Below are 56,545 nucleotides of genomic sequence, written 5' to 3' on the forward strand. Positions count from 1 at the left end.
CAACAATTATCCCCTCCTTTTTTTCCCCCCCGGGCGGGGGGGCCCCGTTGTCCTAAACCCCACCTTCCAACCCCCGCGCTCTAGCTACGGGGGGGGCGGCCCCCCCCCCCCCCGCGCCTCGTCGTCCCGCCCCGTGTGGGGCTACAGCTCCTTGCGGAACTCCTCCGACACCTTCAGGAAGATGTCGTTCGCCTCGCTCTCCCCGACCGTCACGCGCACGCCCTCGCCCGCGAAGGGGCGGACGACCACGCCGGCCTGCTCGCAGGCGTTCGCGAAGGCGAGCGTGCGCTCCCCCAGCCGCAGCCAGACGAAGTTGGCCTGGGTCTCCGGCACCGTCCAGCCCTGCGCGCGCAGCGCGTCGGCCACGCGGGTGCGCTCGCACACCAGCGAGCCGACCCGGCCGATCAGCTCGTCCTCCGCGCGCAGCGAGGCGATCGCCGCCTCCTGCGCGATCTGGCTGACCCCGAAGGGCACCGCGGTCTTGCGCAGCGCCGCCGCCACCGGCTCGTGGGCGATCGCGAACCCGACCCGCAGTCCCGCCAGGCCGTAGGCCTTGGAGAAGGTGCGCAGGACGCAGACGTTGGGCCGCTCACGGTAGAACTCGACGCCGTCCGGGACCTCGGCGTCCCGGATGAACTCGCGGTAGGCCTCGTCCAGGACGACCAGCACGTCGCTCGGCACCCGGTCCAGGAACCGCTCCAGCTCGGCCCGCCGTACCACCGTGCCCGTCGGGTTGTTGGGGTTGCAGACGAAGATCAGCCGGGTGCGGTCGGTGATCGCGTCCGCCATCGCGTCCAGGTCGTGCACCTCGCCCGGCGTCAGCGGTACCTGCACGGACCTCGCGCCGCTGATCTGCGTGATGATCGGATACGCCTCGAACGAACGCCAGGCGTAGATCACCTCGTCGCCGGGGCCCGAGGTCGCCTGGATCAGCTGCTGGGCCACACCCACCGAGCCGGTGCCGGTGGCCAGGTGGGCCAGGGGCACCCCGAAGCGGTCGGACAGCTCGGCCATCAGCGACGTACAGGCCATGTCCGGGTAGCGGTTGAAGGAGGCGGCGGCGGCCGTCACCGTCTCCATCACTCCCGGCAATGGCGGGTAGGGATTCTCGTTGGAGGACAGCTTGTAGGCCACCGGACCGTCGGCCGCGGCGGGCTTGCCCGGCTTGTAGGTGGGAATCCCCTCCAGCTCGGCGCGCAGCTTGGGGCTCGTCTCGCTCACCGCAGTCCTCCTCGTGACCACCACCGGCATCGAATACTTCTCACCTTATGAGGATTCACCGCCGCTGCGTACAGGCGGGAGGGACGGACGGGGTGGGGCAGACCTCGTCCGTCACACCGGCATCAGGGGCATCAGTGCACGAAGGCGCACGATTCGGGGGGCGCGCCGCACATATATCTACGCGCCGGTGGCTCACGCCGTGGCGCGCATCCCTCGTGCAGGTGAGTTGAGACCTCTTCGCAACATCCGCCACCCCGCAGGCACTCACTGGTCAACGCGCCAGGTAATGGGGTGAGTGGGCCCAACTAGCTTACTTTCCAAGGCTGTTAAGCTTTGATGATCTTGCAGAAACGTGACTGTCAACGCGTGCATATGCGTCCGCACTACCCCACCCCATGAGCCCTACTATCGGCTCGCCATGACAGCAGCAGGGAAGCACCAGGTGAGCCGCGCGGAAACCTCACGTCGAGGCAGCCGGCCGGGCCGGGCGGGTATCAGGGACGTGGCCGCCGCCGCCGGAGTATCCATCACTACCGTCTCCGACGCCCTCAACGGCAAGGGCCGACTCCCGGATGCCACCCGGCGCCATGTGCGCGAGGTCGCCGACCGACTGGGCTACCGGCCCTCGGCCGCCGCCCGCACGCTGCGCACCGGAAAGTCCGGACTCATCGGCCTGACCGTGACGACGTACGGGGATGAACCTTTCACCTTCACCGAATTCGCGTACTTCGCCGAGATGGCGCGCGCCGCCACGTCCGCCGCGCTCGCCCGCGGCTACGCCCTCGTCATCCTCCCGGCGACCTCCCGACACGACGTGTGGTCCAACGTCGCGCTCGACGGCACGGTCGTCATCGATCCCTCCGACCACGACCCGGTCGTCAGCGAACTGGTCCGCCAGGGCCTGCCCGTCGTCTCCGACGGCCGCCCGGCCGGCTCACTGCCGGTCACCGCCTGGGTCGACAACGACCACGAGGCGGCCGTGCTCGGCATCCTCGACCACCTCGCCGACGCCGGCGCACGCAGGATCGGCCTGCTCACCGGCACCACGACCGACACGTACACCCACCTGTCGACCACCGCCTACCTGCGCTGGTGCGAGCGCGTCGGCCAGGACCCGGTCTACGAGGCCTACCCCGCGCACGACCCGTGCGCCGGCGCGGTCGCCGCCGACCGGCTGCTCGCCCGCCCCGACCGGCCCGACGCCGTCTACGGACTGTTCGATCCGAACGGCACCGACCTGCTCGCCGCCGCCCGCCGCTACGGTCTGCGCGTCCCCGAGGACCTGCTGCTGGTCTGCTGCAGCGAGTCCACCGTGTACGCCAGCACCGAGCCTCCCATCACCACCCTGTCGTTGAAGCCCCGCCGCATCGGCACCGCCGTGATCCAGGTCCTCATCGACGCGATCGAGGGGCTGCACTCCGACCAGCCGGTCGAGCAGGTGATACCGACCGAACTGATCGTGCGTACCTCGTCACAGCGGCGCCCGCCGCGTACGACGGTCAGCCCGCCGCGGTCGCCGGAGGGCGAGTAGGGCGCGTCCGGCGTCCCCCGGGGCGCCGGACGCGGGACCGGGTCGCGGCCGTACGCGCGACCCGGCCGGTGCGGGGTGCGTGGAGGAACAGCGGAGAACGGCGGGCCACGACAACGCGGAACGACGGCGAAACAGGGCGGCGAGGGCCACACCCGGCACGCCCGGAACACGGCAGGACCACGTCCGGAACACGGCCGGGCCAAGGCTGCGGACGGGCGAAGCCGTGCCCAATCGGGGCGAAAGCCGCAGCGAACCGGAGTCCTGGCCCGATTCACCACCCCTGGGTCATCACACAGCGCGATCCGCATTCCTATGATGGGCCCACACACCGCGGGCCGCTGCGACCAGGCAGTCCGAAGCGGTGCAGACGCGGCGCGATGGTGGAGGGGTCGATGACTCAGGGGGCCGGTCAGGGACCCGAGGTGGAGCGGACGGCGACGGTGCGCGACTTCCGGGTACCCGCGTACGTCCACGAGACCGCTCCGTACGCTGCCCCCGGCATGCCCGCGGGCGAGTCCGCGCCGCCCTCCGAGGAGGGGCTCGAGGAGGCCCTGCCCGAGGGCTACACGCCCACGCAGCGCGATCTGCCCGTCATCCGCCGGGGTGACACGGTCCAGGTCGCGGTCGACCCCGTACCGGCGGCGGTGCAGCAGTCCGCGACCGGGCAGGGGCCCCTGTTCGTCGTCGGCGACGTGCACGGCTACCTCGACGAGCTGCTGGCCGCCCTGCGGGAGAAGGGCCTCGTCGACGACGCCGGCCAGTGGTGCGCGGGCACCTCCCGGCTGTGGTTCCTCGGCGACTTCACCGACCGCGGCCCGGACGGCATCGGCGTCATCGACCTGGTGATGCGGCTGTCCGCCGAGGCCGCCGCGGCCGGCGGCTACTGCAAGGCGCTGATGGGCAACCACGAGCTGCTGCTGCTCGGCGCCAAGCGGTTCGGCGACACGCCCGTCAACTCCGGCGCGGGCACCGCCACCTTCCAGGCCGCCTGGCTGCTGAACGGCGGCCAGAAGACCGACATGGACCGCCTGCAGGACCACCACCTGCAGTGGATGGCCCGCCTCGACGCCATGGAGGAGGTCGACGACCACCTCCTGGTCCACTCGGACGCCACCACCTACCTCGACTACGGCCGCTCCATCGAAGAGGTCAACGACACCGTCCGCGAGACGCTCACGCGCAACGACGCGGAGGAGGTGTGGGACCTGTTCCGCAAGTTCACCAAGCGCTTCTCCTTCCGCGACGAGGGCGGCGCCGACGCCGTGCGCTCACTGCTTGATACGTACGGCGGCACCCGGATCGTTCACGGCCACAGCCCCATCCCCTATCTGCTGGGCGAAGTCGGCTCCGAGGACGGCGAGGACGACACCCGCACCGTGGTCGAGGGACCGCACGTCTACGCGGACGGCCTGGCCATCGCGATGGACGGCGGCGTGACCATGGCCGGAAAGCTGCTGGTCCAGCAACTTCCGCTGGGCGCCTGACCCTTCACCGGACGGGTTTTCCGGCAGTACCGTCCGTACAGACCGGCACCCAATTTCTGGAAACCCCCTGTCACCCTCCACCGTCACCGCTCTACCATCGGCTTATCCGTAGCAGGCTCCCCTCCGTTTCTGCCCGACGGCTCGTTGGCATGCGAGCCCCAAGCCCTACGGAGCATCGGGGGATGCACATGAACAGCGTTCCGCAGCACCTGCCGAGCGAGGACCGCCAGGAGTACGAGCGGATCCTCGACGAGGCGCTGCGCTCCGCACCACACCGCCCGGAGCTGGCCGCTGTCGGTCAGCGGCTCAACTCCGAACAACTGCGCACCATGGCACTCAACGCCACCGCCCTCATCACGGCGGCGGCCACGACCGAGTACCAGCACTACGTGAAGGTCCGCGAGGAACTGCGCCACCCGGCGTCCTCGGGCCCGTCGCCCGCCACGCGCGAGTCCGGCTCCCAGGAGCAGGGCCCGAGTGCGGGGGGACTCGCCGCCACCATGGGCGAGATGGCCGAGGCGACCGGCGCGGGGGCCGTCGCCGTGGTCGCCGTCCTGGCGCCGGTCCTGGCCGGCACCGCCGCGGCGATATTCCTGCTGGTCGGCTATCTCCTGAAGATGCTCGACCCGGGGCAGACCTTCGCGCAGACCATGCTCACCACGGGATGGGTGTTCGGCGCCGTGACCGCGGTGGCGATCCTCGTCGCCGCGGCGGGACTGCTGCTCACCGCGCTGCGCAACCGCCCCTCGGCCGAGTCCGGCTTCTACAGCGCACACGACGAGGAGGTGGCCCGGGCCAGGGACGCCTGGCACGAAGCCCTGCTGGAACGCGGCATACTGCCCTTCCTCCGGGAGGCGCTCAGCGACCCGGGCGCGGCGGCACTGCGCCGCACGGAACCGGCGGCCCCGGGCAGCAGCCGTATGCCGCACCTGGGCTACGGCCGTCCCGGGTTCACCAGCCCCGACGGCGGCCCCGACGCGGGCCCGCGTCCGAGCTACTCGAGTCCGGACTACAGCAGCCCGGACTTCGGTGGCCCGGAACGCCGGACCGAATAGCCACCGGCACGGGCGGGCAGCGGTTCAGAGGATGCCCGCCCGGCCGGCGGCAGTGATCCAGGACGGGAACTCGGACAGCAGACGGTCGTACAGCTCCGGGTCCGGTACGGTGCCGATGTCGTCGACGGCGAAGAAGCCGACGTTGTCGACGCGACGCCCCGGCAGGGTGTCGAACCGCTCCAGCACCCCGTAGTTGGAGCGCCCGAGCCCGACGAACTGCCAGAAGACCGGTTCCTCCACCGCCTCCCGCAGCTCCCGCTCGATCTCGGCGTTGCGGTAGACACCGCCGTCGGAGAAGAACAGCACCAGGGTCGGGACCGGTGCCGGGTCGGCCCGGACGAAGGCGCGGACCTCCGCGATCACCTTCTGCTCCTCGTTCTGGATGCCGACCGCCCGCATGTCGACCTGCTCGGGGTGCAGGCCCTTCTTCCTGCCCCGCCGGAACAGGCTGATCTCCCCCACCCGCACGTGCAGCCGCAGCCACTCGGGCAGATCGCCCAGGCGCAGGTCGGGCAGGCGCGCCGGGTTGGAGGCGAAGGTCCAGGCCTGCATCTCCCCGTCGTCGTCCAACTGCGCGGCGACGGCGGCCATCCGCTCCACGACGTCCCCGACGACACCCTTGGAGTAGAGGAAGGACATGGATCCGGAGGCGTCCAGTACGAGGACGACGCGCGCGGTGATCCCGGCCGCACCGTGCTTGCTCAGGCTGACCGCGACCTGCTCCTTGCGCAGGGAAAGCCGCTTGCGCATGTCCACGGGGAGGCGCTCCTCGCCCTTGGTGAGCCGGGGGCCGGCGGTGGCCGGGGCCTGGGACGGGGTCGGTGGCGGTGGCGGTGGCGGTGGCGGTACGGCCGTCGTCGGCGGGGCGGGCACCGGAGGAGCCGTCGGCGGGACAGTGGCCGGGGGAGCGGGCGCCGCCGGGGGAGCGTCGTCGTCCACGGTGATGCCGAAGTCGGTCGCCAGTCCCGCCAGCCCGGAGGCGTACCCCTGTCCCACCGCACGGAACTTCCACGTCCCTCCGCGCCGGTACAACTCACCGCCGACCAGCGCGGTCTCCGTGCCCGCCGTGATGTCGAACCGGGCCAGTTCGGCCCCGGTCGCGGCGTCCAGCAACCGGAGCGACAGCCCCGGAACCCGGCCGAAAGCACCGCCGTCCGCCGAGGCGCACAGGACGATACGTTCGACCGCCGCCTCGACGGCACGCAGATCCACCTCGACGGCATCGGTCGTGAGACCCCCGTTCGCGCCGGGGCCGACCCGCTTGCCCAGGTGGCCCACCGCGCCGGACGTGTGGCGGGGTTGGTTGTAGAAGACGAAGTCACCGTCGTCCCGCACCCGCCCGGCCGAGGTGAGCAGCAGGGCGGAGGCGTCGACCTCGGGGACGCCCGGACCGGGGGACCACACGAGTTCGGCACGCACCGCGGGGGAGTCGACGGCGACGTTGGCACCCTTGCTCAGAGAGGTGGCTGTCATACACCCAGTCTGCCGAGCAGGAACCCCCGGCGGGGAGAGGACCGGCCCTGCGGCCTGTCCCCCTCCCGCGCCGGTTCGCTCAGTCCGCGATCGGCAGGTACACCCGGTTGCCCGCCGCCGCGAACTCCTTCGACTTCCGCGCCATGCCCTCCTCGATCTCGCCCTTGCTGCCCCCGTGCTCCCGGCGAATGTCCTGCGAGATCTTCATCGAGCAGAACTTGGGCCCGCACATGGAGCAGAAGTGGGCCGTCTTGGCGGGCTCGGCCGGCAGTGTCTCGTCGTGGAACTCCCGTGCCGTGTCGGGGTCGAGGGCCAGGTTGAACTGGTCCTCCCACCGGAACTCGAACCGGGCGTCGGACAGCGCGTCGTCCCACTCCTGTGCACCTGGGTGACCCTTGGCGAGGTCGGCGGCATGGGCGGCGATCTTGTAGGTGATGACGCCGGTCTTGACGTCGTCACGGTTGGGCAGGCCCAGGTGTTCCTTGGGCGTGACATAGCAGAGCATGGCCGTGCCCCACCAGGCGATCATCGCGGCACCGATGCCGGAGGTGATGTGGTCGTACGCCGGCGCGACGTCCGTCGTCAGCGGGCCGAGCGTATAGAACGGAGCTTCATCGCAGATCTCCTGCTGAAGGTCGATGTTCTCCTTGATCTTGTGCATCGGGACATGTCCCGGGCCCTCGATCATGGTCTGTACGTTGCAACGCTTGGCGATCCGGTTGAGTTCCCCGAGCGTGCGCAGCTCGGCGAACTGCGCCTCGTCGTTGGCGTCCGCGATCGACCCCGGACGCAGGCCGTCGCCGAGGGAGTAGGTGACGTCGTAGGCGGCGAGGATCTCGCAGAGTTCCTCGAAGTTCTCGTACAGGAACGACTCCTTGTGGTGCGCCAGGCACCACGCCGCCATGATCGAGCCGCCGCGCGAGACGATGCCCGTCTTGCGGTTCGCGGTGAGGGGTACGTACGGCAGGCGCACGCCCGCGTGGACCGTCATGTAGTCCACGCCCTGCTCCGCCTGTTCGATGACGGTGTCCTTGTAGATCTCCCAGGTCAGCTCCTCGGCGCGGCCGTCGACCTTCTCCAGGGCCTGGTAGAGCGGCACGGTTCCGATGGGAACGGGGGAGTTGCGCAGGACCCACTCGCGGGTGGTGTGGATGTTGCGGCCGGTGGAGAGGTCCATGACCGTGTCGGCACCCCACCGGGTCGCCCAGGTCATCTTGTCCACCTCCTCCTCGATGGAGGACGTCACCGCCGAGTTGCCGATGTTGGCGTTGACCTTCACCAGGAACCGCTTGCCGATGATCATCGGCTCGATCTCGGGGTGGTTGACGTTGGCGGGCAGCACGGCACGTCCCGCGGCGATCTCCTCGCGGACCACCTCCGGGGAGACGTTCTCCCGGACGGCCACGTACTCCATCTCCGGGGTGATCTCGCCCCGTCGCGCATAGGCGAGCTGCGTGACCGCGTTGCCGTCCCGGCCCCGGCGCGGCTGGCGCGGGCGGCCGGGGAAGACGGCGTCGAGGTTGCGCAGGCCGCCGCGCGGCGAGGTGTGCTTGATTCCGTCGTCCTCGGGCCGGACGGGGCGGCCCGCGTACTCCTCGGTGTCGCCGCGGGCGATGATCCAGTTCTCCCGCAGCGGTGCGAGGCCCCTGCGGACATCGGTGTCGACGAGTGGATCGGTGTACGGGCCCGAGGTGTCGTACAGCGTGACCGACTGCCCGTTGGTGAGGTGCACCTGACGGACCGGCACCCGCAGATCGGGGCGTGAGCCCTCGACGTACGCCTTGTGCCAGCCGATGGACTTCCCGGCCTCCGTGTTCTCCGCGGTGTCCGTGTTCTCCGCGGTGTCCGCCTGGGCGGTGTTCTGCGTGGAGGCAGGCGTGCGTGCGTCCTTGATGGTCATGAGACCTACTCCCTACGCCGGCATTACCCGGTAACAGGTTCGGCGGTCGACGCAGCGGCTTCCGTCCGTCGACGCTTCGTGGGATACGTCACTCGACTTCGGTGACGTTTCCCGTGAAACATCGCTGGGACGGAGGTCAGCGCCCTCTCAGCCCGGTGCTCCGAGCTCCCGCGTGTACAAAGGTGCCCCCACGCTAGCGCCCATTCGGGCGCGGTGAACAGAGGGCCCCCCTCGTTCTTGCGATGATCGGGCGGTGACCACACCGCAGCCCCCCTCCTTTCCACCGCGTCGGCCCCGCCGCGGACCGAACGCCGAAGAGGGCGACGGCCGGGCGGCCGGCCACGTCCCCGGCGTCGCTGCCGAGACGAACGCCGGCAGACATGAGACGGGTTACGGACACGATGCGGACCACGGGCACGGCACGGGCGGAGGACACGACTCGGGCGGCGGACACGGTGCGAGCAGTGGGCACGATGCGGGTGGTGGGCACAGTGCGGGTGGTGGGCACGGTGCGGGTGGTGGGCACGGTGCGGGCAGCGGGCACGGGCACTCGCACGGGCACGGACCGGCGGCTCCCGTCTCCCGGCATCTGCGGAAGGTCATCGCCGCGATCCTGATCCCCTTCACCGCGGCCGTCCTGGTCGGGCTCGCGGTGCTGTGGCCGGGCGGCGCACCGCCGCACGAGCGCACCGGCGTCGGCTTCGACCGGCAGACGCAGCAGGCCACCGTCACCAAGGTGGTCGAACTGAGCTGCCAGTCCGTCAACGCCTCGGGCGGTGTCCCGACCGGCGACACATCCACCGCCGAGGGTTCCTCCGCGGTGCAGCAGGCGACGGGCGACTGCAAGCGGGCGACCATCCGCGTAGACACCGGCGACGACAAGGGCCGCACGTTCGAGGAGATCGTGCAGCCGGACCAGTCACGGCAGTTGCACGAGGGGCAGAAGGTGGTGGTCGCCTACGAGCCCTCCGCGCCGAAGGACCTGCAGTACTCGGTGACCGACATCAACCGCCGGCTCCCCCTGGCCCTGCTCGCCGGCATCTTCGCCCTCGCCGTCGTGGTCGTCGGACGGCTGCGCGGGCTCATGGCGCTGGTCTCGCTGGCCATCAGCTTCCTGCTCCTGAACTTCTTCATCCTGCCCGCCATCCTGCAGGGCTCGAACCCCCTGGTCGTGGCGGTGATCGGGTCCAGCGCCATCATGCTGATCGCGTTGTACCTGTGCCACGGGCTGTCGGCCCGCACATCCGTGGCGGTGCTCGGCACCCTGATCTCGCTGCTGCTGATCGGCGTGCTCGGGTCGCTCTTCATCGGCTGGGCCGCGCTCACCGGCAACACGGACGACAACACCGGCCTCATTCATGGCCTGTACCCGTCCATCGACATGAGCGGTCTGCTGCTCGCCGGGGTCATCATCGGTTCGCTCGGTGTCCTCGACGACGTGACGGTCACCCAGACGTCGGCGGTGTGGGAACTGCACGAGGCCAACCCGACGATGGGCTGGCGCGGCCTGTACCGCGCGGGCATCCGCATCGGCCGCGACCACATCGCGTCGGTGGTGAACACGCTCGTCCTCGCCTACGCGGGCGCTGCGCTGCCCCTGCTGCTGCTGTTCTCGATCGCGCAGAGCGGTGTGGGGACCGTCGCCAACAGCGAGCTGGTCGCGGAGGAGATCGTGCGGACGCTGGTCGGCTCGATCGGTCTGGTGGCCTCCGTGCCGGTCACCACCGCCCTCGCCGCCCTGGTCGTGTCGGCGGACCGGCCGGCCGGACGACCGGCCCAGGTGGCGACGGCGGGTGGCGGGGCCAGTGCCCCGGCCCGTGGCGGGCGGGGCCGTCGCCGCAAGCGCTGAGGCGTCCGGCGAAGCGTTACGCCAACGACCGCACGGCTGCCGGAACGGTTCAGCCCGCGCTCTGTTCCTCCGCCAGGATGCGGTCCAGGGCCTCGTCGAGGTGGCTGTCGAAGTCGGCGAGCGCGCCCTCCTGGCCCAGCGGCACCAGCTTGTCGGTGCGGTCGAGGAAGGCCACCAGGGGCGCGGCGGAGGAACGGAACAGTGCCTGGTCGCTGCCGACCTGAAGTCGGATCAGCACCTCGGCCAGCGGCTCGGGCTCCACCGGTGCGATGCGCACGTCTCCGTCGCCGCACGGCCGGCCCACCCCGTCGACCAGCAGCTCCCGGCCGAAGGCCCAGGTCACCGGCGCGTCTCCGGGCAGGTGAAAGGTCAGGCGTACGGCATAGGGATCCCGGGTCTCGTAGCGCAGCTCCACCGGGATGCGGAAAGAGAGCTCCTCGGACACGAGAAAGCTCATCATGACCTCTGCCTGTACGGACTCGCCCATTCGCCTACCCCGTCATTCGCCGTCGACTGTCCGGGAATCAAACCTCTAACACTGGTGGCATCTTGCTCAACGTACACACCAGATCACAAGGAGTGAGTTTTCAGATACTGATAGAGAGCGCGAGCGACCCCAGACGCCGCCCCACCTCGTGCTGCAACCGCTGAGCGGCGGGGAGCAAACGGTCCGCCTGGTGGAGGGGCAGTGAGATGGCCATCGTGGCGGCCGTGGTGCCTACGGTGATCGGGATCGCCGCGCAGACCGTCCCCAGCGCGTACTCCTGGCGCTCGGTCACCGGCGCCATCCGTCGCATGCGTTCCAGCCGCTTCAGGAGACTGTGGCCGTCACGCACCGTGTACGGCGTGAGGGGCTGCACCGGGTAGCGGTCCAGGTGGTCGCGGCGCGCGTCGTCGTCCAGCTGGGACAGCAGGCACTGCCCGATGGCGTGTGCGTGTCCCGTCTCCCGGAAGTCCGCCCATTCCTCGACCGCCGGAGTGCCCGGGGTGTCGGAGACGCACATGACCTCGATCTCGCCGTCCCGGTACATGGCGTAGTACACGGGGACGCCGATCGCGTCGCGCCAGCGCGCCATGGTGTCGACCACCGTGCTGCGACGTTTCTCCTCGGCCCCGCTGCTGCTCAGCCGCTCGGCGGCCGCACCGAGGAAGAACAGCCCCTTCTCCCGACGCAGATAGCCCTCGTGCACCAGGGTGCGCAGCAGGTGGTACGCCGTGGGCAGCGCCAGCCCCGTCTCGCGGGCCAGCTGTTTGGCGGGGGCTCCGTACTCGTGCTCCGCGACGCGTTCGAGCAGGCGCATCGCCCGCTGCACGGAGCCGATCAGAGTCGCGGACGGCGGGTCGGCCGAGGGCGGCGCGGGGGGTGTCCGAGACGTCGGGCAGGGCTGCACGGGAAGGGCGTGCAGCTGAGCGAATGCGGTGTCAGCCGTGGCCAAGGATCACTCCCGGAACGCGAGGTGGCAGCCCGTGCGGTGAACACGGGTGGGGTGTGCGCCGTTCGCGGAGTCGCCCCCGCGTGGAGTTCCGGACTCTAACCGTCGGTCACCGCTCACCGACGGTCCGTCCGGGAAACTTCCCTCGCCCGAGGGAACCGGTGGTTCCTGTTACCGCCACCGGTGTCCCACGTCTCTCACCAGTCGCTGCGCGACGACGAGCTCGACATGAACTTGCGTACGACGTAGATCAGTCCGCCGACGAGCGCGACGAAGACCAGCAGCTTGAACAGCAGTCCGACCACGAACCCGACCACGCTGGCGATCAGCCCGCCGAACACGACCAGGGCGATGACCGGCACCGCGATCCACTTCACCCACCACGGCAGTCCCGTGAAGATCTCTCGCATCGCCCTTGCCTCACCTTTCGGGGAATCCTGTGAATCCTGTGATGTCCTGCCCTCGATGCTAGAGCGGCGAGCGCCACGGCAGGGGCCCCGCACCCCTTGTCTCCCCCTGACCGATCCCCTAGGGAACCCCGGGGTCGCCTCTCAGCTCTCCGGCGGAGAGAACACCACCAGGACCCGCAGGTCCTCGCTGATGTGATGGAACTTGTGGGCGACGCCGGCCGGCACGTAGACCACGCTGCCGCGGGCGACCTGGGTGGTCTCCATGCCCACGGTGATCGCGGCCCGTCCGCTCACCACGAAGTACACCTCGTCCTGCGCGTGCGGCTTCTGCGGGTCGGTCGTGCCCGCGTCGAGGGCGTACAGACCGACCGACATGTTCCGCTCCCGCAGGAACTGCAGGTAGGCACCGTCGTTGGCGGCGCGTTCCGCCTCCAGTTCGTCCAGCCGGAATGCCTTCATCGACTCGTCCGCCCCTGCCTCGCCGTTCGTGTCCGATCGCGTCTGCCACGATCAGACACATGAAGAATTTCCTAGTCAAGACGATCGCCAACGCCGGCGCCCTCGCCGTCGCCGTGTGGCTGCTCGACAAGATCACCCTGACCGGGGGCAGCACCGGGGAGAAGGCCCTCACGCTGATCGTGGTCGCCCTGGTGTTCGGCCTGGTCAACATGGTCGTGAAGCCGATCGTGCAGGTGCTGACCTTCCCCCTGTTCATCCTGACCCTCGGCCTGTTCACGCTGGTGGTCAACGCGCTGATGCTGCTGCTCACGTCGTGGGTGGCCGACAAGCTCGACCTGAGCTTCCACGTGGACGGGTTCTGGACCGCCGTCCTGGGCGGCCTGATCGTCTCGGTCGTCTCCTGGGCCCTCAACGCGTTCCTGCCCGACGGGGACTGATCCCGATGACCTACCGCGTCTGTTTCGTGTGCACGGGCAACATCTGCCGTTCCCCGATGGCCGAGGCCGTCTTCCACGTGCGCGTGGAAGACGCCGGACTCGGGGGCCTCGTGGAGGCCGACAGCGCAGGTACCGGCGGCTGGCACGAGGGAGAGGGCGCAGACCCGCGCACCGAGGCCGTGCTGGCGGACCACGGTTACGACCTCGACCACGCGGCCCGGCAGTTCCAGCAGTCCTGGTTCTCCCGCCTCGACCTGGTCGTCGCCCTCGACGCCGGTCATCTGAGGGCCCTGCGGCGCCTCGCCCCCACGGAGCGGGACGCGGCCAAGGTGCGCCTGCTGCGGTCGTACGACCCCGCGGTCGCGGGCGGTGACCTGGACGTCCCGGACCCGTACTACGGGGGCCGGGACGGCTTCGAGGAATGCCTTGAGATGGTGGAGGCGGCGAGCACCGGACTGCTCGCCGCGGTACGCGAGCAAGTGGAAGGAAGGGCGGCATGAGCGATTCCGCTACCACCGACAGCGCCGGTACGGGCGTGGAGAGATCCGCTTCCGCTCCCGGTGACGGCACACGCGCGGTGCGGGCCGGGCTGCCCGAACCGGTCAAGCACGAGCCCACCCTGCCGGGCCCGGTGTTCGCCGCCCACTTCCACCTGCCGGGGGACCCGACCGGGCCGTACACCTACGGCCGCGACGAGAACCCGACCTGGACCCGTCTCGAGAGCGCCATCGGCGAGCTGGAGGCGCCCGGAGAAGCCGGCGTGGAGACACTCGTCTTCGCCTCGGGCATGGCCGCGATCTCCTCGGTGCTCTTCTCGCAGCTGCGCGCCGGCGACACGGCCGTCCTGCCCGACGACGGCTACCAGGCGCTGCCGCTGGTCCGCGCGCAGCTGGAGGCGTACGGCATCGAGGTGCGCACCGCGCCGACCGGCCGGGACGCGCAGCTCGACGTCCTGGACGGGGCGAAGCTGCTGTGGATCGAGACGCCGTCGAACCCGGGGCTCGACGTGTGCGACGTACGGCGGCTCGTCGAGGCGGCGCACGCGGGCGGTGCCCTGGTGGCCGTCGACAACACCCTCGCCACCCCGCTCGGGCAGCGCCCGCTGGAGCTCGGCGCGGACTTCTCGGTGGCCAGCGGAACCAAGCAGCTCACCGGTCACGGAGACGTCCTGCTGGGCTACGTGGCCGGCCGCGACGCCGGGGCGATGGCCGCCGTTCGGCGCTGGCGCAAGATCGTCGGTGCGATTCCCGGCCCCATGGAGGCCTGGCTCGCGCACCGCTCGATCGCCACCCTCCAGCTGCGCGTGGACCGGCAGGACTCCACCGCGCTCAAGGTGGCCGAAGCCCTCCGCACCCGGCCCGAGATCACCGGCCTGCGCTACCCCGGGCTGCCCGACGACCCGTCCCACAAGGTCGCCTCACAGCAGATGCTGCGCTACGGCTGTGTGGTCTCCTTCACGCTGCCCTCGCGCGCGCGTGCCGATCGTTTTCTCGACGCGCTGCGCCTCGTCGAGGGCGCGACGAGCTTCGGCGGGGTGCGCTCCACGGCGGAGCGGCGCGGGCGCTGGGGCGGCGACGCGGTGCCGGAGGGCTTCGTCCGGCTCTCCGTCGGCGCGGAGGACCCCGACGACCTGGTGGCGGATCTGCTGCGCGCGCTGGACGAAACGACGGAATGACATCGACGGACGGTCCGAGCCTCCCCCCTCGTGGCTCGGACCGTCCTCCGGTTCCGCGCGCGAAGAACCGCGCGCACAAGGCTAGTTGACTGAGTGTCAGTGTCCAATCACCCTAGCGACAGCGACCTATCGACTTATTTATAGTTGGGCACGAGCGGGGGCTGGAGAAGAACAGAAGAGGGGACGGGTTTTTCCGTGGATCTGGCCTTGCTCCGCACCTTCGTCACCGTGCACCGGGCCGGTTCCTTCACCCGCGCGGCAGCTCTGCTCGGCCTCTCGCAGCCCGCCGTCACCTCGCAGATCCGCACTCTGGAGCGTCAGCTCGGCCGTCCGCTGTTCCTTCGGCAGGCCCGCGGCGTGACCCCGACGACCATCGGCGACGAACTCGCCCACAAGGCCGCACCGCATCTCGACGCCTTGGTGGAAATCGCCGAGACCGGGCTGGAGGACGACTCCTCCCTGCGGACCCTGCACCTGGCCGGACCGCCCGAGTTCACCGCCGAACGGGCGCTGCCCGCGCTCGGCGGGCTCACCGGCGAGGACGACCAGGCCTTCGCCCTGCGCGCCTCGTTCGGAAACGCCGAGGAGACCCTGGAGGGCCTCGCGGCCGGGCATCACGATCTGGCCATCGGCACGGCTCGTCCACGCGGGGCGCTGCTCACCGCGACTCCGCTCTGCGACGAAGTGCACGTCCTGGTCGCCACGCCGCACTGGGCGGAGCGCGCGGGCGTCGAAGACGTCCGCGACACCGATGCTTCCGCCCTGAAACACGTCCCCGTGGTCGAAGTGCACGAGTCACTGCCCTTCGTCGCCCGTTACTGGGCCTCCGTCTTCGACGCCCGTCCGGCCGCCCCGGCCACGGTCGTCGCCCCCGACCTGCGTGCTGTTCTCGCCTGCGCGATCGCGGGCGCCGGGCTCGCCGTCCTGCCGCGCTATCTGTGCGCGGAGGCGCTGGAACGCGGTGACGTCGTCGCCCTGCACGATCCGCCGGTGCCGCCGCTGCGGACGTATTTCCTGGTGGTGCGCACCGGCACGTTGGCGATGCCGCACATCGCCCGCGCCCACGAGTGGTTGCTGCGCGCGGCCGCCGACTGGAACTGAGCCGGCGGACTCACGAACCGGTCGCGTCCCACGATGTTTCACGTGGAACCAGCCGGGCCACATTTCTCCCATGACCGTCCGACCCGTGGTCAAGCGCACCGCTCGCGCCGTCCTGCTGGACGGCGACCACCTGATCCTGATCAAGCGGACCAAGCCCGGCGTCGACCCCTACTGGGTCACTCCCGGCGGCGGGGTCGAGCCGGACGACACCACCGTCGTGGACGCCCTGCACCGTGAGGTGTACGAGGAACTCGGCGCCAAGATCAGCGACGTGGTGCCCTGCTTCGTCGACACCGTCGAGCACATCGGCGAGGACGGTGGCGCGACCGGGGTGAAGGTGCAGCACTTCTTCGTCTGCCACCTGGAATCCATGGACCCGTCCCTGCGGCACGGTCCCGAGGTCGATGAGCCGGCCGGTGAGTACGAGATCGTCCGGGTGCCGTTCACCCGGGTCGGGATCGCCTCCGTCCACCTCGTACCGCTGTCCCTGCGGCACTACCTGGACGGCAACATCGAAGGTGTGCGTGCCCTGCACGCCCCCGACCTCGGCTGAAGCGACTTGGCCGAAAGCTCTCAGGTTCCACCGGAAAGAGGTGGACGCGGGAGGCCGCCGTCGGACAGCCTGACCTGCGTGCCGACACCTTTCCTCGCCTCTGCTCCGATCCGCCGTCTGACGCTCCGCGATCTCACCGCCTGCGCCGACCTGTCCGAGGACCGGGGGTGGCCGCGGGAGGAACACAAGTGGGGGTTCCTCCTCACCGCCGGAAAGGGGTACGGCATCGACGACCCCGGCGGCGGTCTCGTCGCCGCCTGCACCGTCACCGAGTACGGACCGCAGGAACGCCCCTCGCTCGCCGCCATCGGCATGGTGCTGGTCGCCGAGCAGCACGCGCGCCAGGGCGTCGGACGCCGTCTGATGCGTCACATCGTCTCCGGGCTGGGCACCCTTCCGCTGACCCTGCACGCGACGCCGTACGGCCGGCCGCTCTACGAGGAGCTCGGCTTCAAGGTGACGGGCGGGGCGGAGATGGTGCGGGGCCGTTTCGTCCCGGGCGGGCCGGAACCGAAGACCGTCACCCGCGCGGCCACCGCCGAGGACCTCGCCGCGGTTCTCCGGCTCGACGAGGAGGTCTTCGGTGCGGACCGCACTCCCATCGTCACGCGGCTGCCCGCCTTCGCCGACCAGTTGCGTGTCGCCGAGGAGGACGGCCGGATCATCGGGTACGCAGCGGCCTGGCCGAACATGGACACCCACGTGGTGGGCCCGCTGATCGCCCGTGACACCGAGACGGCCAAGGCACTGATCGGCTCGCTCGCCGCCCGTACCGATCGACCGCTGCGCACGGACATCGACGTACGGCACGAGGAGCTGCTGGCGTGGGTGAAGGAGCGCGGCCTCTCCAGCATCGCCCCCAACGCGGTCATGACCTACGGGATCACCGAACTGCCCGGGGACTGGACCCGGCGCTTCGCGCCGCTGACGGTGGCGGCGGGCTGACTTTGGCGGCGCCGTCCGTCGGGCGGCCGCTGCCGTCGCACGAGGGTCAGGCGAGCGCCCGCACGGCGGCCGAGGCGAAGCCGTGGTCCTGGTCGGGTGCGCCGCCGCCCACCCCGATCGCTCCGATCAGTCGGCCCTCACGGTGCACGGGCACGCCGCCCGCGAGGAACAGGAGCGGCCGGTCGAGGGCGGTGGGCAGGGTGTGGAAGAGGCCTCCGGGCTGCACTGCGTCGACGAGGTAGGCGGTGGGAGCGTTCAGCTGGAGTGCCGTGTAGGCCTTGCGCGTGCTGGTCTCACCGGAGATCAGCACGGCCCGGTCGTCACGCCGGAAGGCGAGCAGGTGGCCACCGGCGTCGAGGACGGTGACGCTGACCGTGACACCGGCCGCCTCGGCGGCGTGGTGAGCCGCGGTGACGAGCGCTTCGGCGTCCCGGGTCGTCAGCGGGGTGACAGCGGTGGTGCTCATGGGTCTTTCTCCTTGGTCGTGCCGAGTGGTGCGGTGCCTCGGTGGTCGCCGAGGCGGTGGTGGCCGCGGGGGGCGGGGACGGCCCTGGCCCCGCACGTCCCGGGGCCGGGGTCGGTGGTCGGTGGTCAGTGGTGGACGGCGGCGGCCCGCTGCTCGGTGGAGGAGACGGAACCCGCGACGACCGTGCCCGGAGCGCTCCCGCGCCGTTCCAGGGCGGCCGAGAGGACGGCGAGGACCAGCGCGGCGGCGGCGAGCACGGCGCCGACCCAGTTGGGGGCGGTGTAGCCGAAGCCGGCCGCGATCACGACCCCGCCCAGCCAGGCGGAGAGCGCGTTGCCGAGGTTGAAGGCGCCGATGTTCACCGCGGAGGCCAGCGTCGGGGCGCCGTGCGCGTGGTCCAGGACGCGCTTCTGCAGCGGAGGGACGGTGGCGAAGCCCAGGGCCCCGATCAGGACGATGGTCACGGCGGACGCGAACTTGTCGTGCGCGGTGAGGGTGAAGAGGGCGAGTACGACGGACAGGGCGCTCAGGGAGATGTACAGCATGGGCATCAGGGCGCGGTCGGCGAACCGGCCGCCGACGAGGTTGCCGCCGACCATGCCGAGGCCGAAGAGGACCAGCAGCCAGGTGACCGAACCGTCGGCGAAGCCCGCGACGTGGGTCATCATCGGCGCGATGTAGGTGATCGCCGCGAAGACCCCGCCGAAGCCGAGGACGGTCATGGCCATCGCGAGCAGGACCTGGACGTTCTTGAACGCGGCCATCTCGTGGCGCAGCCGCACGCCCTCGGCCCTGGGCATGTCGGGGACCAGCTTGGCGACGCCGGCCAGGCCGACGACACCGAGCGCGGCGACGACGGCGAAGGTGACGCGCCAGCCGGCGGTCTGCCCGATCAGCGTGCCCAGCGGGACGCCGACGACGTTGGCGACGGTCAGTCCGGTGAACATCATCGCGATGGCGCCGGCCTTCTTGTGCGGTGCGACCAGACCGGCCGCGACGACGGATCCGATCCCGAAGAAGGCGCCGTGGGCGAGCGAGGCGACCACACGGCCGATCAGCATGACCGAGAAGGCGGGGGCGAGGGCGGAGAGCAGGTTGCCGACGATGAACAGGCCCATCAGCAGCATCAGCATCCGCTTGCGCGGAACCCTGGTGCCGAGCACGGTCATCAGCGGGGCGCCGAGCATCACACCGAGCGCGTACCCGGTCACCAGATAGCCGGCGGTGGGGATGTCGACCCCGTAGTCGCTCGCGACCTCGGGCAGCAAACCCATGATCACGAACTCGGTCGTTCCGATCCCGAAGGCCCCGATCGCGAGGGCCAGAAGCGCGAGAGGCATGGAGGGGTACACCTTCCCAGACAATTGCAGGAGCGCTTTGCGTTCGCTCACAATAATTGCACACGCGGGCAATATGCAAGCGCTGACAATCGCGTGACTGGTCTACCCTGGTCTCAGCCGCTCCTGGACGGAGGATCCACATGACAGCGACGGACCCCGCGCTCACCGCCCTCTCCCAGGGCTGGTGCGCCCTCTCCCTGCTGCACGGGAGGATCGAGGCACACATCGAGCGCGCGCTGCAGGCCGGGCACGACCTGAGCGTCCGCGAGTACTCCCTGCTCGACGTGCTCAGCCGCCAGCACGACGGCGACGGGGGGCATCTGCAGATGAAGCAGGTCGCCGACGCCGTCGTCCTCAGTCAGAGCGCGACCACCCGGCTGGTCACCCGGCTCGAGGACCGTGGCCTGCTCGAGCGCTACCTGTGCCCCACCGACCGGCGAGGCATCTACACCAACGTCACCGCGGCGGGCCTGCAGCTGCTCGGCGAGGCGCGTCCCACCAATGACGCCGCCCTGCGCGAGGCCCTCGACGAGGCTGCGGCGAACCCCGATCTGGCCCCGCTCGTCCGGGCCGTGGAAACCCTGAAGGCACCGGTGCCCGCCTAGGGCCTGTCCGGACAACCGGGCGCCGGCCCGGTTCTAGAGTGCAGGCATGGGAGATCTCGAAATACGCCCGACCACCGCCGAGGACATCCCGGCGGTCGTCGCGATGCTCGCCGACGACCCGCTGGGCGCACGGCGCGAATCACCGGACGACCTGGGCCCGTATCTGGCCGCCTTCGAACGCCTCAGGGTTGATCCGAACCAGCATCTGGTGGTGGCCGTCCGCGACGGTCGTGTCGTCGGCACGCTCCAACTGACGATCGTCCCCGGACTGTCCCGGCGCGGCGCCACCCGTTCGATCGTCGAAGGGGTACGCATCCACCGTGACGAACGCGGCAGCGGGCTGGGCACACAGCTGATCGAGTGGGCGATCGACGAGTCCCGGCGGCAGAGCTGCCACCTGGTGCAACTCACCTCCGACAAGACCCGTACCGACGCCCACCGCTTCTACGAGCGACTCGGCTTCGAAGCCTCGCACACGGGCTTCAAACTCCAGCTCTGAGAGCACGGCTCCCGTCACACGCGGCGCGCGGCCCTGTTTCACGTGAAACAGGGCCCGTTCCTGTACGGACGGCTGCTAGCCGATCCCCCGCCATCCCTCCGGGTCCACTCCACCCGGCACGGAGGCGCCCTCGTCGTACGGCTGACGCGTGAAGACGAACGACCCGAGATCCAGATGGCTGACGGTGCCGTCCGGACGCCTCACCGCACGCAGCGACTCCCCCGCGTAGTACCCCTCCAGTCCCGTCCAGCTGCCGTCACCGTTCGCCCGGAAGCGTGAGCGGCGACCCTGGCCGGACAGCGGCCCCAGCGAGACCCCTCCGTCGGGCGTCAGCCGCAGGGCGAAGGCGTGCGTCCCCCAGTACCACTGCCCCGCCAACTCCAGTACGGAGGAGTCGGCCTCCCGCAGTGGACGCCACGGTTCGGGGATCCGGGGCTCCGCCTCGGCGACGATGCGCACGAGGTCGGCCCCGACCCCGGCGAGCAGTGGCCCCGAGGTGCAGTTGGTCAGGACCACCGCGGCCACGTCGTCCTCCACGCCGATGGTGAGGTTGGCCAGGAAGCCCGGCAGGGACCCGGAATGCCCGACGAGCAGCCGCCCGTCCCGGTGCTGGATCTGCAGCCCCAGTCCGTAGGCCGCGCCGTCCACCACATCCGCGGCCTCGGCCGGGGCGGCCGGCGCCCGCATCTCCCGCACGGTATCGGCCCCGAGCACCTGGTCGTCCCCCAGCGTCAGGAAGACGGCGAACCGCGCCAGGTCCCCGGTGGTGGACCAGAGCTGGCCGGCCGGGGCCATCCGCCCGAGGTCCTCGACAGGCTCGGCAAGCATCACATCGGCCCATGGATGCACCGCCCAGCCACCGGCATGCGGGGCGCTGGGCCGGGTGCCCGTACGCCGTAGCCCCAGCGGGTCCAGCACCTCCCGTTGCAGCACCTCTTCCCACGAAGCGCCGCGCAACTTCTCGACCAGCGCGCCGAGCAGTGTGTAGCCGGGGTTGGAGTAGTGGTGCCGGCGGCCCACCGGATGCAGGAGCGGCTGCTTGCCGAGCACATCGGCGAGTTCGGGGCGCAGCGAGCCCGGTGTCCGCTCCCACCAGGGCGCCGGTGACTCGGCGGCCAGCCCGCCCGAGTGCGCGAGCAGTTCGGCGATCGTCGCCTCCCCCGCCCCGGTGCCCGGCAGGTGCTTCTCGAGCGGATCCCCGAGGTCGAGCACGCCCTCGTCGCGCAGCCGCAGGACGAGGACGGCGGTGAACGTCTTGGTGATCGAGCCGATCCGGTACTGCACGTTCTCATCCGGGCCGTGCCCGTCGACCGAGGTCCGCGCACCGTGCCACACGGCCCGCCCGCCCCGGACCACCGCCGCGACGAGCGACGGCGTACGCCCTTCCGCCTGGGCCACGGCGATCCGGTGCGTCAGCGCCCGCCGGGTGGTGGGGAGCAGCTCTCCCTGAGGTGTCGTCATGTGCCCAGTCCACCGGTCGGGACACCGCACGTCGAGCCGATTTCCCCGTGGCACCGTCCACCGCGGTGAGGACGACAGCCCACCCGGCCCGCTGTCAGGTCTGTGCCATGTCCACGAAGCGCGAGTAGTGGCCCTGGAAGGCGACCGTGATCGTCGCCGTCGGACCGTTACGGTGCTTGGCCACGATCAGGTCCGCCTCGCCCGCGCGCGGTGACTCCTTCTCATAGGCGTCCTCGCGGTGCAGCAGGATGACCATGTCGGCGTCCTGCTCGATCGAACCGGACTCACGTAGGTCGGAGACCATGGGCTTCTTGTCGGTGCGCTGCTCCGGACCACGGTTCAGCTGGGAGAGCGCGATGACCGGGATCTCCAGCTCCTTCGCCAGCAGCTTGAGGTTTCGGGACATGTCCGAGACCTCCTGCTGCCGGCTCTCGGCACGCTTCGAACCGCCGGACTGCATCAGCTGGAGGTAGTCGATGATGACCAGCTTGAGGTCGTTGCGCTGTTTGAGGCGACGGCACTTGGCGCGGATCTCCATCATCGACAGGTTGGGGGAGTCGTCGATGTAGAGGGGGGCGGCCGACACGTCGGGCATCCGGCGCGCCAGCCGGGTCCAGTCGTCGTCCGTCATCGTGCCCGACCGCATGTGGTGCAGTGCGACGCGGGCCTCGGCGGACAGCAGTCGCATGGCGATCTCGTTGCGCCCCATTTCGAGCGAGAAGATGACGCTCGGCAGGTTGTTCTTGATCGAGGCGGCCCGCGCGAAGTCCAGCGCCAGGGTCGACTTGCCCATCGCGGGACGTGCGGCGATGACGATCATCTGTCCGGGGTGCAGGCCGTTGGTCAGCGAATCGAAGTCGGTGAAGCCCGTCGGCACACCGGTCATCTCGCCGCTGCGCGACCCGATGGCCTCGATCTCGTCGAGCGCGCCCTCCATGATGTCGCCGAGCGGCAGGTAGTCCTCGCTGGTGCGCTGCTCGGTGACGGCGTAGATCTCGGCCTGGGCGCGGTTGACGATCTCGTCGACGTCGTCGTCGGCCGCGTATCCCATCTGTGTGATCCGGGTGCCGGCCTCGACCAGGCGGCGCAGCACCGCCCGCTCGTGCACGATCTCGGCGTAGTACGCGGCGTTCGCGGCCGTCGGCACCGTCTGGACGAGGGTGTGCAGGTACGAGGCGCCGCCGACCTTGTTGATCTCCCCGCGCTTGGTGAGTTCCGCGGCGATCGTGATGGGGTCGGCCGGCTCGCCCTTGGCGTAGACGTCGAGGATGGCCTGGTAGACCGTCTCGTGGGCCGGCTTGTAGAAGTCGTGGCCCTTGAGGATCTCGACGACGTCGGCGATGGCGTCCTTGGACAGGAGCATCCCGCCGAGGACGGACTGCTCGGCGTCCAGGTCCTGCGGCGGCACCCGCTCGAAGGACGCGCCACCGCCGTCCCACCCGCTGTCCGGGCCGCGCTCGTGCTGTTCGTCCCGGCCACGGCCGCCCTCACTGCGGCGGCGGGAAGCAGGCAGACGATCACTGGGGCCGCTGTCGGCCCACGGGTCGTCCAAGGGCTCGGAAATGCTCACCGAGCCACCTCCTCCCGTCCGCCGAGCGGACCTCGCCGTGCCCCTCATTTCTACGGCACGGCACTGACAAATAAGACGCCCAACTCCGGTTCTGGCGCGTCGGTTTTGTGAGGGTTCACCGGCCGACGGACGGAGCGGGCGCCGGATAACCGTAGGCCTGCGGGCACCGTCAGCCAATCTGGTTATCCACAGGCCATGTGGACGACCGGCCAGATGCTGTGGAGAACTCCGCGAAACCTGTGCACGACCCGGTGGACAGCCCTGTGAACAAGCCCGCACCGCGACCCGAGAACCTTCTTTGAGCTGCGCCTTTACCGTCCACCGCCTGTGCAGAAGAAAAACTTTCCCAGTCGGACCAAGATCACTTCGAACCATACCCAGAAGTACACCGTTCGCGACCGGACGTAAGGGTCGTCAAAGCTTTGCATCTCTTACCTGTGGACGATTAGATTGGTGCCCATGACACAGGCCCCCGCGCGCACCCGGACCGTCCGGCGCCGGCACGACCGAGAGATCGTCGCGCTGGCCGTTCCGGCCTTCGGCGCGCTCGTCGCCGAGCCCCTCTTCGTCATGGCCGACAGCGCCATCGTCGGCCATCTCGGAACCGCTCAGCTCGCCGGACTCGGCATCGCCTCGGCCCTGCTCACCACGGCCGTCAGCGTGTTCGTCTTCCTCGCCTACGCCACCACCGCGGCCGTCTCGCGCCGCGTCGGCGCGGGCGACCTGCAAGCAGCGATCCGTCAGGGCATGGACGGCATCTGGCTGGCACTGCTGCTCGGCGCCGCCGTCATCGCGGTCTTTCTGCCCGCCGCCCCCTCCCTCGTGGAACTCTTCGGCGCATCCGACACCGCAGCCCCCTACGCCACCACCTATCTGCGGATTTCCTCCCTCGGCATCCCCGCCATGCTCGTCGTGCTGGCTTCGACCGGTGTCCTGAGGGGGCTGCAGAACACCCGGACCCCTCTCTATGTGGCCGTGGCAGGCTTCATCGCCAACGCCGTCCTCAACGTCCTGCTCGTCTACGGCGCCGGACTCGGCATCGCGGGCTCCGCCTGGGGCACCGTCATCGCCCAGTGCGGCATGGCCGCGGTCTACCTGTGGGTGGTCGTCCGGGGGGCCCGACGACACGGTGCCTCCCTGCGCCCGGACCTGGCCGGCATCAGGGCTTCCGCTCAGGCCGGGATGCCGCTGCTGGTGCGCACGCTCTCCCTGCGGGCGATCCTCATGATCGCGACGGCCGTGGCGGCCCGCCTCGGCGACGCCGACGTCGCCGCACATCAGATCGTCCTGTCCCTGTGGAGCCTCCTCGCGTTCGCCCTCGACGCCATCGCCATCGCGGGGCAGGCCATCATCGGCCGCTATCTGGGCGCGGACGACGCCCAGGGTGCGCGAGAAGCGTGTCGCAGGATGGTGGAGTGGGGCGTCGCGGTCGGGGTCGTACTGGGTCTGCTCGTGGTGCTGTCCCGCCCGGTGTTCCTGCCCCTGTTCACCGGCGACTCCATGGTCAAGGACGCCGCGCTGCCCGCGCTGGTGATCGTGGCCGTCGCCCAACCGGTCTGCGGTGTGGTCTACGTCCTGGACGGGGTCCTCATGGGTGCGGGCGACGGCCCCTACCTTGCCTGGGCCATGCTGCTCACTCTGGCGGTCTTCACTCCCGCGGCGCTTCTCGTCCCGAACCTCGGCGGTGGGCTCACCGCCCTGTGGGCGGCCATGACGCTGATGATGGCGATGCGTCTGGTGACGCTGTGGCTGCGTACCCGATCGGGGCGCTGGATCGTCACCGGGGCGACGCGCTGACCGTTTCACGTGAAACACGGCTTCGAGCACGGTCACGAAGAGGGGCCGCATCCCCCGACGGGAGATGCGGCCCCTCTCATCGCTTCAGCGAGAGCAGTGCTCAGGCAGCGACGACCTCGATGCTGACCTTGGCGTCAACCTCGGGGTGCAGACGCACGGACGTCTGGTGGGCGCCCAGGGTCTTGATCGGCGAGCCCAGCTCGATGCGGCGCTTGTCGACCTCGGGGCCACCGGCGGCCTTGATCGCCGAAGCGACGTCGGCCGGGGTGACGGAACCGAAGAGACGACCGGCGTCGCCGGAGCGGACGGCCAGACGGACCTTCACACCCTCGAGCTGGGCCTTCACCTGGTTGGCCTGCTCGATGGTCTGGATCTCGTGGATCTTGCGAGCACGACGGATCTGCTCGACGTCCTTCTCGCCACCCTTGGTCCAGCGGATAGCGAACTTCCGCGGGATCAGGTAGTTGCGAGCGTAACCGTCCTTGACGTCGACGACGTCGCCCGCGGCACCGAGGCCGGAGACCTCGTGGGTGAGGATGATCTTCATGTTTCGGTCACCCTTCCCTTATCGCGCGGTGGAGGTGTAGGGCAGCAGCGCCATCTCACGGCTGTTCTTCACGGCCGTGGCGACGTCACGCTGGTGCTGGGTGCAGTTGCCGGTCACGCGGCGGGCACGGATCTTGCCGCGGTCGGAAATGAACTTCCGCAGCATGTTCGTGTCCTTGTAGTCCACGTACGTGACCTTGTCCTTGCAGAATGCGCAGACCTTCTTCTTCGGCTTGCGCACAGGCGGCTTAGCCATGATGTTTCTCCTGTGTGATCAAGAAGTGTGGGTAGAGCCCGTCCCTTTAGAAGGGGGGCTCGTCCGAGTAGCCGCCACCGCCGCCGGAGCCACCGCCCCAGCCGCCGCCACCCTGGCCGCCACCACCCTGCTGGCCACCGGCGGGAGCACCACCGGTCGCCCAGGGGTCGTCGGCCGGCGCGCCGCCGCCCTGCTGGCCGCCACCGGGGCCGCCGCCCCAGCCGCCGCCACCCTGGCCGCCACCGCCACCGCCGTAACCGCCCTGGCCGCCGCGGCCCTGGCCCGAGGTCTTGGTGACCTTGGCCGTGGCGCTGCGCAGGCTGGCGCCGACCTCGTCGACGTCCAGCTCGTAGACCGTGCGCTTGACGCCCTCACGGTCCTCGTAGGACCGCTGCTTCAGCCGGCCCTGCACGATGACGCGCATGCCTCGCTGGAGCGACTCGGCGACGTTCTCCGCCGCCTGACGCCAGACCGAGCAGGTCAGGAAGAGGCTCTCGCCGTCCTTCCACTCGTTCGTCTGGCGGTCGAAGGTGCGGGGAGTCGACGCGACGCGGAACTTCGCGACGGCCGCACCGGACGGGGTGAAGCGCAGCTCGGGGTCGTCGACAAGATTGCCGACGACCGTGATGACGGTCTCGCCTGCCATGGGGAACCTCTCGGCGGGTTTGCTGCTCTGGCTGCTTGGTTGCTGCTACTCGAATCCCGGGATCAGCTGAGCGGGAAGGCTCAGTGCATCTCGGGACGGAGGACCTTGGTCCGGAGGACCGACTCGTTCAGGTTCATCTGGCGGTCGAGCTCCTTGACGACCGCAGGCTCGGCCTGCAGGTCGATGACCGAGTAGATGCCCTCGGGCTTCTTCTTGATCTCGTACGAGAGACGACGACGGCCCCAGGTGTCGACCTTCTCGACCTTTCCGCCGCCGTCACGGACGACAGAGAGGAAGTTCTCGATCAGCGGGGAGACAGAGCGCTCCTCGAGATCGGGGTCGAGGATGACCATCACCTCGTAGTGACGCATGTGGAACCCACCTCCTTTGGACTCAGCGGCCACGGTCGTTCCGTGGCAGGAGGGTTGCGATGCGTTCGCACCGGCATCAACGAGTTAACCAGGACCCACTGACAATCGGGCCTCCTCCGAGGAGGTGGCCCGGCCGGGGCCGGCAACAGACACCGGTGCGGAAGGTACAGCGTACCCGGCCGTCGCCCTGCGGTTGAAATCCGGCCCCGGGGGGACACAATCGGTAGTCAGGGATGTGAGGGCTAAAACACACTGCCTTCGGCAGGAGGTTCTCCATGGCACAGATCATGCGACCCGCCAGGCCCCGGACCGGCCTGCTGGCCACCGACGGCAAACGACACCCCCTCCAGGACTCGCTGCTGGCCGTGACCCTGGTCCTCGGGGTGCTCGCCCTGGCCACCGCGAGCTTCCGGGGACTGCACGTCCTGACCTCCTGGGCAGGACTGCTCGGTGTCCTGACCGGCGGGTACGGCCAGTACGTGTCCGAGACGACACGGGAGCGCTTCGGCCTGGTACTCGGACTCGGCGCCTCCGCACTCGGGCTGTTCTTCGGCATTTACCACGGCGGGCTCATCGGCTGATGCCCGTCGGCTGATGCTCCTCGGCGGCCGCCCGCCGCACGAGTCCTTCCGGCCGTACGCCGGACGGGGCGCTCACCGGGCGCAGTAGGCTTCGCGCGAGAGCCGGAGCCCCTGTACCCATGGGGACACACCAGCCCGAGGAGCGCCCCGAATGAGCCTGACCCTGAGGACCATCAGTCGCGAGCAGCATCTGGCCTACATCCAGAGCCTGCCTGCGGCGAGTCACATGCAGGTCCCGGCATGGGCGGACGTCAAGGCGGAATGGCGCTCGGAGAACCTCGGCTGGTTCGACGACCGGACCGGTGAGCTGGTCGGTGTGGGTCTCGTCCTGTACCGGCAGCTGCCCAAGATCAAGCGTTACCTCGCCTACCTCCCCGAGGGCCCGGTCATCAACTGGTACGCGCCGAACCTCCAGGACTGGATGGAGCCGATGCTGGCGCACCTCAAGCAGCAGGGCGCCTTCTCGGTGAAGATGGGCCCGCCGGTGATCATCCGGCGCTGGGACGCGACGTCGATCAAGAAGGGCATCCAGGACCCGGACGTCAAGCGACTGCGGGACATAGAAGCGGACCACATCGAGCCGCGCGCGTTCGAAGTGGCCGACAAGCTGCGCCGCATGGGCTGGCAGCAGGGCGAGGACGGCGGCGCCGGCTTCGGCGACGTGCAGCCCCGTTACGTCTTCCAGGTGCCGTTGGCCAACCGCTCCCTGGAAGAGGTCCACAAGAACTTCAACCAGCTGTGGCGCCGCAACATCAAGAAGGCCGAGAAGGCCGGTGTCGAGGTCGTCCAGGGCGGCTACCACGACCTGGAGGAGTGGCAGCGCCTGTACGAGATCACGGCCGTGCGCGACCACTTCCGGCCGCGCCCGCTGTCGTACTTCCAGCGCATGTGGGCGGCCCTCAACAACGAGGACCCCAACCGCATGCGGCTGTACTTCGCCCGGCACAACGGGGTCAACCTGTCGGCGGCGACCATGCTGGTCGTCGGCGGACACGTCTGGTACTCCTACGGCGCCTCCGACAACATCGGCCGCGAGGTCCGGCCGTCGAACGCCATGCAGTGGGCCATGCTCCGCGACTCCTACGCGCTGGGCGCCACCGTCTACGACCTGCGCGGCATCTCCGACTCGCTGGACGAGAGCGACCACCTCTTCGGCCTGATCCAGTTCAAGGTGGGTACGGGCGGTCAGGCGGCCGAGTACCTCGGCGAGTGGGACTTCCCGCTGAACAAGCTGCTCCACAAGGCGCTCGACATCTACATGTCGCGCCGCTGACCGCACCGCCCATCCCCGATCCGCACCTCTGACAGCCACGAGAAAGGTTCCAGGTCCGGCCATGGCGCTCACGCTCTACGTCGACACCGCGCGCTGGCGGGCGCACCACAAGCACGTGCAGGAGCAGTTCCCCGGACTGGTTCCGGTCTGCAAGGGCAACGGCTACGGCTTCGGTCACGAGCGGCTGGCGGAGGAGGCCACGCGGCTGGGCTCGGACGTGCTGGCCGTCGGCACCACCTACGAGGCCGCCCGGATCAAGGACTTCTTCGGCGGCGACCTGCTGGTCCTCACGCCGTACCGGCGCGGTGAGGAGCCCGTTCCGCTGCCCGACCGGGTCGTGCGCTCGGTGTCGTCCATCGACGGGGTGTACGGCCTGGTGGGCGCCCGCGTGGTCATCGAGGTGATGTCCTCGATGAAGCGGCACGGCATCAGCGAGCAGGACCTGCCGCAGCTGCACGCCGCCATAGAGAACGTCCGGCTGGAAGGCTTCGCCATCCACCTGCCGCTGGACCGTACCGACGGCTCGGACGCCGTCGAGGAGGTCATCGGCTGGATGGACCGGTTGCGCGCGGCCCGGCTGCCGCTGCACACCATGTTCGTCAGCCATCTCAAGGCCGACGAACTGGCCCGGCTCCAGCAGCAGTTCCCGCAGACCCGCTTCCGCGCCCGGATCGGCACCCGGCTGTGGCTGGGGGACCACGAGGCCACCGAGTACCGCGGGGCGGTCCTGGACGTCACGCGCGTCGCCAAGGGCGAGCGTTTCGGCTACCGGCAGCAGAAGGCCGCCTCGGACGGCTTCCTGGTGGTCGTGGCGGGCGGTACGTCGCACGGGGTGGGGCTGGAGGCCCCGAAGGCGCTGCACGGCGTCATGCCGCGTGCCAAGGGCGTCGCCCGGGCCGGCCTCGCCACGGTCAACCGGAATCTCTCGCCGTTCGTCTGGAGCGGCAAGCAGCGTTGGTTCGCGGAGCCGCCGCACATGCAGGTGTCGATCCTGTTCGTTCCCTCGGACGCGTCGGAGCCCCAGGTGGGTGACGAACTGGTGGCCCACCTTCGGCACACCACCACGCAGTTCGACCGCATCCTCGACCGCTAGCGAGCAGGCTCCGCCGGCGGGAGGGCCGTACCCGACGTCTTCGTGATCCTCGTGTACGGCCCTTCACACGTTCGCTCAGACCGGACCGTTCGGCTGCCGGCCCTTGCCCCAGTGCACCTGGGGCCCCTCGAAGTGGGCCGGGGGCCGCTCGGTCCGGGCCGCGGGGCCCAGGACGAAGACGTCCTCCGCACCGTCCAGCACACCGCCCGACGGGTCGTCGTCGCCCGTCCGCCGGACCGGGTCCCGGTCGGGCATCAGGATGTCGCGCACCACCATGGCGCAGAGGAACAGCGTTCCCAGCAGGTGCAGGCCGATGGCCCAGTGGTAGCCGTCCGTGGGCAATCCCTTATGGGCGTCCCCGCTGGTCGTGTACGCGAGGTACATCCAGATACCGAGGAAGTAGGCGACCTCGCACGCCTGCCAGATCAGGAAGTCCCGCCACTTCGGCCGGGCCAGCGCGGCCAGCGGCACCAGCCAGAGCACGTACTGCGGTGAGTAGACCTTGTTGGTGAGGATGAACGCCGCGACGATCAGGAAGGCGAGCTGGGCGAAGCGCGGGCGTCGGGGGGCGGTCAGCGTGAGCGCCGCGACGGCGCCGCAGCACAGCAGCATCAGAAGCGTGGCGAGGGTGTTGACGGTCTCGGTGCTGGGCGGGTTGTCGGAGTTCTGGACGAGGATCAGCCAGAAGGACCCGAAGTCCACGCCCCGTTCCTGGCTGAACGTGTAGAACTTCGACCAGCCGTCGAAGGCGTAGAGCATCACCGGCAGGTTCACCACCAGCCAGGCGACGGCCGCACCCCCCAGCGCCGTTGCGAACGCCCGCCATTTGCCCGCACGCCAGCACAGGACGAGCAGGGGCCCGAGGATGAGGAAGGGGTAGAGCTTGGCGGCCGTGGCCAGGCCCAGCAGCACACCGAAGGCCAGCGGACGCTCCCGGGACCACATGAGGACGGCGGCGGCCGTCAGGGCTACGGCCAGCAGGTCCCAGTTGACGGTGGCGGTCAGCGCGAAGGCGGGGGCCAGGGCGACCAGCAGACCGTCCCAGGGGCGTCGGGTGTGCGTGCGGGTCACGCAGACGGCGATCACGGCCGCACAGACCATGAGCATCCCGGCGTTGACCATCCAGTACCACTGTTCCTGGTGCTGGATGCTTCCGCTGCCCGGCGTGAGCCAGGACGCGACCTCCATGAACAGGCCGGTCAGCACGGGGTACTCCAGGTACTCCATGTCGCCGGGGAGCTTGTCGAAGTACGGCACGAGCCCGTCGACGAAACCGCGGCCCTGGTAGAGGTGCGGGATGTCCGAGTAGCACGCGTGCGTGTACTGGGAGCTGGCTCCGAAGAACCAGGCCCCGTTGTAGCAGGGTGCCTTCTGGACCAGTCCTAGGGCGAACATGCCGATCGCCACGAGTGCGATCACCCGGACGGGGGTCCACCAGGACGTACCGAGCAGGGCGCGTCGTCCCAGCGGGCCGCCGATCAGCTCGCTGCCGGCTGCGGCGACCGGGTCCTCCGTGGTCGGCCGCACCGGGTCCGGCTCGTGCACGCTCGCTGGCGTCGATTCTGCACTGGGCATGGGGCACATCCTGCCGTACGCGACTGAGAACACGACGGGGCCGCCGCACCCTCGTGGATGCGGCGGCCCCTGTTTCACGTGGAACATGCGGGTGTTTCACGTGAAACACCCATTCTCGGTGACTCCGGGACAGCTAGCCGTTCGGTCCCAAGATGCTGTTTCCACGGCTGTTTCCGTTGTTGCCGCCGTCGCCCTCTGTCTCGGAAGCCGATGGGGAAGGCGATTCACTTCCCTCCGAGCCGCCTGGGCCGGTGCCTCCGTCCCCATTGCCGCCATCGTCCCCGTTGTTGCAGTTGATGTCCCAGAAATCGCAGGTCTCAGTCGGCCCGGGAGGTGAGGGACTGGTCCCCGTGTCGCTGGGCGACGGAGTCGGCGACGGGGTGGTCTCCTCGGTCTCGGAAGCAGAGGGGGAGGGAGAGGGTGTCGGGGTCGGCGACGGCGCGTCGTTGACGACTTCGCCGATGGGCTCCGGCTTCGGGAACTTCTCCACCTTCATGCCCTTGACCGCGTCCGACATGTAGTCCTGCCAGATCGTGGACGGGAAGGAGGCACCGTGGATCTGCTTCTCGCCACCCGTTCCGTACATCTCCAGGAACGTACGGTTCTTGATGGACTCGTCGTCCGGGTAGCGGTACATGCTGATCGCGGTCGACAGCTGCGGGGTGTAGCCGACGAACCAGGCGGACTTGTTGCCGTCGGTGGTACCGGTCTTGCCCGCCACCTCGCGGCCGGGCAGCTGGGCGTTGGTGCCCGTGCCCTTCTCGACGACGGTCTTCAGGACGTCCGTGACGTTGTCCGAGACCTTCGCGGTGAAGGCCTGCTTCTCCTCGACCTTGTGCGTGTAGATCGTGCCGTTCTTGTTCGTCACCTTCGTGACGGAGTACGGCTCGCGCTGCTTGCCGCTTTCCGCGAAGGTGGCATACGCGCCTGCCATGCGGATGGCGCTGGGGTCCGAGATACCGAGGGAGAAGGACGGGAAGCTGGAGCCCGTCAGACTGTCCTCCAGGAGCCCCGCGTCTACGGCGGCCTCCTTCACCTTGTCCAGGCCGACGTCCATGCCGAGCTGCACATAGGCGGAGTTCACCGACTGCCGCATCGCCTCCCGGAGGTCGATCTTGTAGTCCGGCGGGTCACCGATGCTGTCCTGGCCGTCGTTCTCCTGGCGCCACTGCTCGCCGTCCTCGTTCTCCCAGATCGACCCGTCATAGTTGTTGATCTTGAGTTTGTTCTTGCCGCTGTAGAGACTCTTCGGAGAGACGATGGTGCGCTCGTCCTGGGCCTGGACCGGGCCGAGGTCCGGGTCGCGCACGCCCCACTTCATCGCCGCCGAGAGCACGAACGGCTTGAACGTCGAACCGACCTGGGCACCGGTCACGTCGGCGTTGTTGGTGAAGTGCTTGGTGGCGTCCTGGCCGCCGTAGATGGCCTTGATGGCCCCGGTCCGGGTGTCGATGGACGCCCCGCCGAACTGGACGTGGGTGTCCGTCTTGGGGCGCTTCTTGGGGTCGATCTTCTCCTTGTAGACCTTCTGGACCGCCTTCTCCATCTCGTCGACCTTCTTCTTGTCGAAGGTCGTGTAGATCGAGTAGCCGCCCTTCTCCAGCTGCTGCTCCGACACCTTGCCGCTCTTGAGCACGGAAGACTTGGCGAGCCTGACGAGATAGCCGATCTGGCCGCCCAGCTTCGCGTTCGACTGCGGGTTCTGCGTCGTGGGGAGCTCGGTGTACTTGGCCCGGTCCGCCTGGCTCAGATGCCCGTACTCCACCATCTTGTTGAGAGTGTCCTGCATCTGGGCGAGGGCGCGCTTCTTGTTGGCTTCCGGCGTGGCCCCCGTCGGGTCGATGGACACCGAGCCCGCCGGGTCGTAGTAGGTGGCGCCCTTGAGCACCGCCGACAGGAACGCGCACTGCCCCGGGTTGAGGTCGACGGCGTCGACGTTGAAGTACGCCCGTGCCGCAGCCTGGATGCCGTAGGCACCGCGGCCGTAGTAGGCGGAGTTCAGGTAGCCCTCGAGGATGTCGTCCTTGGAGACGTCGGTACCGACCTTGATCGAGACGAAGATCTCCTTGACCTTGCGGGAGATCGTCTGCGACTGGTCGTTCAGCATCGCGTTCTTGACGTACTGCTGGGTGATGGTGGAGCCACCCTGGGTGTCTCCGCCCTTGGCCATGTTGAACACGGCGCGGGCGATGCCCTTGGGGTCGATGCCGCTGTCGGAGTAGAACGTCTTGTTCTCCTGGGAGATGACCGCATTGCGCATCGCCTTGGGAATCTGCGAGAGATTGACGCTCTGGCGGTTGCGGTCACCGCCCGTGGCCACCATCTGGGTGTTGTCGGCCCAGTAGTAGACGTTGTTCTGCGCGGTGGCACTCTCGTCGATGACGGGGACGCTCACCATGGCATACGCGAGGCCGGCGGCGCCGACCAGGCAGCCGAAGAACGCGATGCACAGCCCGGAGACGAGCCTCCAGGAGGGCACCCAGCGCTGCCACCCGTCCTTGTTGTGGCGCGGGTAGTCGATCATGCGCTTCTTGCCGGGCGCCGCGGCCCGGCCCCGCCCGGGCCCTGCCGGACCGCCGGGTGCCCCTCGCCGGCCGCCGCGGCCCGGCTCGGCCGCTCTGCGACGGCCGCCCCCGTTCCGCTGTGCCGCGCGCCGGGCTTCGGCGCGGCTCCCGTACGCAGGCTCCTCGTTCTCCGGACCGTACGAGCCGGACGGAGACCCTGTGGCGCCTCGCGGTGCCGCACGGCGGCCGGAGGACGAGCCGGACTGACCGCGTCGGGCCGCGGCACGTCCGCCTCCCTGCGGCTGCGGCGGTTTGCGACGGTGCTCGCTCATCGAACGACTACTCCTCGGGCAGGCGCACCTTTGCGCGCCTGGTAAAGGCGGCTGGTTTCCGGTCCCCCCGAAGTACGGATGCGGCCCCTTCCGCATTCACCCGTACTGCACCAGGGACAGGGACGCCCCCAGACGTCACTCGGTTCCCGGTGGTTTGCATGGCGCACACACTACGCACCGTCAAAACCCCCGCGGCCCGAAGTTCACCTCAAATCAGGCAACTTGCTCGCGATGAAACCCTGATGTGATCCCGTTCACCAGTTCCCCCCTTGTCGCACGCAGAAGCTCGTTCTATCGTGCTGATGTATCGACTCGATACATCAGCGCGGCATAAGGGCGAGAGGAGGCGACGATGAGCCGGAGATCCGGCATCCTCGAGTTCGCCGTACTCGGCCTGCTCCGCGAGTCCCCGATGCACGGCTATGAGCTGCGTAAACGGCTCAACACGTCACTGGGTGTGTTCCGGGCGTTCAGCTACGGGACGCTCTACCCCTGCCTCAAGACGCTGGTCGCCAACGGCTGGTTGATCGAGGAACCGGGGAACGTCGGCGAGGCCGCCGCTTCCCTCACGGGACGCCGCGCCAAGATCGTCTACCGGTTGACGGCCGACGGTAAGGAACATTTCGAGCAGCTCCTCTCCCAGACGGGCCCGGACGCGTACGACGACGAGACCTTCGCCGCCCGCTTCGCGTTCTTCGGGCAGACGTCGCGAGACGTACGCATGCGCGTGCTCGAGGGCCGGCGCAGCCGGCTGGAGGAGCGCCTGGAGAAGATGCGGGCCTCACTGGCCCGCACCCGGGAGCGACTCGACGACTACACGCTTGAGCTGCAGCGCCACGGAATGGAGTCCGTGGAGCGCGAAGTGCGCTGGCTGAACGAGCTCATCGAGAGCGAGCGGGCGGGGCGGGACCTGAGGGGTTCCGCCGCCGAGGGGACCGCTCAACAGGACACGACATCTGGAGCGACGGGCGGCCTGCCCCGGCCGGGGAACGACCCCCGGCCGGATACGCCCGGCGACACCGCCACGTGAGCGCCCAGTCAGGGCCTCACTCGTACACACAGGGAGCAACCGGAATGGGTTCGGTTCGCGTAGCCATCGTCGGTGTGGGCAACTGCGCCGCATCGCTGGTGCAGGGCGTCGAGTACTACAAGGACGCCGACCCGGCGGCCAAGGTCCCCGGTCTGATGCACGTCCAGTTCGGCGACTACCACGTCAGTGACATCGAGTTCGTCGCCGCCTTCGACGTGGACGCCAAGAAGGTCGGCCTGGATCTCGCGGACGCCATCGGCGCCTCCGAGAACAACACCATCAAGATCTGCGACGTGCCGAACAGCGGCGTCCAGGTCCAGCGCGGCCACACGCACGACGGTCTCGGCAAGTACTACCGCCAGACCATCGAGGAGTCCGCCGAAGCGCCGGTCGACATCGTCCAGGTCCTCAAGGACAAGCAGGTCGACGTTCTCGTCTGCTACCTGCCCGTGGGCTCCGAGGCCGCGGCGAAGTACTACGCCCAGTGCGCCATCGACGCCAAGGTCGCCTTCGTCAACGCCCTCCCGGTCTTCATCGCCGGCACCAAGGAGTGGGCGGACAAGTTCACCGAGGCGGGCGTCCCGATCGTCGGCGACGACATCAAGTCGCAGGTCGGCGCCACCATCACGCACCGCGTCATGGCGAAGCTGTTCGAGGACCGGGGCGTCGTCCTGGACCGCACGATGCAGCTGAACGTCGGCGGCAACATGGACTTCAAGAACATGCTCGAGCGCGAGCGCCTGGAGTCCAAGAAGATCTCCAAGACGCAGGCCGTCACCTCCCAGATCCCCGACCGCGACCTGGGTGCGGACAACGTCCACATCGGCCCGTCCGACTACGTCGCCTGGCTGGACGACCGCAAGTGGGCCTACGTCCGCCTCGAGGGCCGCGCCTTCGGTGACGTCCCGCTGAACCTGGAGTACAAGCTCGAGGTCTGGGACTCCCCGAACTCGGCCGGTGTCATCATCGACGCCCTGCGCGCCGCGAAGATCGCCAAGGACCGCGGCATCGGCGGCCCGATCCTGTCCGCGTCGAGCTACTTCATGAAGTCCCCGCCGGTCCAGTACTTCGACGACGAGGCCCGCGCCAACGTCGAGAAGTTCATCGCCGGCGAGGTCGAGCGCTGATCAGCGGCTGACCCCGGTCTGCCGAGGGTCCCCGGGTCGCATGACCCGGGGACCCTTCCCGTATGTGAGGCTGTGCCCCATGGCCGTCGTCCGTGACCTGCGCGTCCTGCTGCGCCTGAAGGGGTTTCGGCGCCTGCTCGCCGTCCGCCTGCTCTCCCAGGGCGCCGACGGCGTCTACCAGGTCGCGCTCGCCACCTACGTCGTGTTCTCCCCGGAGAAGCAGACCTCGCCCGCCGCGATCGCCTCCGCGATGGCGGTCCTGCTGCTCCCGTACTCCCTGGTGGGCCCGTTCGCCGGTGTGCTGCTGGACCGCTGGCGCCGCCGCCAGGTCTTCCTGTACGGCAACCTGCTGCGCGCCGTGCTGGCCACGGTGACGGCGGTTCTGATGATCGCCTCCGTCCCCGACTGGCTCTTCTACGTCTCCGCACTCTGCGTCACGGCCGTCAACCGCTTCGTGCTGGCGGGCCTGTCCGCCGCGCTGCCCCGGGTCGTCGACGCCGAGCGCCTGGTGATCGCCAACTCGCTCTCCCCGACGGCCGGCACCCTGGCCGCCACGGCGGGCGGCGGCCTCGCCTTCGTCGTACGCCTCGTGGTCTCGGACTCCGACGCCGCCGTGGTGCTGCTCGCCGCCGGCCTCTATCTGTGCGGAGCCCTGGCCTCGCTGCGGATCGCCGTGGAACTGCTGGGCCCCGACCGGGCACTCGTGCCGCCCAGGCTGACCTCGGCGCTCAACGGCACCGCCCGCGACCTGGCGGCGGGCGTGCGTCACCTCGCCGCCCCCGCCCGCCGGGAAGCGGCCTGGGCACTCGCGGCCATGACGCTGATGCGGTTCTGCTACGGCGCCCTGCTGGTCATGCTGCTGATGCTGTGCCGGTACTCCCTGACCTCGGACACGGACGAGGGACTCGCCCTGCTGGGGCTGGCACTGGGGGTCTCCGGGGCGGGCTTCTTCGCGGCGGCGGTGGTCACCCCCTGGGCGGCGGGACGACTGGGGCCCGGCCGCTGGATGGCCGTGTGCGCGGCGCTCGCCACCGTGCTGGTGCCGGCGCTGGGCCTGCCGTTCGCGGCGGCGCCCCTGCTGGCCGCCGCGTTCGTGCTGGGAATGACGACACAGGGGGCGAAGATCGCGACCGACACGGTCGTGCAGTCCTCGGTCGACGACACCTACCGGGGCCGGATCTTCTCCGTCTACGACGTGCTGTTCAACGTGGCCTTCGTCGGCGCGGCCGGGGTGGCCGCGCTCATGCTGCCGGCGGACGGCCGGTCGGTGCCGCTGGTCGTGACGGTCGCCGCGATCTACGGAGTGGTTGCGGCAGCTATGGCCCGGTTTGAGGGCCGGCAAGTGTCACATCAGTGACACAGAGCCCCACCGGACTACAGAGTTGTCAGTGGGACCCGGTAGCTTACGTGCGTCTTATCTCGCGGGCATGTCCGCGACACGCACCTATTTCAGGGGGACCCCCAGTGACCACCCAGCCGCCGCCCCAGGGCAACCCGTTCGCGCAGAACCAGCCGCAGGCTCCGCAGCAGCCTCAGGGTCAGAACCCCTACGCCCAGGGGCAGCCGGGCTTCCCGCAGCAGGCCGGTCAGCCCGGTCAGCCCGGTTTCCCGCAGCAGGGCGCGCCGTACGCCCCGGTGCCGCCGCAGCCGGCCCGCCGCAAGCCGAGCTTCAAGACGATCAAGAACATCGTCATCGCGGTGGTCGTCGTGGGTGTCGCGGTCGGCGGTTACATCGCCAGCCGGGACGACGCCGACCAGGCCGGCGTGGGTGACTGCCTGAAGTCCGCGTCGTCGTCCTCGGACCGCATGGAGGTCGTGGACTGCTCCTCCTCGGAGGCCGAGGGCAAGGTGCTGTCGAAGGTGAAGGGCCACTTCACGTCGCTGACCGCCGAGACGGAGTGCCGGAAGGTCGACGGAGCCACCGGCTTCTACGCCGAGACCGGCGACGGCGAGGAGTTCCTGCTCTGCCTCGGCAAGGCCTGAGGCGAGAGACGCTCTCCGTCTTCTGCTTAACGGTCTTCTGCTTAACGGTCTTCTGCATCACGGTCTTCTGCTTCACGGTCATGTTTCACGTGAAACATGACCCCCGCGGGCGGCACGTTTCACGTGAAACGTGCCGCCCGTTCTCATGCGTTGTCGGGGTGCTGAGCCCACCACTCCTTCAGCGCCGCCACCGCCGCGTCGTGCCCCATCGGCCCGTTCTCCAGGCGAAGCTCCAGTAGGTGCTTGTACGCCTGCCCGACGGCCGGCCCAGGACGGACACCGAGGATCTCCATGATCTGGTTGCCGTCCAGGTCCGGGCGGATCGCGTCGAGCTCCTCCTGCTCCTGAAGCTGCGCGATCCGTTCCTCCAGACCGTCGTACGCGCGAGAGAGGGCCGAAGCCTTGCGCTTGTTGCGCGTCGTGCAGTCCGACCGCGTCAGCTTGTGGAGTCGGTCGAGCAGCGGGCCGGCGTCCCGGACGTAGCGGCGGACCGCGGAGTCCGTCCACTCGCCCGTGCCATAGCCGTGAAAGCGCAGATGCAGCTCGACCAGGCGTGAGACGTCCCTCACCAGGTCGTTGGAGTACTTGAGCGCGAGCATGCGCTTCTTCGTCATCTTGGCCCCGACCACCTCGTGGTGATGGAAGGAGACCCTGCCGTCCTGCTCGAAGCGGCGGGTGCGCGGCTTGCCGATGTCATGCAGCAGGGCGGCCAGGCGAAGGGTCAGGTCCGGTCCCTCGCTCTCCAGGGCCATCGCCTGCTCCAGGACGATGAGGGTGTGGTCGTAGACGTCCTTGTGCCGGTGGTGCTCGTCCCGCTCCAGCCGCAGGGCCGGCAGCTCGGGCAGGACCCGCTCGGCGAGGCCCGTCTCCACCAGCAGGCTCAGCCCCTTGCGCGGGTGCGGGGAGAGGATGAGCTTGTTCAGCTCCTCCCGGACCCGCTCGGCGGAGACGATGTCGATGCGCCTGGCCATGTCCTGCATGGCCTTGACCACCTCCGGCGCCACCTCGAAGTCGAGCTGCGCGGCGAAGCGCGCGGCCCGCATCATCCGCAGCGGGTCGTCGGAGAAGGAGTCCTCGGGAGTACCCGGAGTGCGCAGCACCCGGGCCGCGAGGTCGTCGAGTCCGCCGTGCGGGTCGATGAACACCTTCTCCGGAAGCGCGACGGCCATCGCGTTCACCGTGAAGTCACGCCGGACGAGGTCCTCCTCGATGGAGTCGCCGTAGGACACCTCGGGCTTGCGCGAGGTGCGGTCGTACGCCTCCGAGCGGTAGGTGGTCACCTCGATCTGCCAGCCGTCCTTCTGCCCCCCGACCGTGCCGAAGGCGATCCCGACCTCCCAGACCGCGTCCGCCCAGGGACGCATGATCTTCAGAACGTCCTGGGGACGGGCCTCGGTGGTGAAGTCCAGATCGTTGCCGAGCCGCCCGAGCAGGGCGTCCCGGACCGAGCCGCCGACCAGGGCGAGCGAGAACCCGGCCTCCTGAAAACGGCGGGCGAGATCGTCGGCGACAGGGGCGACCCGCAGCGGCTCACCCGCCGCGTGGTGCTGCTCCTGGCTCAGGACACTGGGGCTGACTTCGTTGGCGTTCGGCACAACAAAACAGGGTACGTGGCCTTGACGGAGACAGGCGCCCCCTTTGATCGCGCACCGAATCCCCCGCTTTCGTACCGCTCCCTCTATAGGCACACATAGAGGGAAGACCAGCCTGGCAGCGGATCTTGTGACGTAGTCCGCGGCACTTCCCCTCGTCGCACCTCGTTACCATGCGTGGACGCACATTCCGACGACCACTGATCACGACGAGGGACGGGCGAGCGCGTGGCCGAGGCGGCAGACTTCCAGGGGACCAGTGCCTCACCTGCCCGCCGGTGGCTCCGGCGCACCACGGCGCTGCTCGCCGGGGCGCCGCTGCTGGCCGGTCTGGTCCAGCTGCCCGCCGCCGGCTCGGCGCACGCCGACGAGGCGGCCGCTGCCCTGGCCGACTCCGACTCGGGCTCGGTGGCCGTGGCCGTCGACTCGCTCACCCCTTCCGCGCCCACGGACGGGGACACGGTGACCGTGTCGGGCACCGTGACCAACCACGGCAAGCGGACCGTCACCGACGCCCATGTGGGCCTGCGCGTGGGCCCACAGCTCGTCACCCGCTCGTCGGTCGACGCGATCGCCAAGGACAGCGACGATCTCCAGAGGTCCATCTCCCCGGAGATCGACAACAAGTACACGGAGAAGTTCTCCAAGCTCACTCCCGGCGTGGCGGAGCACTTCAACATCTCGGTGCCGGTCGACGAGCTGAACCTCGGCAGCGACGGCGTCTACGAATTCGCGGTCTCGCTGTCCGGGGAGACCTCCGCGCAGCCGTGGGAGCAGATCCTCGGCATCCAGCGGACCTTCCTGCCCTGGCAGCCCGACGAGGCCGACACCAGGACCAAGACCACGGCGCTGTGGCCCCTCGTCTCGACCACGCACATGGCCGCCGAAACGGGACCGAACGAGGAGCAGACCCCGGTCTTCCTCAATGACGACCTGGCGAAGGAGATCTCCCCCGGCGGCCGCCTGAACCAGATGGTGACGCTGGGCAAGGACCTCGACGTCACCTGGGTGGTCGACCCGGACCTGCTGGCCTCCGTCGACGCGATGACGGGCAGTTACCGCGTCCGGGACGGGGACCAGACCACCGCCGGCACCCACCAGACGATCGCCAAGCAGTGGCTCGCCGACCTGCAGGACGCGGTGGCCGACGAGGAGGTCGTCGCCCTCCCCTTCGCCGACCCCGACCTGGCGTCCCTCGCCCACAACGGCACGGACGTCACCGGCTCGCTGAGTCAGCTCAAGGACGCGACGGACGTCGTCGCCAACACCGTCGAGCCGATCCTCCATGTGAAGCCGAACACCGAGTTCGCCTGGCCCGTGGAAGGCGCCGTCGACCGGTCGATCGTCAAGGTCGCCACCTCCGCGGGCGCCGACAAGGTGATCGCGCGCAGCGACAGCCTCCAGGAGACCGACGCCCTGCCGTACACACCGTCCGCCGCCCGCCCCATCGGCGGCGGCACCACGGCGGTGGTGGCGGACGCCCGGATGTCCACGGCGTTCGAGGGCGACCTGACGACGGCGTCCGCGTCCACGCTCGCCGTGCAGCGCTTCCTCGCCCAGAGCCTGGGTCTGGGCCTCCAGACCGACAAGCAGCGCAGCGTGGTCATCGCTCCGCAGCGCACCCCCTCCGGGAGCCAGGCGCGCGCGATGGCCGAAGGGCTGCGGGCCCTCCAGAGCGGCACCTGGTCCCAGTCCCAGAAGCTGGCGGCGGCCGCCGCGGCCAAGCCGGATCCGGACGCCGCCACCAAGGTTCCGGGCCCCTCTTCCTACCCGTCGGCGCTGCGCAAGAAGGAGCTGCCCCGGTCGGCGTTCGTGGAGAGCGCGCGGACGCAGGACGCGCTGGACAGCTTCAAGATCGTGCTCTCGTACCCGTCCCGGGTGGTGACCCCCTTCGGACGCGCCCTGAACCGGGAGCTGTCCGTGTCGTGGCGCGGCCGGGCCGCCGAGGCGGAGTCGTTCCGCGCCGGAGTGAAGTCGTACCTCGACGGGCTGACCGGCCGGGTCAGACTGATCGACAAGTCGGAGACGAAGCTCTCCGGCCGCAGCGCCACCATCCCGGTGACGGTGCAGAACAACCTGGTGCAGGACGTCGGCCCCCTGGTCCTGCGGCTCACCTCGACGAACCCGACCCGCCTCGAGATCGACGGCGCCCGCTACGAGGAGCAGCCGATCTCGGTCTCCGGCGGCCACAGCCAGTCGGTGAAGTTCACCACGTCGGCCAACGCCAACGGCCGGGCGACGGTGATCGCCCAGCTGTACACGACGGACGGGCGGCCGTACGGCAAGCCTGTCACCTTCGACGTGAAGGTCACCGAGATCACGGCCACCGTGATGCTCGTCATCGGAGGCGGCGTCCTGCTGCTCGTCCTCGCCGGCTTCCGGATGTACACGCAGCGCAAGCGCGCCGCGGCCCGTGCCGCCGAGAAGACGGAGTCGGGCGAGGAGGGCGATTCCGGAGAGTCGGAGGCTTCGGGGAACGCCGAGGACGATCCGGAGCAGCCGAGTGACCCGACACCGGACACCGCAGCGGAAAGCGACGACCCGTCCGGCACGGGTGAGAGAGTGGACCGTTGAGGATGTCGTGGCCGGTCGGCCCGGGACGATGAGGTGGGGTAACCATGAACGCGCCGTACGACGGTGACCGCGGTCAGGCCGCGGACGGCTCGGGTCACCCCCAGGGCCCGCCGCCGGATCCCGGCCAGACGCCGCCGCAGCCGCCCGCGGACATGTACCTCCAGGACGCCTACGACCAGGATCCCTACCGGGCCCAGGACCTCTCCGCCCAGGATCCGGTCTCCGAGGCGCTCTACGACCGCGCCGCGCACCCCCCACCGCCCCCGGGCACGTACCCGCCGCAGCAGCCGCTGTACTCCCAGCCCTCCCAGTCGCCCTACGCCCCCGATCCCCGGGTGTGGGCCCAGACGCCCGCCCCGGAGCCGGAGGGACCGACGCAGTACCTGCCGTACGGCGACGACCCTCGGACCACCCAGTTCGTGGGCGTGGACGACCTGGTCGGCCAGGCCGGAGACCAGCGTCACGAGCCGGACGCCTTCGCGCACCTGTTCCGCGACCAGCAGCAGGGCGGCGGCCACCCCTCGTACGACGACCAGGCCGGCGTACCCGCACCTGCCCCGGCACCGGGGCCGGGGCCGTACGGCGGGGCGGCGGGGCCGGGCCAGTACGGCGGGCACCAGGGGCCCGATCCGTACGGGCACGCTCAGACACACGGTCAGTACGGCGGCCCAGCTCAGTACGGCGGCGAAGCTCAGTACGGCGGCGCAGCTCAGTACGGCGGTCCCGCTCCGACGCCCGGGCAGCACGCGGCGCCCGCACCCGGCCAGTACGCGGTGGCCCCCACCCCCGAGGCGGCCGAGGCCCCACTCCAGGAGCCCGAGCCCGCGGCTGGCCAGGCCAGCCAGGCCGCGCCCAAGAAGGGCGGGCGCGCGGGGGGCCTGCTGAAGTCGAGCGCCGTGATGGCGGCCGGCACGATGGTGTCGCGGCTGACCGGGTTCGTCCGCTCGGCGATGATCGTCTCGGCCCTGGGACTCGGCCTGCTGGGCGAGTCCTTCCAGATCTCCTACCAGCTGCCGACGATGATCTTCATCCTCACCGTCGGCGGCGGCCTCAACTCGGTCTTCGTACCCCAGCTCGTCCGCGCCATGAAGGACGACGAAGACGGTGGCGAGGCCTACGCCAACCGCCTCCTGACCCTGGTCGTGGTGGCCCTCGGCATCCTCACCGCGCTGGGCATGCTGGCGGCCCCCCTGCTGGTTCGCGCGCTGTCGAACCCGGTCGCCTCGGATCCCGCGGCCAACGAGACGGCCGTCACCTTCACCCGGTACTTCCTGCCGTCCATCTTCTTCATGGGCGTCCACGTGGTGATGGGGCAGATCCTCAACGCCCGTGGACGGTTCGGCGCGATGATGTGGACCCCGGTCCTGAACAACATCGTCATCATCGTCACCCTCGGCATGTTCCTCTGGGTCTACGGCACGGCCGCCGACTCCGGAATGACGGTCGCGACCATCCCGCCGGAAGGCAAGAAACTCCTCGGAATCGGCATCCTGCTCGGCCTCGTCGTCCAGTCCCTGGCGATGATTCCCTACCTCCGCGAGACCGGGTTCAAGCTGCGACTGCGGTTCGACTGGAGGGGGCACGGCCTCGGCAAGGCCGCCATGCTCGCCAAGTGGACGATCCTGTTCGTCCTCGCCAACCAGGCGGGTGCCCTCGTCGTCATCCAGCTCGCCACGGCGTCGGTCACGGACACCGACCTCGCCGGCACCGGTTACAGCGCCTACGCCAACGCCCAGCTCATCTGGGGGCTGCCACAGGCCATCATCACCGTCTCTCTGATGGCCGCCCTGCTGCCGCGCATCTCGCGCTCGGCGTCCGAGGAGGACGGGGGAGCGGTCCGCGACGACATCTCCCAGGGGCTGCGCACCACGGCCGTCGCCATCGTGCCGGTCTCCTTCGGCTTCGTCGCGCTCGGCATCCCGATGTGCACACTGATCTTCGGCTCCTCGGGCACGGGCGCGGCCACCAACATGGGCTACATGCTGATGGCCTTCGGTCTCGGCCTCATCCCCTACTCCGTGCAGTACGTCGTCCTGCGCGCCTTCTACGCCTACGAGGACACCCGTACGCCCTTCTACAACACCGTCATCGTGGCCGTGGTCAACGCCGCCGCCTCGGGCCTGTGTTACCTCCTGCTGCCCTCGCGCTGGGCCGTCGTCGGCATGGCCGCCTCCTACGGCCTGGCCTACGTGATCGGCGTGGGCGTCGCCTGGCGCAGGCTGCGCAAGCGGCTCGGCGGAGACCTGGACGGCGCGCGGGTGCTGCGTACGTACGCCCGGCTGTGCATCGCGTCCGTCCCGGCCGCCCTGGTCGGTGGCGCCGCCTGCTACGCGATCAGCCGCTCACTCGGCCAGGGCGTCGTGGGATCGTTCGCCGCGCTGCTGGCCGGCGGAGTGCTCCTGTTCGGTGTCTTCTTCGTCGCCGCCCGCCGCATGCGCATCGAAGAGGTCAACTCTCTGGTCGGCATGGTGCGCGGACGCCTGGGACGCTGAGACCCGGGGTAGGCGCACAACCATCGTCCGCCGCTGTGTGTCGTGCTTAGCGGCGGACTGTGGGCACAATTGGGTTCGGCGTCGGACGCGCGGATCGGGAGTCGGCCGACGCGCACGGAATGGGGAGGCAGGAACGACGGTGGCGGAACGGAGCACAGCTGCCGTCGACGTGGCAGACAACAGCGGCGATGAGCCGCTGACCGCACAGGCGGACCAGTCCACGGCCGACGGGGTGGCCAACAACCGGGAGCGGGACACGGACAGCGACGAGGCACAGGGGAACCCCACGAGCGAGGAGTCCGGCAAGACCTCGCCTCCCGAACTGCACAGCGGGCACAAGCTCGCCAGACGCTACCGCCTCGAGGAGTGCGTCACCCGTCTGGACGGCTTCAGCAGTTGGCGGGCCGTCGACGAGAAGCTGCGCCGCGCCGTCGGAGTCCACCTCCTCCCCGCGGACCACGCGCGCGCCCGGTCCGTGCTGGCCGCGGCACGCTCGTCCGCCCTGCTCGGCGACCCTCGCTTCGTCCAGGTGCTGGACGCCGTCGAGGACAACGACCTCGTCTACGTCGTGCACGAGTGGCTCCCCGATGCCACCGAGCTGACCGCTCTCCTCGCCGCCGGGCCGCTGGAGGTGTACGACGCCTACCAGATGGTCAGTCAGGTCGCGTCGGCCATGGCGGCCGCGCACCGGGAGGGCCTCGCCCATCTGCGCCTGAGCCCCAACGCGGTGCTGCGTACGTCGACGGGCCAGTGGCGGATCCGCGGGCTGGCCGTCAACGCCGCACTGCGCGGCATCAGTTCCGACACTCCGCAGCGCACCGACACCGAGGCCATCGGAGCCCTGCTGTACGCCACGCTCACCCAGCGCTGGCCGTACGAGAGCGACGCGCACGGTCTGGCAGGTCTGCCCAAGGACATCGGGCTGATCCCGCCGGACCAGGTACGCGCCGGCGTCCACCGCGGCCTGTCCGAACTGGCGATGCGGGCGCTCGCCAACGACGGTGCCACCGCTTCCCGGCACGAGTCTCCGTGCACCACGCCGGAGGAACTGGTGAAGGCGATCGGCGAGATGCCGCGCATCCGCCCGCCGGAGCCGGCGTACACCGCACCGCCCCAGTACCAGCGCACGGCCTACCAGCAGGGCGCGTACGGCCGCCCGGCGCCGCGCCCCGGTGTCACCCAGCCCGTGCCGGCGCCGCCGCCCCCGCTGCAGAGCCGTACCGGCAAGGCCCTGAAGTGGGGTGTGTCGGCCCTGCTGATCGCCGCACTCGGACTCGGCAGCTGGCAGCTCGCCGATGCGCTCATGGAACGGGGCGGCAAGGCCGACGACCCGAACCAGACGCAGACGGTGGACGGCGACAATGACAAGAGCCCGAAGGAGCCGGTCAGCCGACCCATCACCATCGCGGGCGCACACGACTACGACCCGTTCGGGTCAGACGGGTCCGAGTACCCGGAAAACGTCGGCAAGGCCTACGACGGCGACCCCGGAACCTACTGGCAGACGAGCCACTACGCGAGCGCCGACTTCGGGCGGCTGAAGCCGGGTGTGGGCATCGTGGTCGACCTCGGCAAGGTGCAACGGGTCGGCAGGGTGGCTCTGACGTTCGGTGGCGACACTTCGGTGGAACTCCGTTCCGCCGGGGCCACGGACTCGGAACCGCAGTCCTTCGAGGGATACGAGAAGGTCGCCGGCGGAAACGGTACGACGGTGGACCTCAAGCCGGACAAGGCGGTGCAGACCCGCTACCTTCTGGTCTGGCTGACCAAGCTGCCGGTGACGGACGGGCAGTTCCGGGGCCGGGTCGCCGACATCAAGGTGACCAGCTGACGGCACCTACCGCAGGGAGAGGGGTGTGATGGCGGGCGGCGCGAGTCATGACGGTGTGACCGACCAGGAACTGCTCGCCCGCCACGTCGAGGGCGACCCCGACGCCTTCGGTGAGCTTGTGCGCCGTCACCGGGACCGGCTCTGGGCAGTGGCCCTGCGGACACTGGGGGACCGCGAGGAGGCCGCCGACGCCGTCCAGGACGCGCTCGTCTCCGCCTACCGGGCCGCCCACACCTTCCGCGGACAGGCGGCCGTCACCACCTGGCTGCACCGGATCACGGTGAACGCCTGTCTGGACCGTGCTCGCAAGGCCGCCTCGCGGAAGACCGCGCCCGTCGACGACACCGAACGCCTGGAGCAGCTGCTGGAGCCGCACGAGTCGGCCTCCGCTCCCGCGGAGCGCAACGACCTGCACCGCCAGCTGCTGGAGGCCCTGGGCACCCTGCCCGCCGACCAGCGGGCCGCTCTCGTCCTGGTCGACATGCAGGGCTATCCCGTCGCGGAGGCCGCCCGCATCCTCGACGTGCCGAGTGGCACGATCAAGAGCCGGTGTGCCCGTGGCAGAGCCAGGCTCCTGCCGCTGATCACCCACCTTCGTCCGGACGGCAGCGGAGACGGCAGGAAGCCTGGCCCGGAGCGGAACCGGACGCCGGGGGCATCCGTCCCACCGGCAGCGGGACCGCGGCGTGCGGGTCCGCCGGAAGCAGGGCCGAGTGATTCAGCCGCAGTGAAGGGCGGAGGTGGACGAGCGTGACATCGTCGACGACAGACATGACCGGGCACCCCGACGTCGCGGAGATCTCCGACCTCGCCGAAGGCCTCCTCCCGAGCACACGGACCACCGACGTACGGCGGCACCTGGAAGGCTGCGAGCTCTGCGCGGACGTCTACGCTTCGCTGGAAGAGATCCAGGGGCTGCTCGGCACCCTGCCTTCCCCGACGCCCATGCCGGACGACGTGGCCGCCCGTATCGACGCCGCCCTGGCGAACGAGCCCCTGCCGGGGGGCGGCGACGGCCCACGTGTTTCACGTGAAACATCGACACCGACCGACCGGCCCGCCGGGCACGCGCGCCCCTCCTCCACCGGACCCGGCCGCAAGGACCGCCGCCGAAGCGGTCGGCGCAGGATCGCCGTACTCGGCGCCGTGGCCGCCGCTGCCGCGATCGGACTCGGCTCGGTCATCGTGTCCACCCTCACCGGAGAGAGCCCCTCCCACGACACCGCCCACGAGCCGCAGACCGCGCTCCCGGACACCTTCGCCGAGGGCCGGCTCCAGGACAAGGTCTCCGGTCTCCTCGCGGACGGGAGTACCGAGAGCGGCGGATCACGTACCCCGCGCAGTTTCGGCATGGAGTCCGAGAACGGTGGCGAGGCCGCCGAGAACCATGTCTTCAAGCAACCGACCGTCCCCGAGTGCATCCGCAAGGGCATCGGTCGCGACGACGCTGTGATCGCCACGGAGCCGGGCGTCTACAAGGGCAGGGAAGCCTTGCTGGTGGTACTGCCCGACGCCACCAATGACACCCGGGTCACCGCCTACATCGTCGAGACGACGTGCGTGAAGCAGCCCGCGGTAGGCAAGGCCAAGATCCTTCTCGAGCACTCCTACGCGCGTTCGTAGCGGCCCTTCCTCCGCCTCGCCAGGCAGTGGGGCTCTGGCGCCGTGTGCCCGGGCACAGCGGGAATGCGCGCCCCGTAGGATCCGTTAGGTGGGGTGAGAGTTCCGAGTGCAGCTCCACCCGGCCCTGAAGACGCAGTCCAGAGACGAGGAATGAAGCCGTGAGCGACGTCCGAAACGTGATCATCATCGGCTCCGGGCCCGCCGGCTACACGGCGGCGCTCTACACCGCGCGAGCGTCCCTGAAGCCGCTGGTGTTCGAGGGTGCCGTCACCGCGGGCGGAGCGCTGATGAACACCACCGAGGTGGAGAACTTCCCCGGCTTCCAGGACGGCATCATGGGCCCCGAGCTCATGGACAACATGCGGGCCCAGGCGGAGCGCTTCGGGGCCGAGCTGATCCCGGACGACGTCGTGGCCGTCGACCTCAGCGGTGAGATCAAGACCGTCACCGACACCGCGGGTACGGTCCACCGGGCCAAGGCCGTCATCGTCACCACCGGCTCGCAGCACCGCAAGCTCGGCCTGCCGAACGAAGACGCGCTGTCCGGTCGCGGTGTCTCCTGGTGCGCGACCTGTGACGGCTTCTTCTTCAAGGACCAGGACATCGCCGTGATCGGCGGCGGGGACACCGCGATGGAGGAGGCCACCTTCCTCTCCCGCTTCGCGAAGTCCGTGACGATCGTCCACCGCCGGGACACCCTGCGCGCCTCCAAGGCGATGCAGGAGCGTGCCTTCGCCGACCCCAAGATCACGTTCGTCTGGGACAGCGAGGTCGCCGAGGTCCAGGGCGACCAGAAGCTGGCGGGCCTGAAGCTGCGCAACGTCAAGACCGGCGAACTCTCCGATCTGCCGGTGACCGGCCTGTTCATCGCGATCGGCCACGACCCGCGCACCGAGCTTTTCAAGGGCCAGCTCGACCTGGACCCGGAGGGCTACCTGAAGGTCGACGCGCCCTCGACGCGCACCAACCTGACGGGTGTCTTCGGGGCCGGTGACGTGGTCGACCACACCTACCGTCAGGCGATCACCGCTGCGGGCACCGGCTGCTCCGCCGCGCTCGACGCCGAGCGCTTCCTCGCCGCCCTCAGCGACGAGGACAAGGCGGAGCCCGAGAAGACCGCCGTCTGACCACCCCATCCCTCGCACCAACCAGTTAGGAGCCCGCCGTGGCCGGCACCCTGAAGCATGTGACCGACGACTCCTTCGAGCAGGACGTCCTCAAGAACGACAAGCCCGTCCTGGTGGACTTCTGGGCCGCCTGGTGCGGTCCGTGCCGCCAGATCGCGCCGTCCCTCGAGGCCATCGCCGCCGAGTACGGCGACAAGATCGAGATCGTCAAGCTGAACATCGACGAGAACCCGGGTACGGCCGCCAAGTACGGCGTCATGTCCATCCCGACCCTGAACGTCTACCAGGGTGGCGAGGTCGCCAAGACCATCGTCGGTGCGAAGCCGAAGGCCGCGATCGTCCGCGACCTTGAGGACTTCATCGCCGACTGACGTTTCACGTGAAACACGAATGGGCCGACCCGAACGGGTCGGCCCATTCGCTGTACAGCGGTCTCCGGTGCCGAGCTACAGCGGCCGCAGCGCCGGCTCCTTCTGCACGGCGCCGAGCAGGCGGTCCAGTGCCATCTCCACGTCTTCCTTCCAGGACAGCGTGGAGCGAAGATCCAGCCGCAGTCGCGGGTGCCGGGGATGCGGTCGGACCGTCTTGAAGCCCACCGCCAGGAGATGCTCCGCCGGCAGAACGCAGGCGGGCTCCTTCCAGCGGGCATCACCGAACGCCTCGATGGCCTTGAAGCCACGACGCAGGAGATCCTTGGCGACCGTCTGGACCATCACCCGACCCAGCCCCTGGCCCTGGTACCCCGGCATCACGAACGCGGTCATCAGCTGAACCGCGTCGGAGGAGACCGGGCTGGTGGGGAAAGCGGCCGAGCGCGGCACATACGCGGGCGGTGCGTAGAGAACGAAGCCCACCGGCACGTCGTCGACGTAGACCACCCGTCCGCAGGATCCCCAGTCCAGCAGCACGGCGGAGATCCAGGACTCCTTCTCCAGGGCCGGCGTACCGGCCTCTACCGCGGCCTCGCCGCTGACGGGGTCCAGTTCCCAGAAGACGCACGAGCGACAGCGCTGGGGAAGGTCCTGAAGGTTGTCCAGCGTGAGCGGTACGAGCCGGCGCCCCATGAAGGCTGTTCCTCGCTTCCTTCCCCTGCCGCGTCGCGGGCGGCTGTCAGAGCGCTCCGTTCCCTGAGCAGGCTGCCGATGAACCCACCGACCGCGCCCAGCCCCAAGCCCGCGCTCACCCATTCGGTGCGGCTCATCGTTCGCATGGCCCCTGCCTTCCTCCCAGAGGTACCGCCAGGTGACAACGCTCTCCCGTTCGCATCGTATCCACGATGCGGTGGACCCGACACCGACGCAAAGCAAAGGGCGGACCGTGTTCCGGTATGCACCGGACACGGCCCGCCCTCAAGACAGCCGATCAGGACTCGACGTCCCCGTCCCCGTCCTCGTCCTCGTCCTCCAGGAGGCCCTTCTGCAGTACGGGGCCCTCCCCGGGAGCGAGACTGCCGAGGATTCGCTCAAGGTCGTCCATGGAGGCGAACTCCACGGTGATCTTGCCCTTCTTCTGCCCCAGGTCGACCTTCACACGCGTCTCGAAGCGGTCCGAGAGCCGCGTCGCGAGGTCCGAGAGCGCCGGGGAGACCAGGGAGCCGGCCCGTGGGCCCTTGGCCCGCTGGGGCTTCTGCGGCCGGGAACCCATCAGGGTCACGATCTCTTCGACCGACCGCACCGAGAGCCCTTCGGCCACGATGCGATGCGCCAGGCGATCCTGCTCCTCCGGGTCGTCGACGGACAGCAGGGCTCGCGCATGCCCCGCGGAGAGCACACCTGCGGCCACCCGGTTCTGCACCTTCGGGGAGAGCTTCAGCAGCCGCAGGGTGTTGGACACCTGCGGGCGAGAGCGGCCGATACGGTCCGCCAGCTGGTCATGCGTGCAGTTGAAGTCCTTCAGCAACTGGTCGTAGGCGAAGGCCTCCTCCAGCGGATTCAGCTGAGCGCGGTGCAGGTTCTCCAGAAGCGCGTCCAGAAGGAGCTTCTCGTCCTCCGTCGCCCGCACGATCGCCGGGATGGCCTCCAGCTCCAGCTCTCGGCAGGCGCGGAAGCGCCGCTCACCCATGATGAGCTCGTAGCGCCCGGGCTCCGTCGGCCGAACGACAACCGGCTGGAGGAGACCGACCTCTCGGATGGAGGTGACGAGCTCGGCCAGCGCGTCGTCGTCGAAGTCCTTGCGCGGCTGCTTCGGGTTCGGCGTGATGGCGTCGAGCGGAACCTCGGCGAAGTGCGCGCCCATGGGCGGCCGAAGCCCTTCGGTACCCTGCGGTGCCGTCGGCTCCTCGGTTTCACGTGAAACATGCTGCAGCGTGGCCACCTTCGCCGCGGCCACCCCACGCTCGCTCGGCAGCAGAGGCATCGCCCCAGGGACCGCAGAAGCCGCGCTCCCCAAGGCCGCCGAGGCAACCGACTTCTCGGTCGGGGCGTTGGGGATCAGTGCACCGAGGCCGCGACCCAACCCCCTCCGTCGCTCACTCACTGGGTCCCCTCCACCATGCTCGGATCGTTCTGAGCGCCGACGTGGGCGTGGGTCGCCTCATAGGTGACACCCACACCCTTCAGCGCGATCTCACGGGCCGCCTCCAGATAGGAGAGGGCTCCACTTGATCCTGGATCGTAGGTCAGTACCGTCTGCCCGTAGCTCGGAGCCTCGGAGATACGGACCGAGCGGGGAATGCTCGTCCGCAGCACCTCCTCGCCGAAGTGGCTGCGCACCTCGTCCGCGACCTGCGACGCGAGCCGCGTCCGGCCGTCGTACATGGTGAGGAGGATCGTCGACACATGCAGCGTGGGGTTGAGATGGCCCCGCACCAGGTCGACGTTGCGCAGCAGCTGCCCCAGCCCTTCCAGGGCGTAGTACTCGCACTGGATGGGAATCAGCACCTCCTGGCCCGCGACCAGAGCATTGACGGTCAGCAGACCGAGGGAGGGCGGGCAGTCGATGAGGATGTAGTCCAACGGCTGCTCGTACGCCGTGATCGCTCGCTGGAGCCGGCTCTCGCGTGCGACCAGAGAGACCAGTTCGATCTCCGCACCGGCGAGATCGATCGTGGCAGGCGCACAGAACAGACCCTCGACATCGGGGACCGGCTGGACCACTTCCGAGAGCGGTCGGCTCTCGACCAGCACGTCGTAGATGGAGGGCACATCGGCGTGATGGTCGATCCCCAGCGCGGTGGAGGCGTTGCCCTGCGGGTCGAGGTCGACGACCAGGACTCTCGCACCGTGCAGGGCGAGTGACGCGGCAAGATTGACGGTCGTCGTCGTCTTGCCCACACCGCCCTTCTGGTTCGCTACGACCATGACCCGGGTGTGCTCGGGTCGCGGTAGCCCCTCGCCGGCGCGGCCCAGAGCCTCCACCGCCAGTTGGGCAGCACGACCGATCGGTGTGTCGTCCATCGGAGGCGGTGTTTCACGTGAAACATCCGCCCCCATCGACTCGGTACGGGGACCGGGGACCGGATCGGTCATCGGTCCCGCGATATTGGCGTCGGACCGCAAGGATTCACTCTCCTCGACTTCAGGCTCGCAATGAACAGAGCCTCCCATGCCTCCGGGGTCATGAACCAGTGAGGCCTGGTCTTCTGTGGAGAAATCCACCTCTGTGGACAACTCCGTGCCCTCTCCGAGCGACCCGAGAGGCTTCCGGTCGCGGGGGTCGGCCGCGGCGCGGCCGCGGCTGATGATGCCGTGCAGCAGTGAGCGACGTTTCACGTGAAACACGATGCACAGCAGCTGATGCCGAACTGCCGCGACACTCCGGCACGCGTGAGCAGGGCAGCTTGTGTGGAGTACGGCCTGTGTGGAGTACGGCTGTGTGGAGTACGGCTGACCATCCGAGCGAAGTCGGACGCTATCCGCGACGTCGACGCGCCCGACCGGTCCGTGCGGCCTTGGCCCGCTTGGCGGCGAAGCGCACACCACCGGGGCTCTCGCCCACCTCTACTCGCACCACGGTGGACAGGGGATCCACGACGCCCTCACCGACGTGGAGGATGGACGTCCGCTCCGCACCGAGTTTGCTCAGCGCCGCGGTCGCCGCCTTCAGCTCCTCCTCGGCCGTGTCCCCCTTGAGGGCGAGCATCTCCCCGTACGGACGCAGCAGGGGAATGCCCCAGGTGGCGAGGCGGTCCAGTGGAGCCACGGCACGGGCCGTCACTACATGCACCGGCGGCAGCTTGCCCATGACCTCCTCGGCCCGGCCCCGCACCACGGTGACATGGTCCAGGCCCAGCAGCTCCACGACCTCGGTCAGGAAGTTCGTGCGGCGCAGCAGCGGCTCAAGAAGCGTGATCTTCAGGTCTTCCCGCACCAGCGCCAGCGGGATACCGGGCAGGCCGGCTCCCGAGCCGACATCGCACACCGTCACTCCCTCGGGCACGACCTCCGAGAGCACCGCGCAGTTCAGCAGGTGCCGCTCCCAGAGTCGGGGTACTTCTCGCGGGCCGATCAGACCACGCTTCACCCCCGCCTCGGCAAGCAGTTCCGCATAGCGGACCGCGTCCGCGTAGCGATCACCGAACACATCTCGTGCCTGCTCGGGTACAGGGGGGAGCTCCGCTGCCTCCGACACGGGGACCGTCCTTCCGTACGGCACCGGCGCACCGGGCGCCGGGACCAGAACCACCAGAACTATCAGGCTGACAAAATTCGGCCCCGCCTGCGCAACAGACGGGGCCGGAGAACGAGAGAACCGATCAGGCGGGAAGCACGACGACGAAGCGCTCCGGCTCCTCGCCCTCGGACTCGCTGCGCAGGCCCGCGGCCTTGACCGCGTCGTGCACGACCTTGCGCTCGAAGGGCGTCATCGGCTTCAGCCGCACGGACTCGCCGCTGCTCCTGACCTCGGCCGCGGCCTTGGCACCCAGCTCGGACAGCTCGGCGCGCTTGTCGGCGCGGTACCCCGCGATGTCGAGCATCAGGCGGCTGCGGTCACCGGTCTCGCGGTGCACGGCCAGGCGCGTGAGCTCCTGCAGAGCCTCCAGCACCTCACCGTCCCGGCCGACCAGCTTCTCCAGGTCCCTGCTCTTGCTGTCGCTGATGATCGAGACGGAGGCACGGTCGGCCTCGACGTCCATGTCGATGTCACCGTCGAGGTCGGCGATGTCGAGCAGACCCTCCAGGTAGTCCGCGGCGATCTCGCCCTCCTGCTCGAGGCGGGTGAGGGTGTCTGCACCCTCGGCAGCGGCGGAGGTGGTGCCTTCCGTCACGGGATGGACTCCTTCTTACTTCTTCGACGGGGACTTGGGCCGCTGCGGGCCCTTGCGCTGTCCGGACTGGGCCTTGCTGCGGCCACCGCCGCCGGACTTCTGAGCCGGCTTCTTGGCGCCGGCGGCAGGCTTGGCGTCCTGCTTGGCGTCCTGCTTGCCGGCCGGCTTGGCGTCCTGTGGCTCGTCCGACTTGGTCAGCGACGTCTTCGGCTCGGCCTCGCCGGCGGGCTTGGCCTGGCGCTGGGACTTGCTCTGCCGCTTGGGCTGCTGGCGCTTGGGCTGAGCCGCGGTGGCCACGGTCGAGCCGTCCGCGCTCTGTGCTGCGACAGCGGCTTCGTTCTTCTCCACGGTGCCGTCGGCCTGAGCCGCCATGCCCGCCTTGTTCAGGCCGTTGATGAACTTCCGCTCGGCCTCGTTGCGGTCCCGGCCCTTGGCGACGATGGCCTTCACGATGGCCTTCTCACCCCGGCTACGGGTCTTGCCGTGCTCGGTGACGCTCTTGTGCAGCCGCTTCAGGTAGGAGGCCTGCGCCTTGGAACCCGGCGTCGGGTTGTTGCGGATCACGTACATCTGCTGGCCCATGGTCCACACGTTCGTGGTCAGCCAGTAGACGAGGACACCGACGGGGAAGTTCACGCCGAAGACGGCGAACATGACCGGGAAGACGTACATCAGCATCTTCTGCTGCTGCATGAACGGCGTCTTCACCGTGGTGTCGACGTTCTTCGTCATCAGCTGGCGCTGGGTGAAGAACTGCGAGGCCGACATCAGCACGATCATGATCGCGGTGACGATCCGCACGTTCAGCAGCGTGGCGTCGAGCGCGGAGACGTCGCTCTCGCTGCTGAAGAACTTGGAGGCCAGCGGAGCCCCGAAGATGTGCGCCTTCTGCGCGCTCTCCAGGAGGCTCTGGTTGACCGCGCCGATGGTGTCGCCGGACGCGATGCCGTTGAGCACGTGGTACAGGGCGAAGAAGAACGGGGACTGCGCCAGGATGGGAAGGCACGAGGAGAGCGGGTTGGTGCCCGTCTCCTTGTACAGCTTCATCATCTCTTCGGACTGACGCTGCTTGTCGTTCTTGTAGCGCTCCTGGATCTTCTTCATCTCCGGCTGGAGCGTCTGCATCCCGCGCGTCGCCTTGATCTGCTTCACGAAGAGCGGGATCAGGCAGATGCGGATGAGGACCACCAGGGACACGATGGACAGGCCCCAGGCCCATCCGGTGTCAGGTCCGAAGATCGCCCCGTACACCGTGTGGAACTGGACGATGACCCAGGAGACGGGCCAGGTGATAAAGCTGAAGAGGCTGGCAATCGTGTCCACTAATCATGCTCCTTGGGCATGGGGCGAGGTCTCTGCGGCCGGGCTCGAAGGATCGGACGAGCTCGGACGAGCAGGCCTTCCTTCGGTGGCCGGTTCGGCGGCGGAGGTCCCGCCCTTGCGTGCCCGCCAGGCGGCACGCAGCATTTCGTGCCACCGCGGGCGCTTGCGCGGCGGAACATGGTCCACGCCGCCCAGC

52 protein-coding genes and 1 riboswitch (1 of these 53 cut by a window edge) are annotated in these 56,545 nt (G+C 69.5%); of the genes, 27 read left to right on the forward strand and 25 right to left on the reverse strand.

Annotation, left to right across the window (positions count from 1 at the left end; translation table 11 throughout):
- Positions 1-141: 141 nt before the first annotated feature.
- Entirely contained in the window at positions 142-1,221 is a 1,080-nt protein-coding gene (gene hisC, locus ACFV9J_RS28190; RefSeq protein WP_385358545.1) for a histidinol-phosphate transaminase, read from the reverse strand.
- 418 nt (positions 1,222-1,639) lie between these two features.
- On the opposite strand from hisC, the gene ACFV9J_RS28195 reads away from it, so the two are divergent.
- The 3 genes from ACFV9J_RS28195 (at position 1,640) to ACFV9J_RS28205 (ending at position 5,291) form a co-directional block, all read left to right on the forward strand.
- On the forward strand, positions 1,640-2,752 hold the full coding sequence (locus ACFV9J_RS28195) for a LacI family DNA-binding transcriptional regulator (RefSeq protein WP_003975000.1): 1,113 nt from the start codon (positions 1,640-1,642) through the stop codon (positions 2,750-2,752).
- Positions 2,753-3,129: 377 nt separating this feature from the next.
- The gene (gene sppA, locus ACFV9J_RS28200; RefSeq protein WP_385358547.1) at positions 3,130-4,236 is read left to right on the forward strand and encodes a Ser/Thr/Tyr protein phosphatase SppA; all 1,107 of its coding nucleotides are present in this window, start codon (positions 3,130-3,132) and stop codon (positions 4,234-4,236) included.
- A 182-nt stretch (positions 4,237-4,418) separates the two neighbouring features.
- Positions 4,419-5,291 carry a hypothetical protein gene (locus ACFV9J_RS28205; protein ID WP_385358550.1) on the forward strand — a complete coding sequence of 291 codons (873 nt, stop codon included), beginning with the start codon at positions 4,419-4,421 and terminating at the stop codon, positions 5,289-5,291.
- A 24-nt stretch (positions 5,292-5,315) separates the two neighbouring features.
- Here ACFV9J_RS28205 and ACFV9J_RS28210 read toward each other — a convergent pair whose 3' ends face one another.
- Both ACFV9J_RS28210 and thiC read right to left on the reverse strand, forming a co-directional pair.
- Positions 5,316-6,764, reverse strand: a complete 1,449-nt coding sequence (locus ACFV9J_RS28210) for a VWA domain-containing protein (protein WP_385358552.1) — start codon at positions 6,762-6,764, stop codon at positions 5,316-5,318.
- Positions 6,765-6,843: 79 nt separating this feature from the next.
- Complete coding sequence (gene thiC / locus ACFV9J_RS28215; RefSeq protein ID WP_109029127.1) at positions 6,844-8,664, reverse strand: phosphomethylpyrimidine synthase ThiC; 1,821 nt, start codon at positions 8,662-8,664, stop codon at positions 6,844-6,846.
- A riboswitch (TPP riboswitch) is annotated at positions 8,657-8,846 on the reverse strand. It overlaps the preceding gene by 8 nt.
- A 71-nt stretch (positions 8,847-8,917) precedes the next feature.
- Between thiC and ACFV9J_RS28220 the strand changes: the two genes are divergently transcribed.
- Complete coding sequence (locus ACFV9J_RS28220) at positions 8,918-10,513, forward strand: YibE/F family protein (protein ID WP_385358555.1); 1,596 nt, start codon at positions 8,918-8,920, stop codon at positions 10,511-10,513.
- 49 nt (positions 10,514-10,562) lie between these two features.
- Here the strand turns inward: ACFV9J_RS28220 and ACFV9J_RS28225 are convergent, their stop codons facing one another.
- The 4 genes from ACFV9J_RS28225 to ACFV9J_RS28240 form a co-directional block, all read right to left on the reverse strand.
- Positions 10,563-11,000, reverse strand: a complete 438-nt coding sequence (locus ACFV9J_RS28225) for an SsgA family sporulation/cell division regulator (protein WP_003975006.1) — start codon at positions 10,998-11,000, stop codon at positions 10,563-10,565.
- A gap of 100 nt (positions 11,001-11,100) precedes the next feature.
- Positions 11,101-11,826 (reverse strand): IclR family transcriptional regulator, encoded by a 726-nt coding sequence (locus tag ACFV9J_RS28230; protein WP_385358557.1) that lies wholly within the window; start codon positions 11,824-11,826, stop codon positions 11,101-11,103.
- A 317-nt stretch (positions 11,827-12,143) separates the two neighbouring features.
- Positions 12,144-12,356: a DUF5326 family protein gene (locus ACFV9J_RS28235; protein ID WP_003975008.1), complete on the reverse strand. Its 213-nt coding sequence runs from the start codon at positions 12,354-12,356 to the stop codon at positions 12,144-12,146.
- A 141-nt stretch (positions 12,357-12,497) separates the two neighbouring features.
- Positions 12,498-12,815 carry a cupin domain-containing protein gene (locus ACFV9J_RS28240; RefSeq protein ID WP_003975009.1) on the reverse strand — a complete coding sequence of 106 codons (318 nt, stop codon included), beginning with the start codon at positions 12,813-12,815 and terminating at the stop codon, positions 12,498-12,500.
- Positions 12,816-12,874: 59 nt separating this feature from the next.
- Here ACFV9J_RS28240 and ACFV9J_RS28245 point away from each other — a divergent pair, with 59 nt between their 5' ends.
- From ACFV9J_RS28245 to ACFV9J_RS28270, 6 genes are all read left to right on the forward strand, one after another.
- A complete protein-coding gene (locus ACFV9J_RS28245; RefSeq protein ID WP_385358559.1) occupies positions 12,875-13,252 on the forward strand; it encodes a phage holin family protein in 378 nt (125 codons plus the stop codon).
- A 5-nt stretch (positions 13,253-13,257) separates the two neighbouring features.
- Positions 13,258-13,752 (forward strand): low molecular weight protein-tyrosine-phosphatase, encoded by a 495-nt coding sequence (locus ACFV9J_RS28250; protein ID WP_385358561.1) that lies wholly within the window; start codon positions 13,258-13,260, stop codon positions 13,750-13,752.
- Positions 13,749-14,927: a cystathionine gamma-lyase gene (locus ACFV9J_RS28255; RefSeq protein WP_385358564.1), complete on the forward strand. Its 1,179-nt coding sequence runs from the start codon at positions 13,749-13,751 to the stop codon at positions 14,925-14,927. Before ACFV9J_RS28250 ends, ACFV9J_RS28255 begins: the two co-directional genes overlap by 4 nt.
- Before the next feature lie 195 nt (positions 14,928-15,122).
- Positions 15,123-16,028, forward strand: a complete 906-nt coding sequence (locus ACFV9J_RS28260) for a LysR family transcriptional regulator (RefSeq protein WP_385358566.1) — start codon at positions 15,123-15,125, stop codon at positions 16,026-16,028.
- 70 nt (positions 16,029-16,098) lie between these two features.
- The gene (locus tag ACFV9J_RS28265; protein ID WP_356866453.1) at positions 16,099-16,581 is read left to right on the forward strand and encodes an NUDIX hydrolase; all 483 of its coding nucleotides are present in this window, start codon (positions 16,099-16,101) and stop codon (positions 16,579-16,581) included.
- A gap of 78 nt (positions 16,582-16,659) precedes the next feature.
- Complete coding sequence (locus ACFV9J_RS28270; RefSeq protein WP_385358568.1) at positions 16,660-17,526, forward strand: GNAT family N-acetyltransferase; 867 nt, start codon at positions 16,660-16,662, stop codon at positions 17,524-17,526.
- A gap of 46 nt (positions 17,527-17,572) precedes the next feature.
- Here the strand turns inward: ACFV9J_RS28270 and ACFV9J_RS28275 are convergent, their stop codons facing one another.
- On the reverse strand, positions 17,573-17,992 hold the full coding sequence (locus ACFV9J_RS28275; RefSeq protein WP_385358570.1) for a heme-binding protein: 420 nt from the start codon (positions 17,990-17,992) through the stop codon (positions 17,573-17,575).
- A 125-nt stretch (positions 17,993-18,117) separates the two neighbouring features.
- The gene (locus tag ACFV9J_RS28280; RefSeq protein ID WP_385358572.1) at positions 18,118-19,332 is read right to left on the reverse strand and encodes an MFS transporter; all 1,215 of its coding nucleotides are present in this window, start codon (positions 19,330-19,332) and stop codon (positions 18,118-18,120) included.
- Positions 19,333-19,472: 140 nt separating this feature from the next.
- Here ACFV9J_RS28280 and ACFV9J_RS28285 point away from each other — a divergent pair, with 140 nt between their 5' ends.
- Both ACFV9J_RS28285 and ACFV9J_RS28290 read left to right on the forward strand, forming a co-directional pair.
- Positions 19,473-19,937, forward strand: coding sequence for a MarR family winged helix-turn-helix transcriptional regulator (locus ACFV9J_RS28285; protein WP_385358573.1), 465 nt, complete (start codon positions 19,473-19,475; stop codon positions 19,935-19,937).
- Between the two features lie 46 nt (positions 19,938-19,983).
- On the forward strand, positions 19,984-20,436 hold the full coding sequence (locus ACFV9J_RS28290; protein ID WP_385358575.1) for a GNAT family N-acetyltransferase: 453 nt from the start codon (positions 19,984-19,986) through the stop codon (positions 20,434-20,436).
- A gap of 75 nt (positions 20,437-20,511) precedes the next feature.
- On the opposite strand, the gene ACFV9J_RS28295 is transcribed toward ACFV9J_RS28290, so the two are convergent.
- Positions 20,512-21,897 carry a serine hydrolase domain-containing protein gene (locus ACFV9J_RS28295; protein ID WP_385358577.1) on the reverse strand — a complete coding sequence of 462 codons (1,386 nt, stop codon included), beginning with the start codon at positions 21,895-21,897 and terminating at the stop codon, positions 20,512-20,514.
- A gap of 94 nt (positions 21,898-21,991) precedes the next feature.
- Positions 21,992-23,467, reverse strand: a complete 1,476-nt coding sequence (gene dnaB, locus ACFV9J_RS28300) for a replicative DNA helicase (protein ID WP_385358579.1) — start codon at positions 23,465-23,467, stop codon at positions 21,992-21,994.
- A gap of 459 nt (positions 23,468-23,926) precedes the next feature.
- Between dnaB and ACFV9J_RS28305 the strand changes: the two genes are divergently transcribed.
- Positions 23,927-25,264 (forward strand): MATE family efflux transporter, encoded by a 1,338-nt coding sequence (locus tag ACFV9J_RS28305; protein ID WP_385358580.1) that lies wholly within the window; start codon positions 23,927-23,929, stop codon positions 25,262-25,264.
- 100 nt (positions 25,265-25,364) lie between these two features.
- Here ACFV9J_RS28305 and rplI read toward each other — a convergent pair whose 3' ends face one another.
- From rplI to rpsF, 4 genes are all read right to left on the reverse strand, one after another.
- Positions 25,365-25,811 carry a 50S ribosomal protein L9 gene (gene rplI, locus ACFV9J_RS28310; RefSeq protein ID WP_073726061.1) on the reverse strand — a complete coding sequence of 149 codons (447 nt, stop codon included), beginning with the start codon at positions 25,809-25,811 and terminating at the stop codon, positions 25,365-25,367.
- 18 nt (positions 25,812-25,829) lie between these two features.
- Positions 25,830-26,066, reverse strand: coding sequence for a 30S ribosomal protein S18 (rpsR, locus tag ACFV9J_RS28315; protein ID WP_003949403.1), 237 nt, complete (start codon positions 26,064-26,066; stop codon positions 25,830-25,832).
- A gap of 46 nt (positions 26,067-26,112) precedes the next feature.
- Entirely contained in the window at positions 26,113-26,712 is a 600-nt protein-coding gene (locus ACFV9J_RS28320) for a single-stranded DNA-binding protein (protein WP_011029303.1), read from the reverse strand.
- An 80-nt stretch (positions 26,713-26,792) separates the two neighbouring features.
- On the reverse strand, positions 26,793-27,083 hold the full coding sequence (rpsF, locus tag ACFV9J_RS28325) for a 30S ribosomal protein S6 (RefSeq protein ID WP_003975025.1): 291 nt from the start codon (positions 27,081-27,083) through the stop codon (positions 26,793-26,795).
- A gap of 275 nt (positions 27,084-27,358) precedes the next feature.
- Between rpsF and ACFV9J_RS28330 the strand changes: the two genes are divergently transcribed.
- From ACFV9J_RS28330 to ACFV9J_RS28340, 3 genes are all read left to right on the forward strand, one after another.
- Complete coding sequence (locus tag ACFV9J_RS28330; protein ID WP_385358583.1) at positions 27,359-27,664, forward strand: hypothetical protein; 306 nt, start codon at positions 27,359-27,361, stop codon at positions 27,662-27,664.
- Positions 27,665-27,815: 151 nt separating this feature from the next.
- On the forward strand, positions 27,816-28,937 hold the full coding sequence (gene femX / locus ACFV9J_RS28335) for a peptidoglycan bridge formation glycyltransferase FemX (RefSeq protein ID WP_385358585.1): 1,122 nt from the start codon (positions 27,816-27,818) through the stop codon (positions 28,935-28,937).
- A gap of 61 nt (positions 28,938-28,998) precedes the next feature.
- Entirely contained in the window at positions 28,999-30,030 is a 1,032-nt protein-coding gene (locus ACFV9J_RS28340; RefSeq protein ID WP_003975028.1) for an alanine racemase, read from the forward strand.
- 75 nt (positions 30,031-30,105) lie between these two features.
- Here the strand turns inward: ACFV9J_RS28340 and ACFV9J_RS28345 are convergent, their stop codons facing one another.
- The gene (locus ACFV9J_RS28345; RefSeq protein WP_385358664.1) at positions 30,106-31,614 is read right to left on the reverse strand and encodes a glycosyltransferase family 87 protein; all 1,509 of its coding nucleotides are present in this window, start codon (positions 31,612-31,614) and stop codon (positions 30,106-30,108) included.
- A 124-nt stretch (positions 31,615-31,738) separates the two neighbouring features.
- Positions 31,739-34,129, reverse strand: coding sequence for a transglycosylase domain-containing protein (locus ACFV9J_RS28350; protein ID WP_385358587.1), 2,391 nt, complete (start codon positions 34,127-34,129; stop codon positions 31,739-31,741).
- A gap of 664 nt (positions 34,130-34,793) precedes the next feature.
- Here ACFV9J_RS28350 and ACFV9J_RS28355 point away from each other — a divergent pair.
- The 4 genes from ACFV9J_RS28355 (at position 34,794) to ACFV9J_RS28370 (ending at position 38,581) form a co-directional block, all read left to right on the forward strand.
- Complete coding sequence (locus ACFV9J_RS28355) at positions 34,794-35,471, forward strand: helix-turn-helix transcriptional regulator (protein WP_385358589.1); 678 nt, start codon at positions 34,794-34,796, stop codon at positions 35,469-35,471.
- Between the two features lie 44 nt (positions 35,472-35,515).
- Positions 35,516-36,598: an inositol-3-phosphate synthase gene (locus ACFV9J_RS28360; protein ID WP_356866425.1), complete on the forward strand. Its 1,083-nt coding sequence runs from the start codon at positions 35,516-35,518 to the stop codon at positions 36,596-36,598.
- Between the two features lie 79 nt (positions 36,599-36,677).
- A complete protein-coding gene (locus tag ACFV9J_RS28365; protein WP_385358593.1) occupies positions 36,678-37,955 on the forward strand; it encodes an MFS transporter in 1,278 nt (425 codons plus the stop codon).
- A gap of 107 nt (positions 37,956-38,062) precedes the next feature.
- Positions 38,063-38,581, forward strand: a complete 519-nt coding sequence (locus ACFV9J_RS28370) for a hypothetical protein (RefSeq protein WP_385358595.1) — start codon at positions 38,063-38,065, stop codon at positions 38,579-38,581.
- Between the two features lie 143 nt (positions 38,582-38,724).
- Here the strand turns inward: ACFV9J_RS28370 and ACFV9J_RS28375 are convergent, their stop codons facing one another.
- Positions 38,725-40,176 (reverse strand): CCA tRNA nucleotidyltransferase, encoded by a 1,452-nt coding sequence (locus tag ACFV9J_RS28375; RefSeq protein WP_385358597.1) that lies wholly within the window; start codon positions 40,174-40,176, stop codon positions 38,725-38,727.
- 225 nt (positions 40,177-40,401) lie between these two features.
- On the opposite strand from ACFV9J_RS28375, the gene ACFV9J_RS28380 reads away from it, so the two are divergent.
- The 7 genes from ACFV9J_RS28380 to trxA all read left to right on the forward strand — a co-directional run bounded on the left by ACFV9J_RS28380 (position 40,402) and on the right by trxA (position 50,191).
- On the forward strand, positions 40,402-42,747 hold the full coding sequence (locus tag ACFV9J_RS28380) for a DUF6049 family protein (RefSeq protein ID WP_385358599.1): 2,346 nt from the start codon (positions 40,402-40,404) through the stop codon (positions 42,745-42,747).
- A gap of 44 nt (positions 42,748-42,791) precedes the next feature.
- Positions 42,792-45,239: a murein biosynthesis integral membrane protein MurJ gene (murJ, locus tag ACFV9J_RS28385; protein WP_385358601.1), complete on the forward strand. Its 2,448-nt coding sequence runs from the start codon at positions 42,792-42,794 to the stop codon at positions 45,237-45,239.
- Between the two features lie 139 nt (positions 45,240-45,378).
- The gene (locus tag ACFV9J_RS28390; RefSeq protein WP_385358603.1) at positions 45,379-47,070 is read left to right on the forward strand and encodes a protein kinase family protein; all 1,692 of its coding nucleotides are present in this window, start codon (positions 45,379-45,381) and stop codon (positions 47,068-47,070) included.
- A 28-nt stretch (positions 47,071-47,098) separates the two neighbouring features.
- On the forward strand, positions 47,099-47,824 hold the full coding sequence (sigM, locus tag ACFV9J_RS28395; protein WP_109029155.1) for an RNA polymerase sigma factor SigM: 726 nt from the start codon (positions 47,099-47,101) through the stop codon (positions 47,822-47,824).
- A 17-nt stretch (positions 47,825-47,841) separates the two neighbouring features.
- Entirely contained in the window at positions 47,842-48,693 is an 852-nt protein-coding gene (locus tag ACFV9J_RS28400) for an anti-sigma factor family protein (protein WP_385358666.1), read from the forward strand.
- A 158-nt stretch (positions 48,694-48,851) separates the two neighbouring features.
- Positions 48,852-49,820, forward strand: a complete 969-nt coding sequence (gene trxB / locus ACFV9J_RS28405; RefSeq protein WP_109029157.1) for a thioredoxin-disulfide reductase — start codon at positions 48,852-48,854, stop codon at positions 49,818-49,820.
- 38 nt (positions 49,821-49,858) lie between these two features.
- Positions 49,859-50,191, forward strand: a complete 333-nt coding sequence (gene trxA, locus ACFV9J_RS28410) for a thioredoxin (protein WP_003975042.1) — start codon at positions 49,859-49,861, stop codon at positions 50,189-50,191.
- A 75-nt stretch (positions 50,192-50,266) separates the two neighbouring features.
- Here the strand turns inward: trxA and ACFV9J_RS28415 are convergent, their stop codons facing one another.
- The 7 genes from ACFV9J_RS28415 to yidD form a co-directional block, all read right to left on the reverse strand.
- A complete protein-coding gene (locus ACFV9J_RS28415) occupies positions 50,267-50,884 on the reverse strand; it encodes a GNAT family N-acetyltransferase (RefSeq protein ID WP_385358606.1) in 618 nt (205 codons plus the stop codon).
- A 298-nt stretch (positions 50,885-51,182) separates the two neighbouring features.
- Positions 51,183-52,295, reverse strand: a complete 1,113-nt coding sequence (locus ACFV9J_RS28420) for a ParB/RepB/Spo0J family partition protein (RefSeq protein WP_385358608.1) — start codon at positions 52,293-52,295, stop codon at positions 51,183-51,185.
- On the reverse strand, positions 52,292-53,365 hold the full coding sequence (locus ACFV9J_RS28425; protein WP_385358669.1) for a ParA family protein: 1,074 nt from the start codon (positions 53,363-53,365) through the stop codon (positions 52,292-52,294). The genes ACFV9J_RS28420 and ACFV9J_RS28425 overlap by 4 nt, the downstream gene beginning before the upstream one ends.
- A 304-nt stretch (positions 53,366-53,669) precedes the next feature.
- Complete coding sequence (gene rsmG, locus ACFV9J_RS28430) at positions 53,670-54,389, reverse strand: 16S rRNA (guanine(527)-N(7))-methyltransferase RsmG (RefSeq protein WP_385358609.1); 720 nt, start codon at positions 54,387-54,389, stop codon at positions 53,670-53,672.
- A gap of 124 nt (positions 54,390-54,513) precedes the next feature.
- Positions 54,514-55,026 (reverse strand): R3H domain-containing nucleic acid-binding protein, encoded by a 513-nt coding sequence (locus ACFV9J_RS28435; protein ID WP_003975047.1) that lies wholly within the window; start codon positions 55,024-55,026, stop codon positions 54,514-54,516.
- Between the two features lie 15 nt (positions 55,027-55,041).
- Positions 55,042-56,349: a membrane protein insertase YidC gene (yidC, locus tag ACFV9J_RS28440; protein ID WP_385358611.1), complete on the reverse strand. Its 1,308-nt coding sequence runs from the start codon at positions 56,347-56,349 to the stop codon at positions 55,042-55,044.
- A 3-nt stretch (positions 56,350-56,352) separates the two neighbouring features.
- On the reverse strand, positions 56,353-56,545 hold the 3' portion of the coding sequence (gene yidD / locus ACFV9J_RS28445; RefSeq protein ID WP_361013828.1) for a membrane protein insertion efficiency factor YidD. It continues 182 nt past the right edge of the window; only the last 193 of its 375 coding nucleotides appear in the window; its start codon lies beyond the right edge, outside the window; it ends in the stop codon at positions 56,353-56,355.

It is taken from the genome of Streptomyces sp. NPDC059906, from assembly GCF_042730645.1.
GTDB lineage: Bacteria > Actinomycetota > Actinomycetes > Streptomycetales > Streptomycetaceae > Streptomyces > Streptomyces rubrogriseus.

Excerpts from the sequence above, each read along its gene's own strand:
- ACFV9J_RS28255 (WP_385358564.1), top strand. The coding sequence starts at position 13,749 with ATGAGCGATTCCGCTACCACCGACAGCGCCGGTACGGGCGTGGAGAGA.
- rplI (WP_073726061.1), bottom strand. The coding sequence starts at position 25,811 with ATGAAGATCATCCTCACCCACGAGGTCTCCGGCCTCGGTGCCGCGGGC.
- ACFV9J_RS28265 (WP_356866453.1), top strand. The coding sequence starts at position 16,099 with ATGACCGTCCGACCCGTGGTCAAGCGCACCGCTCGCGCCGTCCTGCTG.
- ACFV9J_RS28290 (WP_385358575.1), top strand. The coding sequence starts at position 19,984 with ATGGGAGATCTCGAAATACGCCCGACCACCGCCGAGGACATCCCGGCG.
- ACFV9J_RS28250 (WP_385358561.1), top strand. The coding sequence starts at position 13,258 with ATGACCTACCGCGTCTGTTTCGTGTGCACGGGCAACATCTGCCGTTCC.
- ACFV9J_RS28355 (WP_385358589.1), top strand. The coding sequence starts at position 34,794 with ATGAGCCGGAGATCCGGCATCCTCGAGTTCGCCGTACTCGGCCTGCTC.
- ACFV9J_RS28225 (WP_003975006.1), bottom strand. The coding sequence starts at position 11,000 with ATGGGCGAGTCCGTACAGGCAGAGGTCATGATGAGCTTTCTCGTGTCC.
- ACFV9J_RS28280 (WP_385358572.1), bottom strand. The coding sequence starts at position 19,332 with ATGCCTCTCGCGCTTCTGGCCCTCGCGATCGGGGCCTTCGGGATCGGA.
- ACFV9J_RS28295 (WP_385358577.1), bottom strand. The coding sequence starts at position 21,897 with ATGACGACACCTCAGGGAGAGCTGCTCCCCACCACCCGGCGGGCGCTG.
- murJ (WP_385358601.1), top strand. The coding sequence starts at position 42,792 with ATGAACGCGCCGTACGACGGTGACCGCGGTCAGGCCGCGGACGGCTCG.
- ACFV9J_RS28205 (WP_385358550.1), top strand. The coding sequence starts at position 4,419 with ATGCACATGAACAGCGTTCCGCAGCACCTGCCGAGCGAGGACCGCCAG.
- ACFV9J_RS28245 (WP_385358559.1), top strand. The coding sequence starts at position 12,875 with ATGAAGAATTTCCTAGTCAAGACGATCGCCAACGCCGGCGCCCTCGCC.
- ACFV9J_RS28340 (WP_003975028.1), top strand. The coding sequence starts at position 28,999 with ATGGCGCTCACGCTCTACGTCGACACCGCGCGCTGGCGGGCGCACCAC.
- ACFV9J_RS28305 (WP_385358580.1), top strand. The coding sequence starts at position 23,927 with ATGACACAGGCCCCCGCGCGCACCCGGACCGTCCGGCGCCGGCACGAC.
- ACFV9J_RS28360 (WP_356866425.1), top strand. The coding sequence starts at position 35,516 with ATGGGTTCGGTTCGCGTAGCCATCGTCGGTGTGGGCAACTGCGCCGCA.
- ACFV9J_RS28235 (WP_003975008.1), bottom strand. The coding sequence starts at position 12,356 with ATGCGAGAGATCTTCACGGGACTGCCGTGGTGGGTGAAGTGGATCGCG.
- rpsF (WP_003975025.1), bottom strand. The coding sequence starts at position 27,083 with ATGCGTCACTACGAGGTGATGGTCATCCTCGACCCCGATCTCGAGGAG.
- ACFV9J_RS28275 (WP_385358570.1), bottom strand. The coding sequence starts at position 17,992 with ATGAGCACCACCGCTGTCACCCCGCTGACGACCCGGGACGCCGAAGCG.
- sigM (WP_109029155.1), top strand. The coding sequence starts at position 47,099 with ATGGCGGGCGGCGCGAGTCATGACGGTGTGACCGACCAGGAACTGCTC.
- ACFV9J_RS28320 (WP_011029303.1), bottom strand. The coding sequence starts at position 26,712 with ATGGCAGGCGAGACCGTCATCACGGTCGTCGGCAATCTTGTCGACGAC.
- ACFV9J_RS28285 (WP_385358573.1), top strand. The coding sequence starts at position 19,473 with ATGACAGCGACGGACCCCGCGCTCACCGCCCTCTCCCAGGGCTGGTGC.
- ACFV9J_RS28240 (WP_003975009.1), bottom strand. The coding sequence starts at position 12,815 with ATGAAGGCATTCCGGCTGGACGAACTGGAGGCGGAACGCGCCGCCAAC.
- femX (WP_385358585.1), top strand. The coding sequence starts at position 27,816 with ATGAGCCTGACCCTGAGGACCATCAGTCGCGAGCAGCATCTGGCCTAC.
- rpsR (WP_003949403.1), bottom strand. The coding sequence starts at position 26,066 with ATGGCTAAGCCGCCTGTGCGCAAGCCGAAGAAGAAGGTCTGCGCATTC.
- ACFV9J_RS28425 (WP_385358669.1), bottom strand. The coding sequence starts at position 53,365 with ATGGGAGGCTCTGTTCATTGCGAGCCTGAAGTCGAGGAGAGTGAATCC.
- thiC (WP_109029127.1), bottom strand. The coding sequence starts at position 8,664 with ATGACCATCAAGGACGCACGCACGCCTGCCTCCACGCAGAACACCGCC.
- ACFV9J_RS28210 (WP_385358552.1), bottom strand. The coding sequence starts at position 6,764 with ATGACAGCCACCTCTCTGAGCAAGGGTGCCAACGTCGCCGTCGACTCC.
- ACFV9J_RS28330 (WP_385358583.1), top strand. The coding sequence starts at position 27,359 with ATGGCACAGATCATGCGACCCGCCAGGCCCCGGACCGGCCTGCTGGCC.
- ACFV9J_RS28350 (WP_385358587.1), bottom strand. The coding sequence starts at position 34,129 with ATGATCGACTACCCGCGCCACAACAAGGACGGGTGGCAGCGCTGGGTG.
- ACFV9J_RS28415 (WP_385358606.1), bottom strand. The coding sequence starts at position 50,884 with ATGGGGCGCCGGCTCGTACCGCTCACGCTGGACAACCTTCAGGACCTT.
- ACFV9J_RS28400 (WP_385358666.1), top strand. The coding sequence starts at position 47,842 with ATGACCGGGCACCCCGACGTCGCGGAGATCTCCGACCTCGCCGAAGGC.
- ACFV9J_RS28345 (WP_385358664.1), bottom strand. The coding sequence starts at position 31,614 with ATGTGCCCCATGCCCAGTGCAGAATCGACGCCAGCGAGCGTGCACGAG.
- sppA (WP_385358547.1), top strand. The coding sequence starts at position 3,130 with ATGGTGGAGGGGTCGATGACTCAGGGGGCCGGTCAGGGACCCGAGGTG.
- ACFV9J_RS28195 (WP_003975000.1), top strand. The coding sequence starts at position 1,640 with ATGACAGCAGCAGGGAAGCACCAGGTGAGCCGCGCGGAAACCTCACGT.
- ACFV9J_RS28365 (WP_385358593.1), top strand. The coding sequence starts at position 36,678 with ATGGCCGTCGTCCGTGACCTGCGCGTCCTGCTGCGCCTGAAGGGGTTT.